Origin of the sequence: Microbacterium sp. CSI-V, from assembly GCF_001984105.1 — a bacterium.
Classification (GTDB): Bacteria; Actinomycetota; Actinomycetes; order Actinomycetales; family Microbacteriaceae; genus Microbacterium.
On record NZ_MTQM01000009.1, the window covers coordinates 1 to 55,636 of the forward strand.

At 70.1% G+C, this 55,636-nt stretch carries 54 protein-coding genes and 4 tRNA genes (1 of these 58 cut by a window edge); 20 read left to right on the forward strand and 38 right to left on the reverse strand.

Annotation, left to right across the window (positions count from 1 at the left end; genetic code table 11):
* Window positions 1-31 precede the first annotated feature (31 nt).
* The 4 genes from CSIV_RS10700 to CSIV_RS10715 form a co-directional block, all read right to left on the reverse strand.
* Window positions 32-352 (reverse strand): ATPase, encoded by a 321-nt coding sequence (locus tag CSIV_RS10700; RefSeq protein WP_202400759.1) that lies wholly within the window; start codon window positions 350-352, stop codon window positions 32-34.
* 131 nt (window positions 353-483) lie between these two features.
* Window positions 484-1,113 carry a 30S ribosomal protein S4 gene (rpsD, locus tag CSIV_RS10705; protein ID WP_076490487.1) on the reverse strand — a complete coding sequence of 210 codons (630 nt, stop codon included), beginning with the start codon at window positions 1,111-1,113 and terminating at the stop codon, window positions 484-486.
* Window positions 1,114-1,269: 156 nt separating this feature from the next.
* The gene (locus CSIV_RS10710; RefSeq protein WP_077051422.1) at window positions 1,270-2,004 is read right to left on the reverse strand and encodes a DUF1361 domain-containing protein; all 735 of its coding nucleotides are present in this window, start codon (window positions 2,002-2,004) and stop codon (window positions 1,270-1,272) included.
* A gap of 52 nt (window positions 2,005-2,056) precedes the next feature.
* Window positions 2,057-3,448: a replication-associated recombination protein A gene (locus CSIV_RS10715; RefSeq protein WP_083735115.1), complete on the reverse strand. Its 1,392-nt coding sequence runs from the start codon at window positions 3,446-3,448 to the stop codon at window positions 2,057-2,059.
* Between the two features lie 107 nt (window positions 3,449-3,555).
* Here CSIV_RS10715 and CSIV_RS10720 point away from each other — a divergent pair, with 107 nt between their 5' ends.
* The 3 genes from CSIV_RS10720 (at window position 3,556) to CSIV_RS10730 (ending at window position 6,142) form a co-directional block, all read left to right on the forward strand.
* Window positions 3,556-3,843: a dioxygenase gene (locus CSIV_RS10720; protein WP_077051423.1), complete on the forward strand. Its 288-nt coding sequence runs from the start codon at window positions 3,556-3,558 to the stop codon at window positions 3,841-3,843.
* A 513-nt stretch (window positions 3,844-4,356) separates the two neighbouring features.
* Window positions 4,357-5,538 carry a DUF349 domain-containing protein gene (locus CSIV_RS10725; protein ID WP_077052620.1) on the forward strand — a complete coding sequence of 394 codons (1,182 nt, stop codon included), beginning with the start codon at window positions 4,357-4,359 and terminating at the stop codon, window positions 5,536-5,538.
* Window positions 5,539-5,602: 64 nt separating this feature from the next.
* On the forward strand, window positions 5,603-6,142 hold the full coding sequence (locus CSIV_RS10730; RefSeq protein ID WP_077051424.1) for a hypothetical protein: 540 nt from the start codon (window positions 5,603-5,605) through the stop codon (window positions 6,140-6,142).
* 13 nt (window positions 6,143-6,155) lie between these two features.
* On the opposite strand, the gene CSIV_RS10735 is transcribed toward CSIV_RS10730, so the two are convergent.
* The 10 genes from CSIV_RS10735 to pdxS form a co-directional block, all read right to left on the reverse strand.
* Window positions 6,156-8,408: a RelA/SpoT family protein gene (locus CSIV_RS10735; protein WP_077051425.1), complete on the reverse strand. Its 2,253-nt coding sequence runs from the start codon at window positions 8,406-8,408 to the stop codon at window positions 6,156-6,158.
* 67 nt (window positions 8,409-8,475) lie between these two features.
* Window positions 8,476-9,462 (reverse strand): protein translocase subunit SecF, encoded by a 987-nt coding sequence (gene secF / locus CSIV_RS10740; protein WP_077051426.1) that lies wholly within the window; start codon window positions 9,460-9,462, stop codon window positions 8,476-8,478.
* Complete coding sequence (secD, locus tag CSIV_RS10745; RefSeq protein ID WP_077051427.1) at window positions 9,462-11,171, reverse strand: protein translocase subunit SecD; 1,710 nt, start codon at window positions 11,169-11,171, stop codon at window positions 9,462-9,464. The genes secF and secD overlap by 1 nt, the downstream gene beginning before the upstream one ends.
* Before the next feature lie 46 nt (window positions 11,172-11,217).
* The gene (locus CSIV_RS10750; protein WP_077051428.1) at window positions 11,218-11,667 is read right to left on the reverse strand and encodes a preprotein translocase subunit YajC; all 450 of its coding nucleotides are present in this window, start codon (window positions 11,665-11,667) and stop codon (window positions 11,218-11,220) included.
* 79 nt (window positions 11,668-11,746) lie between these two features.
* Window positions 11,747-12,796: a Holliday junction branch migration DNA helicase RuvB gene (gene ruvB / locus CSIV_RS10755; RefSeq protein WP_077051429.1), complete on the reverse strand. Its 1,050-nt coding sequence runs from the start codon at window positions 12,794-12,796 to the stop codon at window positions 11,747-11,749.
* On the reverse strand, window positions 12,789-13,409 hold the full coding sequence (ruvA, locus tag CSIV_RS10760) for a Holliday junction branch migration protein RuvA (protein WP_077051430.1): 621 nt from the start codon (window positions 13,407-13,409) through the stop codon (window positions 12,789-12,791). Before ruvA ends, ruvB begins: the two co-directional genes overlap by 8 nt.
* A 9-nt stretch (window positions 13,410-13,418) precedes the next feature.
* A complete protein-coding gene (ruvC, locus tag CSIV_RS10765) occupies window positions 13,419-14,024 on the reverse strand; it encodes a crossover junction endodeoxyribonuclease RuvC (protein ID WP_077052621.1) in 606 nt (201 codons plus the stop codon).
* Window positions 14,025-14,072: 48 nt separating this feature from the next.
* Window positions 14,073-14,831: a YebC/PmpR family DNA-binding transcriptional regulator gene (locus tag CSIV_RS10770; RefSeq protein WP_077051431.1), complete on the reverse strand. Its 759-nt coding sequence runs from the start codon at window positions 14,829-14,831 to the stop codon at window positions 14,073-14,075.
* A gap of 10 nt (window positions 14,832-14,841) precedes the next feature.
* On the reverse strand, window positions 14,842-15,462 hold the full coding sequence (pdxT, locus tag CSIV_RS10775; protein WP_077051432.1) for a pyridoxal 5'-phosphate synthase glutaminase subunit PdxT: 621 nt from the start codon (window positions 15,460-15,462) through the stop codon (window positions 14,842-14,844).
* A complete protein-coding gene (gene pdxS / locus CSIV_RS10780) occupies window positions 15,452-16,336 on the reverse strand; it encodes a pyridoxal 5'-phosphate synthase lyase subunit PdxS (RefSeq protein WP_077051433.1) in 885 nt (294 codons plus the stop codon). The genes pdxT and pdxS overlap by 11 nt, the downstream gene beginning before the upstream one ends.
* 99 nt (window positions 16,337-16,435) lie before the next feature.
* On the opposite strand from pdxS, the gene CSIV_RS10785 reads away from it, so the two are divergent.
* Together CSIV_RS10785 and pdxY are read left to right on the forward strand one after the other, a co-directional pair.
* A complete protein-coding gene (locus tag CSIV_RS10785) occupies window positions 16,436-17,776 on the forward strand; it encodes an aminotransferase class I/II-fold pyridoxal phosphate-dependent enzyme (protein WP_077051434.1) in 1,341 nt (446 codons plus the stop codon).
* Window positions 17,773-18,624, forward strand: a complete 852-nt coding sequence (pdxY, locus tag CSIV_RS10790) for a pyridoxal kinase PdxY (protein ID WP_077051435.1) — start codon at window positions 17,773-17,775, stop codon at window positions 18,622-18,624. Before CSIV_RS10785 ends, pdxY begins: the two co-directional genes overlap by 4 nt.
* Window positions 18,625-18,652: 28 nt before the next feature.
* Here pdxY and CSIV_RS10795 read toward each other — a convergent pair whose 3' ends face one another.
* From CSIV_RS10795 to thrS, 3 genes are read right to left on the reverse strand one after another with little or no spacing between them, the layout of a single operon-like run.
* Window positions 18,653-19,261: a hypothetical protein gene (locus tag CSIV_RS10795; protein ID WP_077051436.1), complete on the reverse strand. Its 609-nt coding sequence runs from the start codon at window positions 19,259-19,261 to the stop codon at window positions 18,653-18,655.
* A 47-nt stretch (window positions 19,262-19,308) separates the two neighbouring features.
* Window positions 19,309-19,875, reverse strand: coding sequence for an HIT family protein (locus tag CSIV_RS10800; RefSeq protein ID WP_077051437.1), 567 nt, complete (start codon window positions 19,873-19,875; stop codon window positions 19,309-19,311).
* Window positions 19,872-21,881 carry a threonine--tRNA ligase gene (gene thrS, locus CSIV_RS10805; protein ID WP_077051438.1) on the reverse strand — a complete coding sequence of 670 codons (2,010 nt, stop codon included), beginning with the start codon at window positions 21,879-21,881 and terminating at the stop codon, window positions 19,872-19,874. Before thrS ends, CSIV_RS10800 begins: the two co-directional genes overlap by 4 nt.
* Before the next feature lie 81 nt (window positions 21,882-21,962).
* Between thrS and CSIV_RS10810 the strand changes: the two genes are divergently transcribed.
* Window positions 21,963-23,111, forward strand: coding sequence for an SLC13 family permease (locus CSIV_RS10810; RefSeq protein ID WP_139340686.1), 1,149 nt, complete (start codon window positions 21,963-21,965; stop codon window positions 23,109-23,111).
* A 3-nt stretch (window positions 23,112-23,114) separates the two neighbouring features.
* Here CSIV_RS10810 and CSIV_RS10815 read toward each other — a convergent pair whose 3' ends face one another.
* From CSIV_RS10815 to CSIV_RS10825, 3 genes are all read right to left on the reverse strand, one after another.
* Window positions 23,115-23,507, reverse strand: a complete 393-nt coding sequence (locus CSIV_RS10815; RefSeq protein ID WP_077051439.1) for a TIGR03618 family F420-dependent PPOX class oxidoreductase — start codon at window positions 23,505-23,507, stop codon at window positions 23,115-23,117.
* Window positions 23,508-23,545: 38 nt separating this feature from the next.
* Window positions 23,546-23,929, reverse strand: coding sequence for a DUF7882 family protein (locus tag CSIV_RS10820; protein ID WP_077051440.1), 384 nt, complete (start codon window positions 23,927-23,929; stop codon window positions 23,546-23,548).
* Window positions 23,930-24,100: 171 nt separating this feature from the next.
* Window positions 24,101-24,514, reverse strand: a complete 414-nt coding sequence (locus tag CSIV_RS10825; protein ID WP_077051441.1) for a PPOX class F420-dependent oxidoreductase — start codon at window positions 24,512-24,514, stop codon at window positions 24,101-24,103.
* 163 nt (window positions 24,515-24,677) lie between these two features.
* Between CSIV_RS10825 and CSIV_RS10830 the strand changes: the two genes are divergently transcribed.
* Complete coding sequence (locus CSIV_RS10830) at window positions 24,678-25,037, forward strand: hypothetical protein (protein ID WP_077051442.1); 360 nt, start codon at window positions 24,678-24,680, stop codon at window positions 25,035-25,037.
* A gap of 115 nt (window positions 25,038-25,152) precedes the next feature.
* Here the strand turns inward: CSIV_RS10830 and CSIV_RS10835 are convergent.
* The 3 genes from CSIV_RS10835 to CSIV_RS10845 all read right to left on the reverse strand — a co-directional run bounded on the left by CSIV_RS10835 (window position 25,153) and on the right by CSIV_RS10845 (window position 25,461).
* Window positions 25,153-25,227 (reverse strand) — tRNA-Val (locus CSIV_RS10835).
* Window positions 25,228-25,253: 26 nt separating this feature from the next.
* A tRNA-Cys gene (locus CSIV_RS10840) sits at window positions 25,254-25,324 on the reverse strand.
* A 64-nt stretch (window positions 25,325-25,388) separates the two neighbouring features.
* Window positions 25,389-25,461: transfer RNA gene (locus tag CSIV_RS10845), tRNA-Gly, on the reverse strand.
* A gap of 152 nt (window positions 25,462-25,613) precedes the next feature.
* Here CSIV_RS10845 and CSIV_RS10850 point away from each other — a divergent pair.
* Both CSIV_RS10850 and CSIV_RS10855 read left to right on the forward strand, forming a co-directional pair.
* Window positions 25,614-25,686 (forward strand) — tRNA-Val (locus tag CSIV_RS10850).
* A gap of 84 nt (window positions 25,687-25,770) precedes the next feature.
* Complete coding sequence (locus CSIV_RS10855) at window positions 25,771-26,127, forward strand: hypothetical protein (RefSeq protein WP_077051443.1); 357 nt, start codon at window positions 25,771-25,773, stop codon at window positions 26,125-26,127.
* Between the two features lie 140 nt (window positions 26,128-26,267).
* Here the strand turns inward: CSIV_RS10855 and CSIV_RS10860 are convergent, their stop codons facing one another.
* The 3 genes from CSIV_RS10860 to zapE all read right to left on the reverse strand — a co-directional run bounded on the left by CSIV_RS10860 (window position 26,268) and on the right by zapE (window position 29,398).
* Window positions 26,268-26,825, reverse strand: coding sequence for a type II toxin-antitoxin system PemK/MazF family toxin (locus CSIV_RS10860; RefSeq protein WP_077051444.1), 558 nt, complete (start codon window positions 26,823-26,825; stop codon window positions 26,268-26,270).
* 95 nt (window positions 26,826-26,920) lie between these two features.
* Window positions 26,921-28,192 carry an ammonium transporter gene (locus tag CSIV_RS10865; protein WP_077051445.1) on the reverse strand — a complete coding sequence of 424 codons (1,272 nt, stop codon included), beginning with the start codon at window positions 28,190-28,192 and terminating at the stop codon, window positions 26,921-26,923.
* A gap of 168 nt (window positions 28,193-28,360) precedes the next feature.
* Window positions 28,361-29,398 carry a cell division protein ZapE gene (gene zapE, locus CSIV_RS10870; protein ID WP_077051446.1) on the reverse strand — a complete coding sequence of 346 codons (1,038 nt, stop codon included), beginning with the start codon at window positions 29,396-29,398 and terminating at the stop codon, window positions 28,361-28,363.
* Window positions 29,399-29,516: 118 nt separating this feature from the next.
* Here zapE and CSIV_RS10875 point away from each other — a divergent pair, with 118 nt between their 5' ends.
* Both CSIV_RS10875 and CSIV_RS10880 read left to right on the forward strand, forming a co-directional pair.
* Complete coding sequence (locus CSIV_RS10875; RefSeq protein ID WP_077051447.1) at window positions 29,517-30,419, forward strand: sulfurtransferase; 903 nt, start codon at window positions 29,517-29,519, stop codon at window positions 30,417-30,419.
* Between the two features lie 34 nt (window positions 30,420-30,453).
* Complete coding sequence (locus CSIV_RS10880; protein ID WP_077051448.1) at window positions 30,454-30,894, forward strand: SufE family protein; 441 nt, start codon at window positions 30,454-30,456, stop codon at window positions 30,892-30,894.
* A gap of 4 nt (window positions 30,895-30,898) precedes the next feature.
* Here CSIV_RS10880 and CSIV_RS10885 read toward each other — a convergent pair whose 3' ends face one another.
* A complete protein-coding gene (locus CSIV_RS10885) occupies window positions 30,899-32,107 on the reverse strand; it encodes an alpha/beta hydrolase family protein (protein ID WP_077051449.1) in 1,209 nt (402 codons plus the stop codon).
* Between the two features lie 25 nt (window positions 32,108-32,132).
* On the opposite strand from CSIV_RS10885, the gene CSIV_RS10890 reads away from it, so the two are divergent.
* The 4 genes from CSIV_RS10890 to CSIV_RS10905 all read left to right on the forward strand — a co-directional run bounded on the left by CSIV_RS10890 (window position 32,133) and on the right by CSIV_RS10905 (window position 37,327).
* Window positions 32,133-32,723 (forward strand): DUF3000 domain-containing protein, encoded by a 591-nt coding sequence (locus CSIV_RS10890; RefSeq protein WP_077052623.1) that lies wholly within the window; start codon window positions 32,133-32,135, stop codon window positions 32,721-32,723.
* Window positions 32,716-33,912 (forward strand): ribonuclease D, encoded by a 1,197-nt coding sequence (locus CSIV_RS10895; RefSeq protein WP_077051450.1) that lies wholly within the window; start codon window positions 32,716-32,718, stop codon window positions 33,910-33,912. The genes CSIV_RS10890 and CSIV_RS10895 overlap by 8 nt, the downstream gene beginning before the upstream one ends.
* Before the next feature lie 71 nt (window positions 33,913-33,983).
* A complete protein-coding gene (locus CSIV_RS10900; protein WP_077051451.1) occupies window positions 33,984-35,192 on the forward strand; it encodes a thiolase family protein in 1,209 nt (402 codons plus the stop codon).
* Window positions 35,189-37,327 carry a 3-hydroxyacyl-CoA dehydrogenase NAD-binding domain-containing protein gene (locus CSIV_RS10905; protein WP_077051452.1) on the forward strand — a complete coding sequence of 713 codons (2,139 nt, stop codon included), beginning with the start codon at window positions 35,189-35,191 and terminating at the stop codon, window positions 37,325-37,327. The genes CSIV_RS10900 and CSIV_RS10905 overlap by 4 nt, the downstream gene beginning before the upstream one ends.
* A gap of 62 nt (window positions 37,328-37,389) precedes the next feature.
* Here CSIV_RS10905 and dxs read toward each other — a convergent pair whose 3' ends face one another.
* The 5 genes from dxs to dut form a co-directional block, all read right to left on the reverse strand.
* Window positions 37,390-39,339 (reverse strand): 1-deoxy-D-xylulose-5-phosphate synthase, encoded by a 1,950-nt coding sequence (dxs, locus tag CSIV_RS10910; protein ID WP_077051453.1) that lies wholly within the window; start codon window positions 39,337-39,339, stop codon window positions 37,390-37,392.
* A gap of 229 nt (window positions 39,340-39,568) precedes the next feature.
* Window positions 39,569-42,403 (reverse strand): aconitate hydratase, encoded by a 2,835-nt coding sequence (locus CSIV_RS10915; protein WP_077051454.1) that lies wholly within the window; start codon window positions 42,401-42,403, stop codon window positions 39,569-39,571.
* Window positions 42,404-42,538: 135 nt separating this feature from the next.
* The gene (locus tag CSIV_RS10920; protein WP_077051455.1) at window positions 42,539-43,288 is read right to left on the reverse strand and encodes a DUF3159 domain-containing protein; all 750 of its coding nucleotides are present in this window, start codon (window positions 43,286-43,288) and stop codon (window positions 42,539-42,541) included.
* Window positions 43,285-43,893, reverse strand: a complete 609-nt coding sequence (locus CSIV_RS10925) for a DUF3710 domain-containing protein (protein ID WP_077051456.1) — start codon at window positions 43,891-43,893, stop codon at window positions 43,285-43,287. The genes CSIV_RS10920 and CSIV_RS10925 overlap by 4 nt, the downstream gene beginning before the upstream one ends.
* On the reverse strand, window positions 43,890-44,345 hold the full coding sequence (dut, locus tag CSIV_RS10930) for a dUTP diphosphatase (RefSeq protein ID WP_077051457.1): 456 nt from the start codon (window positions 44,343-44,345) through the stop codon (window positions 43,890-43,892). The genes CSIV_RS10925 and dut overlap by 4 nt, the downstream gene beginning before the upstream one ends.
* Window positions 44,346-44,357: 12 nt before the next feature.
* Here dut and CSIV_RS10935 point away from each other — a divergent pair, with 12 nt between their 5' ends.
* Window positions 44,358-44,849, forward strand: a complete 492-nt coding sequence (locus CSIV_RS10935) for a DUF3093 domain-containing protein (RefSeq protein WP_077051458.1) — start codon at window positions 44,358-44,360, stop codon at window positions 44,847-44,849.
* On the opposite strand, the gene CSIV_RS10940 is transcribed toward CSIV_RS10935, so the two are convergent.
* Entirely contained in the window at window positions 44,824-45,117 is a 294-nt protein-coding gene (locus CSIV_RS10940) for a DUF4193 domain-containing protein (RefSeq protein ID WP_077051459.1), read from the reverse strand. The genes CSIV_RS10935 and CSIV_RS10940 overlap by 26 nt on opposite strands.
* A 211-nt stretch (window positions 45,118-45,328) precedes the next feature.
* On the opposite strand from CSIV_RS10940, the gene sepH reads away from it, so the two are divergent.
* On the forward strand, window positions 45,329-46,372 hold the full coding sequence (gene sepH / locus CSIV_RS10945; RefSeq protein ID WP_077051460.1) for a septation protein SepH: 1,044 nt from the start codon (window positions 45,329-45,331) through the stop codon (window positions 46,370-46,372).
* A 10-nt stretch (window positions 46,373-46,382) separates the two neighbouring features.
* Here sepH and CSIV_RS10950 read toward each other — a convergent pair whose 3' ends face one another.
* Window positions 46,383-47,510 (reverse strand): alkaline phosphatase family protein, encoded by a 1,128-nt coding sequence (locus CSIV_RS10950; RefSeq protein ID WP_077051461.1) that lies wholly within the window; start codon window positions 47,508-47,510, stop codon window positions 46,383-46,385.
* Between the two features lie 70 nt (window positions 47,511-47,580).
* Between CSIV_RS10950 and CSIV_RS10955 the strand changes: the two genes are divergently transcribed.
* Window positions 47,581-50,040 carry a DNA gyrase/topoisomerase IV subunit A gene (locus CSIV_RS10955; RefSeq protein WP_077051462.1) on the forward strand — a complete coding sequence of 820 codons (2,460 nt, stop codon included), beginning with the start codon at window positions 47,581-47,583 and terminating at the stop codon, window positions 50,038-50,040.
* Between the two features lie 51 nt (window positions 50,041-50,091).
* Here CSIV_RS10955 and CSIV_RS10960 read toward each other — a convergent pair whose 3' ends face one another.
* Window positions 50,092-52,164 (reverse strand): DNA gyrase/topoisomerase IV subunit B, encoded by a 2,073-nt coding sequence (locus tag CSIV_RS10960; protein ID WP_139340688.1) that lies wholly within the window; start codon window positions 52,162-52,164, stop codon window positions 50,092-50,094.
* 162 nt (window positions 52,165-52,326) lie between these two features.
* Here CSIV_RS10960 and CSIV_RS10965 point away from each other — a divergent pair, with 162 nt between their 5' ends.
* Window positions 52,327-52,548: a DUF7455 domain-containing protein gene (locus tag CSIV_RS10965; RefSeq protein WP_077051464.1), complete on the forward strand. Its 222-nt coding sequence runs from the start codon at window positions 52,327-52,329 to the stop codon at window positions 52,546-52,548.
* 31 nt (window positions 52,549-52,579) lie between these two features.
* On the opposite strand, the gene CSIV_RS10970 is transcribed toward CSIV_RS10965, so the two are convergent.
* Genes CSIV_RS10970 through CSIV_RS10980 form a run of 3 tightly spaced genes read right to left on the reverse strand, consistent with a single transcriptional unit; the run spans window position 52,580 to window position 55,313 of the window.
* Entirely contained in the window at window positions 52,580-53,638 is a 1,059-nt protein-coding gene (locus CSIV_RS10970; RefSeq protein ID WP_077051465.1) for an alanine racemase, read from the reverse strand.
* Window positions 53,635-54,285 (reverse strand): alanine racemase, encoded by a 651-nt coding sequence (locus tag CSIV_RS10975; RefSeq protein ID WP_077051466.1) that lies wholly within the window; start codon window positions 54,283-54,285, stop codon window positions 53,635-53,637. The genes CSIV_RS10970 and CSIV_RS10975 overlap by 4 nt, the downstream gene beginning before the upstream one ends.
* Complete coding sequence (locus tag CSIV_RS10980) at window positions 54,285-55,313, reverse strand: sugar-transfer associated ATP-grasp domain-containing protein (RefSeq protein WP_077051467.1); 1,029 nt, start codon at window positions 55,311-55,313, stop codon at window positions 54,285-54,287. Before CSIV_RS10980 ends, CSIV_RS10975 begins: the two co-directional genes overlap by 1 nt.
* Before the next feature lie 146 nt (window positions 55,314-55,459).
* Between CSIV_RS10980 and CSIV_RS10985 the strand changes: the two genes are divergently transcribed.
* A protein-coding gene (locus CSIV_RS10985) for a sugar-transfer associated ATP-grasp domain-containing protein (protein ID WP_077051468.1) crosses the window boundary here: on the forward strand, window positions 55,460-55,636 show its 5' end (the start). 858 nt of this gene lie beyond the right edge of the window; only the first 177 of its 1,035 coding nucleotides appear in the window; it begins with the start codon at window positions 55,460-55,462; its stop codon lies off the right edge, out of view.

The following is a 55,636-nucleotide window of genomic DNA, read 5'->3' on the forward strand; positions in this document are numbered from 1 at the left end:
CGGGGGGGGGGCGGGGCGGGATGCCGGGAGGTCAGTCGGTGGGGGCGGCCTTCTTCGCCGCGTCGGCGACGGAATCGACGGCGTCGGCGGTCGCCTCGACGGCGGACGCCGCGACGCTCCTGGCATCGTCCAGGATGTCCGACAGGCGGGATTCCTGCTCGTGGTAGGCGTCGCTCAGGTGGTCGGCGAACTCGCCGATCCGGGCGTCGACCTGAGCGAGCAGTTCTTGACCGCGGGGGTCCTTGTTGACCAGGTGCGCGGCGACGAAGCCTCCGGCGATGCCCAATACGAACCAGACGAGGCTTCTCACGTTCACCACTTCTTCCTCGAGCGAGCGCCGCGGACGCGGCATCCCTTCATCGTAGGCGACAGGGTCGCGCGAGCGCGCGCCCGGAGGGATGGATGCCACGCCCCCGGCATCCGCCCGGGAACGACGAAGGGCGCCGGGAGAACCCGGCGCCCTTCGGCTCGTGAGTCGTGGACTCAGCGAGCGGCGTAGTACTCGACGACGAGCTGCACGTCACACGTGACGGGCACCTCGGCGCGCTTGGGGCGACGCACGAGCTTCGCCTGCAGCGTGGCCAGGTCGACCTCGAGGTAACCGGGAACGGGGGGCAGCACCTCGGCGTGCCCGCCGGCGGCGGCGACCTGGAAGGGCTCGAGACCCTCGCTCTTCGGCTTGACGTGGATCTGCTGACCCGGCTTCACGCGGAACGACGGGCGGTCCACGAGCTGGCCGTCGACCAGGATGTGGCGGTGCACGACGAGCTGGCGGGCCTGAGCGGTGGTGCGGGCGAAGCCGGCACGCACGACCAGGGCGTCCAGACGCATCTCGAGGAGCTCGACCAGGTTCTCACCGGTCAGGCCATCGGTGCGACGTGCCTCGTTGAACGCGATGCGCAGCTGCTTCTCGCGGATGCCGTACTGCTCGCGCAGACGCTGCTTCTCGCGCAGGCGGACGGCGTAGTCGCTGTCGGCCTTGCGCTTGGTGCGGCCGTGCTCGCCGGGAGCGTAGGGACGCTTCTCGAGGTAGCGGGCGGCCTTGGGGGTGAGCGCGACGCCGAGGGCGCGCGACAGACGGACCTTGCGGCGGTCCTGGGACTTCGTTGCCACGAAGTGCTCCTTCCGATGACGTGGCCGCGCGTTTCGCGGCTCACGGACGTATCACGCTCTCTTCGCCCTGTCCGGACTGCACGCCGGGGCATGCCGGAAGGTCGGTGAAGAAGAGAGGGGATGCCCGAAAACTCTGTTTCGAACCGATTAAGCCTATCAGACGGCCGTCGCGACGAACGAGGTCCAGGTCAGCGAGAACAGCGGCACGTAGAGCACGGCGACCAGGAGCGCGTGGGTGACGACGAAGGCGCTCGCCTCCAGCGCCTTGCCGGGCTGACGCAGATGGGCGACGAGCTTGCGGAGGAGGGACACGGGATGCCGCACATCCCAGCTGTTCACGCGCAGATAGCGGCCGAGATAGACCCCGACGGCGCCGAGCACGATGACCACCGCCGCCAGGACCCAGCTGGCCGTCGGCGGCACGGCGTCGTCGGGCTCCTCGTAGACGACGAAGAGCGCGTGCAGGATGCCGAGGCTCAGCACCGCGTTGCCGAGACCGGAGAGGGTCAGCACGAGCGTCTGGATGATGTCGTACCAAAGTGGAACCGGGGAGTCCGCCGTCCTATGGCTGAAGTTGAGCTCGGTGATGAGGTACACCGAGTTGGGGAAGAGCAGAAGCCACACGCCCGTCGCGAGGGCGAGGTAGATGGGCAGCACGACGACGCCCGCGTCGGGTGCGACATCGGCCAGACGCGTGAGCACCGGGGCGAGCACCGTGAGCCCGACGACGACACCGATCGCCGTCACGACCGGAAGCGTCGACAGCCCGATGTTCAGCAGCATCGGCCGGTACACAGCGACGCGGTAGATCTTCGCCCGCAGCACGACCAGCACGACCGCGTAGACGTCGAGGACGATCACGGCGGCGGCGGCGAGGAGAGCGGCGGTCACCGCGACAGCGTCGCACGGAACGCACGGGGCCCTCGTGCCGCGGCGTCGGATTTCACCCGCCGTCGAGGATGCGGCGGATCTTCTCGAGCCGGGCCGAGACCTCGCGTTCGGCGCCGTGCGTGGTCGGCTGGTAGTAGCGCTTCCCCCGCAGTTCGTCGGGGAGGTACTGCTGCGCGACGATGCCGATGTCACTGTCGTGCGCGTACTTGTAGCCCTTGCCGTGCCCGAGTCGCTTCGCGCCCGCGTAGTGGGCGTCGCGCAGATGGACGGGCACGCGACCGAACCCGCCGGCCCGCACGTCGGCGATCGCGGCGTTGATGGCGTTGTACGCCGCATTCGATTTCGCCGTGGTCGCGAGGTACACCGTCGCCTCGGCGAGTGGGATGCGTCCCTCCGGCATCCCGATGAAGGCGACCGCGTCCGCCGCGGCGACGGCGATCTGCAGGGCCTGCGGGTCGGCGAGACCGATGTCTTCCGCGGCGGAGATGACCAGTCGGCGGGCGATGAACCGCGGGTCCTCCCCGGCCTCGATCATGCGCGCGAGGTAGTGGATCGCCGCATCCGCGTCCGATCCGCGGATCGACTTGATGAACGCGCTGATGACGTCGTAGTGCTCGTCGCCCTGGCGGTCGTAGCGCAGCAGCGCGCGGTCGACGGCCTGGGAGATGTGGTCACCGGTGATGACGGGCCGCGGGTCGACATCCGCGTCTTCGTCGTCCTCGGCATCGACGTCGCGGTCCTCGGCATCGCCGTCGCGTGCCGCGTCGTCCGCGGCCACGGAGGCGGCGGCCTCGAGTGCGGTGAGCGCACGGCGCGCGTCGCCGGATGCCAGGCGCACGAGCGCCGAACGCGCCTCGTCGCTCAGGACCACACGGTCGTCGAGGCCGCGCGGGTCGGTCACGGCACGATCGACGAGGGCGCCCAGATCGTCGTCGCCGAGCGGGCGCAGGGTGAGCAGCAGCGACCGCGACAGCAGCGGCGAGATGACGGAGAACGAGGGGTTCTCGGTCGTGGCGGCGATCAACACCACCCACCCGTTCTCGACGCCCGGCAGCAGCGCGTCCTGCTGCGCCTTCGTGAAGCGGTGGATCTCGTCGAGGAAGAGGATCGTCGATTGTCCGTACAGGTCGCGCTGGGTGAGGGCCTCCTGCATGACCTCGCGGACGTCCTTCACCCCGGCGGTGATCGCCGAGAGCTCCACGAAACGACGACCGGACGACCGGGCGATCGCCTGCGCCAGAGTCGTCTTGCCCGTGCCCGGAGGCCCCCAGAGGATGACCGAGACGGCGGATCCGGATGCCGAGGAGTCGGTGCCCGCGAGCGTGACCAGGGGCGAGCCGGGGCGCAGCAGATGACCCTGGCCGGCGACCTCGTCGAGGCTCGTCGGGCGCATCCGCACCGCGAGCGGGGTCTGGCCCTGGAAGAGGGCGGAAGCACTGGTCACCGATCCAGGCTAATCGCGACCGCCGACAACGGATCGAGCGCCTTTGGGGGCTCATCGGCGGGGTGCGTAGGATCGGGGCGGTCCGCGAGCGGTGGAAAGAGGTCGATGTGGCGACGGGTGGCAAGGATCGACAGAGTCGTGCGCAGCGCGAGCGGTCGCGGGCGTATCAGGCCCGCCAAGAGCTCCACCGACGTCAGGGACGTCGGCGCACGCGCGACAACGTGCTCGCGCTCGTCGTCGGTCTCGTCGTGATCGGCGCGGCGGTCGGACTGCAGACCGTCTACTTCGTCGCCGGTCCCGGCGCTCCCGCGCCCCAGCCCACGGTCGTCGACACGCCGAGCCCGGCGTCCACCGGCCCGCTGCTGCCCGACCCCTCGGTCTCGCCCACCCCGTGAGCCTGTGACGACGGCATCCGTCGTACTAGGCTCGGAGGGTCCTTCTCCCCCAGGCGGCCCTGCCGCGATGAGGTGCTTTCCGTGACTTCCGTTCCTTCCTCCGACTCCCCCGACACCACCCCCGCCGTCGCCGACGACGACACGGCTGTCGACGAGACCCCCCAGACCGCCGTGGATGAGACCGCGGCCGAGGCCGCTCCGGCCGCCGCCGAAGACGGCGAGGCCGACCAGGATCCCGCCGAGGAGACTCCTGTCGAGGAGACTCCCGCCGAGGAGGCTCCTGTCGAGGAGGCTCCGGACGAGGAAGCGCCCGCCGAGGTGTCTGCTGAGGGGACTCCGGACGAGGAAGCGTCCACCGCCCCCGTCGAAGACGCGGACGCGCCCGTCGAGAGCGCGCCTGCCGCTCCCAAGGCCGCCCCCGCACCCGGTCCGCGGCCCGGACCGCGCCCCGGTGCGCGCGTCGCGGCTCCGGTCGAGCCGTGGGGTCGAGTCGACGAGGACGGCACCGTTTCGGTGCGCGAGGGCGGCGAATGGCGGGTCGTCGGGCAGTACCCCGACGGCACGCCCGACGAGGCCCTGGCCTACTACACGCGCAAGTTCGCCGACCTCGCCGGCGAGGTGACCCTCCTCGAGGTGCGTCACCGTCGCGGCGGTGCATCCGCCTCCGACCTGCGCTCGACCGCGGCCACGGTGCGGGCCAAGGTCGACGGTGCCGCAGCCGTCGGCGACCTCGCCGCACTGCTCGAGCGACTGGACGCCCTGACGGCCGAGCTGGCCGAGGCCACCGAGACCGAAGCGGCAGCGGCCAAGGAAGCCGTCGACGACGCCGTGCGCGAGCGCACCGAGATCGTCGAGCAGGCCGAAGCCCTCGCCGCCCGCGACCCGCAGTCGGTGCAGTGGAAGCAGATGACCGCCGACATGTCGGATCTGTTCGACCGGTGGCAGGCTCACCAGCAGAACGGCCCGCGCCTGCCGAAGTCGACCGCTCAGCAGCTGTGGCGCCGTTTCCGCGACGCGCGAGCGACGGTCGACCGCCACCGCCGCGAATTCTTCTCCGCGCTCGACGAGACGCACAAGTCCGCGCGCGACGCCAAGACGCGCCTGGTCGAGCGGGCCGAGGCGCTCGCGCCCCGCGGCGAGGACGGCATCCCCGCCTACCGCGACCTCCTCGACGAGTGGAAGGCCTCCGGCCGCGCCGGCCGCAAGGTCGACGATGCCTTGTGGGCCCGGTTCAAGGCGGCGGGCGACGCGCTCTACGGCGCCCGCATCGAACGCGAGACCGCCGATGCCGAGGCATCCAAGGAGAAGATCGAGCAGAAGCGCGCCCTGCTGGAGGAGGCCGCGCCGATCGTCGACGAGAAGAACCTCGCGACGGCTCGACAGAAGCTGACCGCGATCCAGCGGCAGTGGGATGAGATCGGCCGCATCTTCCCCCGCGACAAGGAGCGCGTCCTCGACGACGAGCTCCGCAAGATCGAGCAGAGCGTCCGCACCCGCGAGGACGCGGAGTGGAAGCGCAACGATCCGGAGCAGAAGGCGCGTGCCAACGACATGACGCGTCAGCTGACAGACGCGATCGAGAAGCTCGAGGCCGAACTCGCCGCTGCCCAGGCCAAGGACGACAAGCGCGCCGCGGCCCAGGCGTCCGAGGCCCTCGAGGCGCGTCGCACGTGGCTGCGCGCGCTCGGCGGCTGAGCGTTCTCCACAGCTCGGCGTCCCCGGGACGCCGCGGCAGAGACCATCCCGGCACACTGACGGGATGGTCTCTCCTTTTCTGTACTTCCCCGGCGAACGGCTGTCACTGGCGGAGCTGACCGCGGCCTGCCTGGACGGTCTGCTCACGCCCATCGGTGAGGGGTTCATGCCCGCCGACGCCGTCGAGACCTCCTGGATGCGGGCGCGGAGTCTGGCACCCCTGGTCGGCGCGAAGTGGGCGGCGGTTCGATCCAGCGCCGCGTGGATCCACGGCGGCGCCGGCCTCGAACCGGCACGGCATCACCTCCAGCGCGCCTCCGCCGAGCGGGCACGGCCGCCGCGCACGACGGGGGTCGCCACCCACGACGTCCGGATCGCGTCCGCCGACGTCGTGACGATCGCCGGTGTCCTGGTGGCGAGCCCGGAGCGCACGCTGGTGGATCTCGCCCGCTCCGGGAACGACGCCGACGTCGCTGTCGCGCGCGCGTGGGCTCTGGCTGAGCCGCGCCTCGTCGGGGAGGCGCAGCGGTGGCTCGGCCGGCATCCGCGGTTCCCCTTCGGACGTCGGGCCGACGAGCTGCTGAGGACTCTCGGAGTCGAGTGATCCGCGCGGAAGGTCAGGACGAGGTGACGCGATAGACGTCGTAGACCGCGTCGATGCGTCGCACGGCGTTCAGCACGCGGTCCAGATGCACGGTGTCGCCCATCTCGAACACGAACTTGCTGAGAGCGAGCCGGTCGTTCGTCGTCGAGACGGTCGCGGACAGGATGTTGACGTGGTGCTCGCTCAGCACCCGGGTGACGTCGCTCAGCAGACCCGAACGGTCGAGCGCCTCGACCTGGATCTGCACGAGGAACACGCTCTTGGTGGTCGGAGCCCACTCGACGTCGATGAGCCTCTCGGGGTCTTCCCGGAGCGACTTCACGTTCGTGCAGTCGGAGCGGTGCACGGAGACGCCGCTCCCCCGCGTGACGAAGCCGACGATCTCGTCGCCCGGTACCGGGGTGCAGCACTTCGCGAGCTTCACCAGGATGTCGGGGGCGCCGCGCACCAGCACGCCCGAGTCGCCGCCGCGCGGGGCGCGGCTGCGGCCGAACTGCGGCAGATCGATCGGCCCGGTGGAGGTGTCGTCGGCGCTGACGAGCGCCGTGACCTTCTCGATGACCGACTGCGTCGAGACGTGTCCCTCGCCAACCGCCGCGTACAGCGCGGAGACGTCCTCGTAGTGGAACCCGCGCGCGACCTCGGTGAACGAGTCCTGGTTCATCAGGCGCTGCAACGGAAGGTTCTGCCGGCGCATCGCCCGTGCGATGGAGTCCTTGCCCTGCTCGATCGCCTCTTCGCGGCGTTCCTTCGTGAACCAGCCGCGGATCTTGTTGCGCGCACGGGTGCTCTTGACGAAACCGAGCCAGTCCTGGCTGGGGCCCGCGTCCGGGTTCTTCGACGTGAAGACCTCGACGACGTCGCCCGACTGCAGCTCGGTCTCCAGGGGGACGAGTCGCCCGTTGACCTTGGCGCCCATCGTGCGGTGGCCGATCTCGGTGTGCACGGCGTACGCGAAGTCGACGGGTGTCGCGCCCTTCGGCAGACCGATGACGCGGCCCTTCGGCGTGAAGACGTAGACCTCTTTCGCGCCGATCTCGAAGCGCAGCGAGTCCAGGAACTCGCCCGGGTCGGCCGTTTCCGCCTGCCAGTCGGAGATGCGGGCGATCCAGGCCATGTCGGTGTCGGAGGCCTTGGCATCCGTCTTCCCGCCGGCCATCCGCTCTTTGTACTTCCAGTGCGCGGCGACGCCGAACTCCGCCTGCTGGTGCATCTCGTGCGTGCGGATCTGGATCTCGACCGTTCGGCCGCTGGGGCCGATCACCGTCGTGTGCAGCGACTGGTAGAGGTTGAACTTCGGGGTGGCGATGTAGTCCTTGAAGCGGCCCGGCAGCGGTGTCCAGCGCGCGTGGATGGCACCCAGCACCGCGTAACAGTCGCGCACGGTGCCGACGAGGATCCGGATGCCGATCAGGTCGTAGATGTCGTCGAACTCACGCCCCCGCACGACCATCTTCTGGTACACGGAGTACAGCTGCTTGGGGCGCCCCATGACGCGGCCGCGGACGCGGAGCTCGCGAAGGTCGGAGTCGATGTCCTCGATCACGGTCTGCACGTACTGCTCGCGCTGGGGCGTGCGCTGACGCACCAGGCTCTCGATCTCGGCGTAGAGCTTGGGGTGCAGGACGGCGAACGAGAGGTCTTCGAGTTCGCTCTTGATGGCCTGGATGCCGAGGCGGTGGGCGAGCGGCGCGTAGATCTCGAGTGTCTCGGTGGCCTTCTTCGCGGCCTTGTGGGGCGGGACGAAACCCCACGTGCGCGCGTTGTGCAGACGGTCGGCGAGCTTGATCAGCAGGACGCGGATGTCGCGCGACATCGCGACGATCATCTTGCGGACGGTCTCGGCCTGCGCGCTCTCGCCGTACTTGACCTTGTCGAGCTTGGTGACGCCGTCGACCAGCATCGCGACCTCGTCGCCGAAGTCGGCGGCCAGTTCGTCGAGCGGGTACCCGGTGTCTTCCACCGTGTCGTGCAGCAGCGCCGCGGCGATCGCCTTGGGGCCGAGGCCCAGCTCGGCGAGGATCTGCGCGACGGCGAGCGGGTGGGTGATGTACGGCTCGCCGCTCTGACGCTTCTGCCCCTCGTGGGCCTTGTCGGCGACGGCGTAGGCGCGCTCGATGATGCCGAGATCGCCCTTGGGGTGGTGCGTGCGGACGGTGCGCAAGAGCTTGTCGACGTCGTCGCGGCGGGCGGCGCGCGAGAAGATGCGCGGGACCAATCGCCGGAGCGATGACGGCGGCGGCGCGGGGGACGTGGTCTCGGTCATCGATCCCCTCCCCCGGGTGCTGCGATCAGTCTTCCCATCCTACGCCGCGCGGGGCCGGTGCCCGCCGTCAGGCGGGGACACCGGCCTTCGCGCGCGCGGCCACGACGCGGGCGTCGCGCTGCTGGATCGGCTTCTCGCCCTGGCGCAGGAGCGCGTAGAGCGGGACCGCGACGAACAGCGTCGAGTACGCGGCGACGATCGTGCCGACGAAGATCGACAGCGAGATGTCGCTCAGCGTGCGGGCGCCGAGCGGCACACCGATGAAGAGGATCGCACCGACGGGCAGGATCGCCACGACCGTGGTGTTGATCGAGCGGATCAGCGTCTGGTTCGCCGCGAGGTTGACCGACTCCGCGTAGGTGCGTCCCGAGATCTCCCCGTCCTGCCGGGTGTTCTCCCGCACCTTGTCGAAGACGACCGTCGTGTCGTACAGCGAATACGAGAGGATCGTCAGGAATCCGATCACGGCGGCCGGTGAGATCTCGAAGCCGAACACGGCGTAGACGCCGATCGTGATCACGAGCACGTCGACCAGACCGATGATCGCGGCCACCGACATCTTCCAGGTGCGGAAGTACAGGGCGAGGATCACGAACGTCAGCGCGAGGAAGATCGCCAGACCCCACAGCGACTGGCGGGTGACGTCCGCGCCCCAGGTCGGGCCGATGAACGAGTTCGTGACCTCGCTCGTCGGGACCCCGTACCCTTCGGCGAGGGCCGAGGAGACGGCCTGCGTCTGAGCGTCGTCGAGCTGATCCGTCTGGACGCGGACCGCCTGGCCGCTGATCGTGGTCACGCGGGTCGCGGTGCCGGGCACCACGGAGGTCACGGCCTCGGTCGCGATCGCCTGATCGAAGGATGCCGGGTTGGAGACGGTGAACTGCGATCCGCCGGTGAACTCGATCGAGAACTGCACCGGGCGGAACAGCGGGACCAGGGCCGCGCCGATCACGAGCACCGCGGCGATGATGAACCACAGGCGGCGGCGCTGGACGAACGGGAAGGACGTCTTGCCCGAGTAGAGGTCGTTTCCGAGCTGCGTCATGGAGCGCATCAGTCGTCTCCCTCCTTCGTGGGGCGGGTACTGCCCTGGGCTGCGGCGAGCTCCGCGCGCTTGCGCTCCGCGATCGTCTGCCGGCGCTGGGCTTCGCCGCGTGAGCGGTTGGCGCGGCCGGAGACGGCAGCGGCGGGGGCGCGGAACTGCGCGCGACCGCGGTAGACGGCGCCGAGCGCCTCGGGGTCCATTCCCGACAGGGGGTGGCCCGAGCCGAAGAAGCGCGTCCGCGCCAGCAGCTGCATCACCGGGTGCGTGAAGAGGATGAAGATGAGGATGTCGATCGCGGTCGTGAGCCCGAGCGTGAACGCGAAGCCCTTCACGGTGGCATCCGCGAGGATGTAGAGCACGACGGCCGCGAGGATGTTGATCGACTTCGAGATGTAGATCGTGCGCTTCGCGCGCGCCCAGCCGTCCTCGACGGCGGCGGTGATGGACTTGCCGTCGCGGAGTTCGTCGCGGATGCGTTCGAAGTAGACGATGAACGAGTCGGCGGTGAAGCCGATCGTGACGATCAGACCCGCGACGCCCGCCAACGACAGGCGGAAGCCCATCCGCCAGGCCAGGATGCAGAGCAGGACGTAGGTCAGGACCGCCATGACGCCGAGGGACGCGATGATCACCGTTCCGAGCGCGCGGTAGACGATCAGCGAGTAGACGGCGACCAGCCCGAGTCCGATAAGGCCCGCGATGAGGCCGACCTGCAGCTGCTGAGAGCCGAGGGTGGCCGAGACGGTGTCCGAGCTGACGACGGTGAAGCTCAGCGGCAGCGCGCCGTACTTCAGCTGGTCGGCGAGGGCCTTGGACGACTCCTGCGTGAAGCTGCCCGTGATGCTCGGGCGGCCGTCCACGATGATCCCGTTCATCGACGGCGCGGAGAGGACCGTGCCGTCGAGCACGAAGGCGAACTGGTTCAGAGGGGCCTGGGCGCCGTAGAGGCGCTGGCTGATCTTGCCGAAGGTCTCGGTGCCCTGGTCGTTGAAGACGAGGTTCACGGCCCACTGCCCGGTGTTCTGCTCCTGGCCGTTCGTCGCGTTGCTGATGTCGGTGCCATCGAGCTCGACCGGTCCGAGGATGTACTTGATCGACCCGTCTTCGCTGCACGTGATGAGCGGCTGGTCGACGGGAGCCTGGGCCGGGTTGTTCGTCGGGTTGGCGCAGTCGTACGCGAGGAACTGGGCCTGCAGGGCCGGGGTGATCCACGACGTGTCGCTGCCGCTGGTCGGCGACGCGGTGGGTGTGGCCTGCAGCGACGGGTCGGGGGTCGGGTACGGCGTGTTCTGGCCGTCCTCGCCGACGAACGACGTCGCGGGCGAACCGGTGAACAGCACCGCGCGCAGCTGCAGCTGCGCGGAGCTCTGGATCCGCTGGCGCGTGGCTTCGTCGGCCTCGCCGGGGATCTGCACGACGATGTTCTTCCCGCCCTCGGTCGCCACATCCGCCTCACCGACACCGGAGGCGTCGACGCGCTGACGGATGATCGACACCGCCTGGTCGAGCTGGTCCTTGTTGGGGTCGGCGCCGTCGGTGGTCTGAGCTTGCAGGATGATCTGGGTGCCGCCCTGCAGATCGAGAGCGAGGGACGGGGCCCAGGAGCTGGCCTGGAAGACGTACACACCGAGCGAGTTGATGCCGAACAGCACGCCCGTGATGGCGAGCAGTCCGAGCAGTACGCGCCAGGCGTGACGGACGGGAGTTGAGGGCGCCACGGAGTCGGCTTTCTGTGCGGCGGTGAACGGGAAGGGCGGAGGGACGTCAGGCCTGCGGGCGGTCCTTGTCGTCGCGCTCGGCCTCAGCCTGTCGGGCACGGTGGTCGTCGCTGATCGAGGTGATGTCGCCGTCGGCGACGCCGGCGACGTACTCGGCCTCGGACTCCTCGGCCGCGATGAACTCGTCCTCGGTCACGAAGCCCTCGGCGGGGCTCACGATGCGGAGAACGGCCTGGCTGTGCACCTTGATGACCACGCCGGGAGCGATCTCGACCTGGGCGGGCTTGTCGAGGTCTTCACCGTCGTACTCGACGATCGTGCCGTACAGGCCACCCTGCAGCAGCACCTCGGAGCCGGGAACGGTCTGGCGCGCCTTCTCCTCCTGCTCGAGCTTCTGCTTCTGCATGCGACGACGCGAGCTGTAGAACATGAAGACCAGCAGGCCGATCAGCAGAATGATCAGGCCGTAGTTGGCGAAGAAGCTCGCGAAATCCATGGAGGCGGTGCACCTTTCGATTCAGGCGCACCGTGCGGCACTGCCTGTGGGGGTCGGGGAATCCCCCGCCGAGTATAGGTCATCCCCCTTGACTGAATCGGAGCAGTCCGTCGGGGTGGGGAGCGCCGAGGTGGTCGTACGCTTCGGGCGTCGCGACCCGGCCGCGCGGGGTGCGCCCCATGAAGCCGATCCGCACGAGATACGGCTCGACGACCGACTCGATGGTCTCCGGCTCCTCGCCGACGGCGACCGCCAGGGTGCTGAGGCCGACCGGCCCCCCGCGGAACCGTCGTACGAGGGCGTCGAGCACCGCCCGGTCGAGGCGGTCCAAGCCGATGGCATCCACGTCGTAGAGGTCGAGCGCGGCGTCGACCGTGCGGACGTCGGCGTCGCCGGCATCCGTCCCGGTCGAGGGCCCGTGCACGACGAGGTAGTCGCGCACGCGCCGCAGCAGACGGTTGGCGATGCGGGGCGTGCCGCGCGAGCGGCGGGCGATCTCGGTGCGTGCGGTGCCGGGAAGACCGACGTCGAGCATGGATGCCGACCGCGAGACGACCCGCTCGAGCTCTTCCGGCTCGTAGTACTCGAGGTGGGCGGTGAAGCCGAACCGGTCGCGCAGCGGGTTGGGGAGGAGTCCCGCGCGCGTCGTCGCCCCCACCAGCGTGAAGGGAGCGAGGTCGAGGGGGATGCTCGTCGCCCCGGCCCCCTTGCCGACCATGATGTCGATGCGGAAGTCCTCCATCGCGAGGTACAGCATCTCTTCGGCGGAGCGCGCCATGCGATGGATCTCGTCGATGAAGAGCACCTCGCCCGGTGTCAGCGACGACAGCAGCGCGGCGAGGTCGCCCGCGTGCTGGATGGCCGGTCCGCTGGACAGGCGCAGCGGGCGGCCGCTCTCGTGCGCCACGATCATCGCGAGCGTGGTCTTGCCGAGGCCGGGAGGGCCCGAGAGCAGGATGTGGTCGGGCGAGCGCTGCTGGATGCGAGCCGCGTCGAGGAGGAGTTGCAGTTGACCGCGCACCTTCTGCTGTCCGACGAACTCGCTGAGCGAGGTGGGACGCAGGGCGCCCTCGATCGCCAGCTCGGTCTCGTCGTCGGGGGAGCCGGCGTCGCGCACGACGTCAGCCACCGACGGGCTCCTTGCGCGCGGGGCCCAGCAGCGCGAGCGTGAGCCGGAGCAGTGCCTGGACCGAGGCCCGGTCGGCGTCGGCGGCGTTCTCGGCGACGGATGCCACGGCCTCGGCCGCGACGCGTTCGCTCCACCCGAGTCCGATGAGGGCCTGGGTGACCTGCAGGGGTACCTGACCGTGCGGGGCGACCGCGGCCGGGGCTTGCGTCGCGGGGACGGCGAGCTTCCCGGCGAGCTGCACCACGATGAGCTTCGCGGTCTTCGGGCCGATTCCCGATACGCGCTTGAAGGGCGCATCGTCGTCATCGGTGACCGCCTGTGCGATCTGCGGCACCGTCAGCGACGAGAGCACCCCCATCGCGGACTTCGGCCCGACGCCGGTGACGCCGATGAGCTGCGTGAAGACCGTCAGCTCTTCGCGCGTCTCGAAACCGAAGAGCGACAGGGCGTCTTCGCGGACCACGAGGTGCGTGTGCAGGTGGACCTGCGCACCGACGTGGGTGGTCCGCGCGACCTGGGGAGTCACCGCCACCGAGAGCCCCACTCCCCCGACGACCACGACGAGTGCGTCGTCGCCGACGTGCGCGGCGACACCCTGCAGCGAAGAGATCATGGGTCGAGCCTACGCGCCGGTTCGGACCTTTGTTCGAGCGACACGCGTCGCCGGGGCGCTCTGTCGCTTCTCGGCATCGCGCCACGCCCTCTGGGCGGGGGTCAGGGCACCGCCGGTCGCGGGCGCAGCCGCTCCCCCGCGCCAGCCGTGACACAGGGCGATGGCGAGGGCGTCGGCCGCGTCGGCGGGCTGGGGAAGGGCATCCAGGCGGAGTACCCGCGCCACCATCGTCTGCACCTGCAGCTTGTCGGCCGAGCCGTAGCCGGTCACGGCGGCCTTGACCTCGCTCGGCGTGTGGGTGGCCGCGGGGATTCCGTGTTCGGCGGCGAGCAGGAGGGCGATGCCGCTGGCCTGCGCGGTACCCATCACCGAGTGGCGGTTGTTCTGGGCGAACACGCGCTCGACGGCGACGACGTGGGGATCGTGGGCGTTCAGCACCGCGCGGATCCCCGCGGCGATCGCGGCGAGGCGCTTCTCGATGGGATCGGCGACGGCGGAGCGGACCACCCCGACATGCACGAGGGATGCCGTGCGGTCGGGCGAGACGTCGACCACGCCGATGCCGCAGCGCGTCAGGCCCGGGTCGATGCCGAGGACGCGCAGAGAACGAGACACGACCCCCACGCTAGGCGCAGGGGTCGTGGAGAAGGGCAGGGCGCGCCCTTACTCGTCGTTCTCGAGCTCGGCCTGCACCTCGGGGGTCATGTCGAAGTTCGTGTAGACGTTCTGCACGTCGTCGCTGTCTTCGAGGGCGTCGATCAAACGGAAGACCTTGCGGGCGGTGTCGGCGTCGACCTCGACCTTGAGGGAGGGGACGAACTCGACGTCGGCGGAGTCGTACTCGATGCCGGCCTCCTGCAGCGCGGAGCGCACCGACACGAGGTCGCTCGCCTCGGTGATGACGCCGAAGCCCTCGCCGTGCGGCTCGACCTCTTCGGCGCCGGCCTCGAGCACGGCGAGCATGACGTCGTCCTCGGTGGTGCCCTCGGACGGGACCACGATGACGCCCTTCCGGCTGAAGTTGTAGGCGACGCTGCCCGGGTCGGCGAGGGTGCCGCCGTTACGACTGAGGGCGGTACGCACCTCGGCCGCGGCGCGGTTCTTGTTGTCGGTCAGACACTCGATGAGGAAGGCGACGCCGTTGGGGCCGTAGCCCTCGTACATGATCGAGGCGTACTCGACGGCCTCGCCGCCGATACCGGCCCCGCGCTTGATCGCACGGTCGATGTTGTCTTTGGGGACCGAGGTCTTCTTGGCCTTGAGCACCGCGTCGAAGAGCGTCGGGTTGCCCTGGAGGTCCGCCCCACCGAGCTTGGCGGCGACCTCGATGTTCTTGATCAGCTTGGCCCACGACTTGGCGCGGCGGGAGTCGATGACCGCCTTCTTGTGCTTGGTCGTGGCCCATTTGGAGTGTCCGGACATGGGTTCCAGTCTAGAGCGCGGGCGCCGACACCCCGGCGCGGTTGCGGACACGGTCGAGGAAGCGTGCGTGGAAGCGCGTCTCGCCGGTGGATTCGGGGTGAAACGCGAGCCCCAGGAGGTTGTCCTGCTCCACGGCGACGACGCGACCGTCGGGCAGGGTCGCCAGGGGGGTGGCATCCGGGCCCGTCTCGGTCACCACGGGCGCGCGGATGAACACGGCGTGCACCGGCGGCTCGCCCAGGACGGGGACGGCCAGGTCGGTCTCGAACGACTGCGTCTGCGAGCCGAACGCGTTGCGCTGCACCCGGACGTCGAGCCCGCCGAACGTGCGCTGGCCCTCGATCGCGCCGTCGATGTGGTCGGCGAGGAGGATCAGCCCCGCGCACGTGCCGAGCACCGGGAGGCCGTCGGCGATCGCGGCGCGGATCGGATCGAACAGGTCGAACGCCCGCGCGAGCTTGTCGATGACGCTCGACTCCCCGCCCGGGAGCACGAGCCCCTCCACCTCGACCAGCTCCGACGTCCGCCGGACGGGCCGGGCGTCGGCGCCCAGGTCCGCGAGCACGCGCAGGTGCTCGCGGACATCGCCCTGGAGGGCGAGGACGCCGACGCGGGGGCTGTTACCAGCCACGCTCGGCCAGGCGGTGCGGCGCGGGGAGGTCGGCGACGTTGATGCCCACCATCGCCTCGCCGAGACCGCGCGAAGCCTCGGCCACGACCTTCGGGTCGTCGTGGAAGGTGGTGGCCTTCACGATCGCGGCGGCACGCTGCGCGGGGTTCCCGGACTTGAAGATGCCCGACCCGACGAACACGCCGTCGGCGCCGAGTTGCATCATCATCGCGGCGTCGGCCGGGGTGGCCACGCCGCCGGCGGTGAAGAGGACCACCGGGAGCTTCCCGGTCTCGGCGATCTCGGCGACGAGTTCGTACGGGGCCTGCAGCTCCTTGGCCGCGACGTACAGCTCGTCCTTGGTCTTCGCGCGCAGCGCGTTGATCTCGCCCGTGATGGTCCGGATGTGCTTGGTCGCCTCGGAGACGTCGCCGGTCCCGGCCTCGCCCTTCGAGCGGATCATCGCCGCGCCCTCGGTGATGCGGCGGAGAGCCTCGCCCAGGTTGGTCGCGCCGCACACGAACGGAACGGTGAAGTTCCACTTGTCGATGTGGTTGACGTAGTCGGCGGGCGAGAGCACCTCGGACTCGTCGATGTAGTCGACACCGAGCTCCTGCAGGATCTGCGCCTCGACGAAGTGCCCGATGCGCGCCTTGGCCATCACGGGGATCGAGACCGTCGCGATGATGTCGTCGATGAGGTCGGGGTCGCTCATGCGGGCCACGCCGCCCTGCGCGCGGATGTCCGCGGGAACGCGCTCGAGGGCCATGACGGCGACGGCGCCGGCATCCTCGGCGATGCGGGCCTGCTCCGCGGTGACGACGTCCATGATGACGCCGCCCTTGAGCATCTCGGCGAGTCCGCGCTTGACGCGGGAGGTTCCGGTGTCGGTCATTGTCGATTCCCTTCGCGCTTCGGGGCGCTTTTTTGGCTTAGGCCAAACCGTAGCATGACGCAGGACGTAGGCTGGAGGGAGCGAGAGGGGAGGGGGCGCATGACCGTCGACATCACCGGGCGCTCGGCATCCGAGATCGCCGCGGACCTGCGGGAGCGCATCGAGCGCGGACAGCTGCAGCCGGGCGATGCACTCGCCCCCGTGCGCGCCCTCGCCGCCGAGCTCGGCGTGAACCGCAACACCGTCGTCGCCGCCTACCGCCTGCTCGCCCAGGCCGGACTCGTCGTCGCGCGCGGGCGGGGCGGCACGCGGGTCGCCGGCCTCGCTCCCGTGGCGCAGGAGGGGTATGCGGCCGGGACCGTGCTGCGCGACGTCGGCACGGGCAACCCCGACCCGTCGCTCATCCCCGACCCCGCCGCCGCCCTCGCGCGGTCGGGTCGTCCCGTGCTGTACGGCGAGCCGGTCGTCGACCCGGGGCTGGAGGCGTGGGCACGCGAATGGATGGCCGAGGGACTGCCCGACGGTGCTCCCCGCATCACCGTGACCAGCGGCGCGAGCGACGCGATCGAGCGACTGCTGGCCCAGGCACTGCAGCGCGACGACGCCGTCGCCCTCGAAGACCCCTGCTTCCTCTCGGCGCTGCACACGGTCCGTCAGGGCGGCTATCGCGCGGTGCCGGTGGCGGTGGATGCCGAGGGCATGACCGTCGAGGGGTTGCGGGCCGCGCTGGCCGACGGCGTCCGGGCGGTGATCTGCACGCCGCGCGCGCACAACCCCACCGGCGCGAGCCTCACCGAAGAACGCGCGGCGCAGCTTCGGGCGGTGCTCGCGGACCACCCCTACGTGCTGGTCATCGAGGACGACCACTTCTCGCTGCTCTCGCGCGCTCCCCTCCGCTCGGTCATCGGGGACGCCCAGCAGCGGTGGGCCCGCATCCGCTCGGTGTCGAAGTTCCTCGGACCGGACATGTGCCTCGCGGTCGTGGCATCCGACGACGAGACCGCCGACCGACTCGCGCTGCGTCTCACCCCGGGCACGACCTGGGTGAGCCACATCCTCCAGCGGCTCACGCTCGCCCTCGTCACCGACCCCGAGGTGCGCCAGGGGATCGACCGGGCCGCGGCGCACTACGCCGCCCGCAACGACGCGTTCGCGGCAGCCCTCGAGACCCGCGGACTGCCCGTCTCCGTCGGCGACGGCCTCAACCTGTGGATGCCGCTCCCGGTCCCCGCCGCCCGTGTTCGCGAAGACCTCATGCGCCGCGGCTGGCTGGTCCGCGACGGCGACCACTTCTTCCTCTCCCCCGACACCGCCGGCGACTACCTCCGCCTCACCGTCCACCAGCTCGACGACCAGGAGGCGACGGCCCTCGCCGACGACCTCGCCACGGCCGTCGCCGCGCTCCGGCCGACGCCGCGAGGTGGGAGGATCGAAGGATGAAGGTCCTCTCGATCCAGTCGGCCGTCGCGTACGGCCACGTCGGAAACTCGGCCGCCGTCTTCCCGCTCCAGCGCATCGGCGTGGAGGTGCTGCCCGTCTACACGGTCACCTTTTCCAACCACACCGGCTACGGCGCGTGGCGAGGGCCCCTGATCTCCCCCTCCGACGTCGCGGACGTCATCACCGGGATCGAGGAGCGCGGGGTCCTCGGCGAGATCGACGTGGTCCTGTCGGGCTACCAGGGCGGCGAGGGCATCGCCGACGTCATCATCGACGCCGTCGCGCGGGTGAAGAAGGCGAATCCGGACGCCGTCTACGCGTGCGACCCGGTCATGGGCAACGCCAAATCGGGCTGCTTCGTCGCACCGGCCATCCCCGAGCTCCTGCGCGAGCGGGTGATCCCGGTGGCGGACATCATCACGCCCAACCAGTTCGAACTCGGCTTCCTCACCGGCACCGAGCCCGGGAGCATCGAGTCGACGCTCGACTCCGCCGACCTCGCGCGCGCCCGCGGACCCCGCACGGTCCTCGTCACGAGCGTCGAGCGACCCGACCGCGAGCCCGACACGATCGAGATGATGGTCGTCGACGACGGCGGTGCCTGGATCGTGCAGACGCCGCTCATCCCGATGAAGGCCAACGGCTCGGGCGACGTCACGGCAGCGCTCTTCACGTCCCACTACCGCCGGAGCGGCGACGCCGCCGACGCGCTCGCGCGCACGGCATCCAGCGTGTTCGATCTGCTCTCGAACACGTACGAGGCCGGCTCGCGCGAGCTGCTGCTCGTCGAGTCGCAGGAGGCGTACGCGCACCCGCGCCTGCAGTTCCCCGTGCGGCGGGTGCGCTGAGGCATCCCCCGCCCGCCGGGTCCCGGCGTCAGCCGCCGTAGACCTCGGTGTACGCGTCGAGCCAGCCGGCGGTGTCGCGCGGGCACATGTACGTCGTGCCGTAGACCATGAGGTTGGCGATGGGCGCCTCCGCCGCCGTGCGCTCGTCCCCCTCGAGGCTCTGGTCGACGAGCTGGGCGAAGAGCGGCGACGTCGCCACGTGCGTGCGGAGCGTATCCGCATTCACGACGTGCGAGTTCAGGATCGCGGTCTCGCACGCGTCGGAGACGAGGGCGAGCGAGAGGCTCTCGTCATCGGCGGTCCACTCGAACCCCTGCTCCTCGACGTAGGACTTCTGGTCTTCGATGAACTGCTTCTGCGCCGGGGTGACCGCCAGCGGCGTGCCGTCGAGGGGCAGCTGCTGCTCCTGAAGGAAGCGATCGCGCTCGGCGATCGGATCCTCCGCCGCCGCGCCCGCGTCGGGGCTGGAGTCGTCCGTCGGGGAAGGAGTCGCGAGGAAGGGATCTTCGGGCGCGGTCACGGGCGCCTGCATCCCGTCCGGCCCGAGGGGACTCGGAAGCCGGAAGCATCCCGTCGTCGTCCCGAGCGCCGCAGCGACGATGAGGGTCAGGACGAGGGGACGCAGGGGAGCCTTCATTCCCCTACCGTAGCGGCCGGGCGCGCACTCCCCCGTCGATCGGTGGGTCAGGCGTTCCACGCGTCGGCGACGGTGCGGCGCACGTCGCCGAGCAACTGGGGCAGGGCTTTGGTCTTGGCGATGATCGGGAAGAAGTTGGCATCCGATGCCCACCGGGGAACGATGTGCTGGTGCAGGTGCGCGTCGACGCCGGCGCCGGCGATCGCCCCCTGGTTCATGCCGAGGTTGAATCCGTCGCAGCGCGACACGGCGCGGAGCACGCGCATGCCGCGCTGCGTCAGCGCGCCGATCTCGGCGACCTCTTCGTCGGTCGCCTGGTCGTAGGTGGCGATGTGGCGGTACGGGCACACGAGCAGGTGTCCGGAGTTGTACGGGAAGAGGTTGAGCAGCACGTACGCGCTTTTTCCCCGGGCGACGATCAGGCCGTCCTCGTCCGACTTCCCCGGAGCCGCGCAGAACGGGCAGTTCTGCTCCATCGGCTCACGACCGGCCTGGATGTAGGCCATGCGGTGCGGTGTCCACAGACGCTGGAACTCGTCGGGCACCCCCGGGAGCTCCGCGGCGGCGATGATCTGCGCATCGCCGCCGTCGGAGGCATCCGGTTCGTTCGTCACGCCAGCTCCTCGGCGGTGTCGACGAGTGCGCGGGTCGCGATCGCGCCGGTGATGCGCGCGATGGCCTCGTCGACCGGGATGCCGTTGAGCTGCGTGCCGTCGCGGAAGCGGAACGACACGGTGCCACCGGCGCGGTCGGCCTCGCCGGCGATGAGCTGGAGCGGCACCTTCTGCGTGGTGTGCGTGCGGATCTTCTTCTGCATGCGGTCGTCGCTGTGGTCGACCTCGGCGCGCACGCCCTTCGTGCGGAGCTCGGCGACGATGCCGTCGAGGTACTCGCCGTACTCCGCGGCCACCGGCACCGCCACGACCTGCACGGGCGAGAGCCACACCGGGAACGCGCCGGCGTAGTGCTCGAGCAGGATGGCGAAGAAGCGCTCCACCGAGCCGAAGAGCGCACGGTGGATCATCACGGGACGGTGCTTCTCGCCGTCGGGCCCGGTGTACTCCAACTCGAAGCGCTCGGGCTGGTTGAAATCGAGCTGGATCGTCGACATCTGCCAGGTGCGGCCGATCGCGTCGCGGGCCTGCACCGAGATCTTCGGGCCGTAGAACGCGGCTCCGCCCGGGTCGGGGACGAGCTCGAGGCCGGAGGCCTCGGCGACCTCTCGGAGGGTCTCGGTCGCCTCGGTCCACAGCGTGTCGTCGCCGATGAACTTGGGGTTGCCCTCCTCCTTCGTCGACAGCTCGAGGTAGAAGTCGTGCAGGCCGTAGTCGCGCAGCGTCTGCAGCACGAAGTCGAGGCTGTGGGTCAGCTCGCCCTTCACCTGGTCGGCGGTGACGTAGATGTGCGTGTCGTCCTGGGTCATGCCGCGCACGCGGGTCAGGCCCGCGAGCGTGCCGCTCTTCTCGTAGCGGTAGACCGACCCGAACTCGCTCAGCCGCAGGGGCAGCTCGCGGTAACTGCGACCGCGCGAGCGGAAGATCAGGTTGTGGAACGGGCAGTTCATGGGCTTCAGGTAGTACTCCTGGCCCTCGCGCGACACGTGCCCGTCGGCATCCACGACCTCGTCGAGCGTCATCGGGGGGTACATGCCGTCGGCGTACCACTGCAGGTGACCGCTGGTGATGAACAGGTCGCCCTTGGTGATGTGGGGCGTGTTCACCACCTGGTAGCCGCTGGCGAGCAGACGCTCGCGCATGTAGCGCTCGATCTCGTACCGGATGATTCCGCCCTTGGGGTGGAACACGCTCAGGCCCGGGCCGATCTCGTCGGGGAACGAGAAGAGGTCGAGCTCCTTGCCGAGCTTGCGGTGGTCGCGCTTGGCGGCCTCTTCCAGACGGTGCTGGTAGGCGCGCAGGTCGTCCTTGGTCGCCCAGGCGGTGCCGTAGATGCGCTGCAGCTGCGGGTTCTTCTCGCTGCCGCGCCAGTAGGCGCCGGCGATGCGGGTGAGGTCCCAGCCGTTGCCGATCAGGCGCGTGCCCGGGACGTGCGGTCCGCGGCACAGGTCTTTCCAGACGGTCTCGCCGTCGCGGTTGACGTTGTCGTAGATCGTCAGCTCGCCGGCGCCGACCTCGACGTTCGCGCCCTCGGCGGCCTCGGCGGATCCGCCCTTGAGGCCGATCAGCTCGAGCTTGAACGGCTCGTCGGTGAGTTCTGCCCGGGCCTCGTCGTCGGTGACGACGCGGCGCACGAAACGCTGGTTCTCGCGGACGATCCGCTCCATCTCCTTCTTGATGACCTTGAGGTCTTCCGGAGTGAAGGGCTCGTCGACCTGGAAGTCGTAGTAGAAGCCGTCGGTGACGGGCGGTCCGATGCCGAGGTTCGCCTGGGGCTTCACGCGCTGCACGGCCTGGGCGAGCACGTGCGCCGTCGAGTGCCGCAGGATCGACAGCCCCTCGGGGCTGTCGATCGTCACCGGCTCGATCCGGTCGTGCGCGTGGACGGTCGTCGCGAGGTCTTTCAGCTCACCGTTCACGCGCAGGGCGACGACCGAACGGTCGGGGAAGAGGGCGAAGCCGTCGGCGGGATAGGTCTGCTCCGACGGCAGGGCGGCATCAGTCAAGGCGGTCTCCTGGATGGGTCGATTCCAGGCTACCCGCCGGGCGTGGCCTCGACGGCACGCGGAGTGCCGCATAGTGGAGCGGTGACTCTGGCCATCATCGGCGGCGTGCTGTGGATCCTCGGCATCATCGCGCTCCTCGTCGGCATCTTCCCCGCCGACCAGGCCCTCGCCGTCGCCGACCGCGTCTGGCCCATCCTGCTGTTCGTGGTCGCTGTCACGGTGGTGGCGGAGCTGGCATCCAAGGCGGGGTTGTTCGACGTCGTCGCCGCCCGCCTCGCGCGGATCGCGCGCGGGCGCACGGCGTGGTTGTGGGTGCTCGTCGTCGCACTGGCCACCGTCGCGACGGCCTTCCTCTCTCTGGACACGACCGCGGTGCTGCTCACCCCGGTCGTGGTGGCCATGGCGGTGGCCCGGAAGCTCGACCCGCTGCCTTTCGCGTTCGTCACGGTGGTGCTCGCGAACACCGCGTCCCTCTTCCTGCCCGTGTCCAATCTCACGAACCTGCTGGCATCCGACGCGCTGGGCGGCCACGACCCCGTGGCCTTCCTCGCTCTGCTCGGCCCGTCCGCGCTCATCGCCGTCGCGGTGTCGGTGGTGGTCCTGACGGTGGTGTTCCTGCGAAAGCTGCCGAAGACGTACCCGGATGCCGCCTCCCCCGCCGTCGCGGACCCCGTCCTGCTGCGCGTGTCCGCCGTCGTCACCGTGGCCCTGCTGCCCCTGCTCGTGATCGGGCTGGACCCGTGGATGCCGGCCCTCGCGGCCGCGGTCGTGCTCATCGTGACCTTCGCCCTGCGCGCGCCCCGGGCTCTCGGCATCCGGCTCGTACCCTGGTCGCTGCTCGTGTTCGCGGGCGGGCTGTTCCTCGCCGTCGGCGCGCTCGAAGCCGTGGGCATCGGTCGCGTCACGTCGGTGCTCGCCGGCTCGGGCGACGACCTCGTGTCGCTGTGGCAGTTGGCGGGTGTCGGAGCGCTCGCGGCGAACGGGATCAACAACCTCCCGGCCTACCTCGCGATGGAGTCGGTCGCCGGCTCCCCCGTGCGTCTGGCGGCACTCCTCATCGGGGTGAATGCGGGACCGATCGTCACGCCGTGGGCCTCGCTCGCGACGCTGCTGTGGCACGACCGGTTGGTGGCGGCGGGAGTCGAGGTCCGATGGAGCCGGTTCATCCTCCTCGGTGCCGTCATCGCGCCGCTGATCCTCGTGCTCGCCGTCCTGCCTCTGGCGCTGTGAGCGTCAGCCCTCGTGGGCGCGGCTCCAGGCCTTCTGAGGTTCGATGAGCCAGACCGCGAACCCCTCCCGGAGCTCGTACGGCCGGCCCGTGTAGAGGGTGGCGATGCGATCGATGTACGGCAGGGCTTCGGCGCCCGCGATGCGCGCGACGGCCTCGCCACGGACGAACGCCATCGCGTAGGGATCGTCGACGGCGGTGACCGAGACCGCGACCCGCGGATCGCGGGAGAGATTGCGATCCTTGAGCCCGCCGGATTCAGTGAAGATCGCGAGGCGGTCGCCCTCCGCGCCCACCCACACGGGCACCGTGTGCGGGGAGCCGTCGCGCATCAACGTGGCGAGGTGCGCGACGGCGCGGGTCTCGAAGTACGGCTTCGCGGTCGTCCAGTCGCTCATGTCGGCGATAACCCCCCGATCGTCGGGCGCATTCCGGGTCAGGAGCGCGAGGCCATCGGAGCCTGGTCGTTGGGGACCTCGCGGAAGACCATCTCCTCGCGATGCGGCTGCTCGCGGACGGCGACATCGTCGGGCTCGGGGATGACGTACAGGCCGCGTCCCGAGTTGGCGTTGTACGTCAGGGCGTGGAGCCACGTGCTGCTCAGCTGCGGGTTCCGACTGCCGTGGTACTTGAACACCATCGACACGTTGGGGTGGATGTACACGGTGGTCCGGCCGCCGCCGATGCTGATGTCGTCCTTCCAGGTGAAGGGGAAGCTCTCGCCGCGCCGCACCTTCGCCATGATCACCGCCTGCAGATGGGCGAGGAGACGATCCTCGAAATCGACTTTGATGTTGCCGTCGTAGATGAATTTGCCCATGGCAGCCCTCCGGGGAGGCATCCCGCGGACCGCGCATTCCTGGCGAGAAATGACGAACGCGGATGAAAGGGGATGCCAACGCTCTCGGGGGCAACATCTCGCGAATCCCCCCGAAACGCAAACCCGGTTGCGGCCGAGCGGGTTTGGAGCTATGTCCGTTTCGCGCAGGAATCACTCTCCCCGCGAGATGCGGAGGATGACGCGGTCGCCGGGGCGGCGCTGCAGTCGGCGCACGAACGCTTCCAAGCCGATGATGGCGCGGAACTGCCACCCATACTTGCGTCGCAGCGCCGCGTCGGCGCGGCGCTCGTCGACGCTCGGACCGGCGATGCGTCCGCGGGCCTCGACGACGACGGCATCCGGTTCCACGGCTCCCATGCGGGAACAGGGACGCAGCGTGACGCGGTCGTCGTTGCGAAGGCGCTTGACCTTCCCGGTCTTGCGTTCGGTCGTGACGACCAGCTCGTCGCCGTCCCGCGCGATCCACACGGGCGTCGCAACTGCGGTGCCGTCGCGCTTGAAAGTCGCGAGGGAGACGAACGGCGACGACGCGATCTCACGCCAGAGGGTGTCGGGGACGGTCATGCGTTTCACGCTAGTGCGAGCGAATTGCTCGGCCCCCGGGCTTGCGCATCGTGAATCACCACTGCGCTCATATGAAACGTTGAGCATTGTTCACACGAATGGAACACATCGTGCATGAGCCCTCTTCGCCGGGCGTGGGATTCTTCGAGGTAAGGAGGTCCGCATGTCTCGCCACCACATCGCGACCCACGCCTACGATTTCCGCCGAGGTTGGGTGCGCATCCCCCCGACCTCGCTGACCGCGGAGCACGCGGTGTCGTTGCGGGATCAGGGGTTCACCATCGTCCGCTCGCGTCGCGGCTGGTTCAGCTCGCGCGAGCTTCCCCTCAGCTGGTACCTGCGGCGCGTGGACGGCGGTGTGTCCGACCTGACCCGCATCCCCGTGTCGCCCGCGGAGCAGGCGGCCGCGCTGCGCGAACGGCTCGACGACACCCCGGATGCCGAACCGGCAGCCGACGAGGCCGATCCGGTGCGCCCGTCGACACGCCGCGTGCGGCAGCGCGCGGGCGACGAGGAGCAGTAGCGGGGCGTCCGGGTCGCCGGCGGGTGGCAGGCGCTCCTCTGCTCATCGACGGCGCTTCGACCCGCCGGTGCGCGGGCGGAAAAGCGAAAACCCCCGGCAAGCCGGGGGTTTCAGGTGGTGCGCGATACTGGGATCGAACCAGTGACCTCTTCCGTGTCAGGGAAGCGCGCTACCGCTGCGCCAATCGCGCCTATGAAGGCTGTTCAGTTGTAGGCGAGGTGGCGACGGGATTCGAACCCGTGTAAACGGCTTTGCAGGCCGGTGCCTAGCCGCTCGGCCACGCCACCGTGTGTGGTTCGACCCACGTGTCGTGATCTCCCGTCGGAAACCTGACGGCGATCTTCACACTCGAGCGGATGACGAGACTCGAACTCGCGACCCCAACCTTGGCAAGGTTGTGCGCTACCAACTGCGCTACATCCGCATTTCGTTCCCGGGGCTTGCCCCGAGCACTCGTAAGACATTACCCGATTGCGAGGCGTGCGCAAAACCGGACGCGGCCCGCGCGTGTCCGCCGCCACGGTCGGGAGAGGCTCCCCGAATCGGGTAAGGTAGTCGAGTCCCGTTCGGGACATTGGGCGATTGGCGCAGTTGGTAGCGCGCTTCCTTCACACGGAAGAGGTCGTCGGTTCGAGTCCGGCATCGCCCACCGCACAGCCCCCGGTTCGCCGGGGGCTTCGTCGTCTCCCGGCGGCGCCTGGGCTGACGGCATCCCTTCCCCTAGGCTCTGCCCATGGAGCAGACCGCCACCCGTCCCCCGCCCGGCACTCGACTGCGCGGGTACTCCTCGGCGGTCGTCCTCGTCGTCGGCGTCCTCCTCGTGCCGATGGTGATCACCGTCGCCTCCAACAGCTGGACCCCGCCGGACGCACACGATTACGTGCGCATGGCGTTCGCGCAGGTGGCGGGAGCAGTGGTCGCCATGACGGCCGCGGTGGGTCTCGTCATCCACCGGATCGCCCGTCGCAGTCCGCTCCGTGACACCGTCTGGTTCGGTCTGATCGCGGCGGCGATCGTCGCATGGCAGGTCTCGAACCTCTCCTTCGCGGCGGACATGCTGCTCCAGCGACTGCTTCCCGCAGGCGTCTGACACCGCGACGGATCGTCGAGACTGCATCTCGCTGACAACTCCGCTGCAGCGTGCAGTGGAGATGTCAGGCGGATGCAGTCTCGCGGAATGCGACCCGCACCACGCCGTGCGCGCCCGGCACCACGCCGTGCGCGCCCGGCTCAGCCCAGGCGCCACCCGTAGCGGGCCTGGAGAGCGGATGCCACGGCCTCGAAGCGGCGTCGGTCCAGGGCTGCGGCCTCCCGGCGCATGCCGGCGTCGTGCACGAGGTAGAGCTGCTCGATGTCGACCCACGACGGGCGGCGCTGCGGGTCCCACTCCCCAGTGCCGAGCGCCAGATAATCGGTGTCGCCCGCGTGCGGCTTGCTGGTGAGGCGCACGGCGTAGGAGCGGGTGGCATCCGCTCGCCCGATGACGAGCACTGGCCGGTCCTTGCCGCGTCCGTCGCGTTCTTCGTACGGCACCCAGGTCCACACGATCTCGCCGCCGTCGGGCGCGCCGTCGCGTTGCGGGGCGTAGGAGAGCGTCATTCGTCGCGGAGGGGCGACCTCCACCGTCGCGGTCTCACCGGAGCCCTGGCCGGGCCGTGGGGGCGCGGACGGGCTCGTTGCGGCAGCGCCGGACCCCTGGCCGGGCCGTAGCGGCGCGGAGGGCTGCGGCGACGTGGACGGCCGGAAGGCCCGCAGGAAGGCGGAGACGAGGCGTGCGGCGGTTCCCATATCCACACCCTAGACAGTGCTCCGCCGACTCCCCGACGCACGAAGAACGGGGCGCCACGGACGGATCCGTGACGCCCCGTTCCGGGGAGTGCGTATCAGCGGGCGTCGGTGAGGACGTAGCCCTCTTCGCCGTGCACGATGGTGTCGATGCCGGCGATCTCGTCCTCGTTCTTCACGCGGAAGCCGATCGTCTTCTCGATCGCGAAGCCGATGATGTAGGCGAGCACGAACGAGTAGATCAGGACCGCGAAGGCCGCGATGGCCTGCACGAGCAGCTGGTTGAAGGAGCCGCTCTCGACGAGGCCCGTGCCCCGGGCGAAGATGCCCAGGTAGAGGGTTCCGAGCAGACCACCGACCAGGTGCACGCCGACCACATCGAGCGAGTCGTCGAAGCCGAGTTTGAACTTCAGCTCGATCGCCAGGGCGCAGATCGCACCGGCGAGGAGGCCGAGCAGGATCGCCCAGATCGGGTCGAGAGAGGCGCACGCGGGGGTGATGGCGACCAGACCCGCGACGGCGCCGGAGGCGGCACCGACGGAGGTGGGCTTGCCGTCCTTGATCTTCTCGACGAGCAGCCAGCTGAGCAGGGCCGCCGCCGGGGCGATGATCGTGTTGACGAAGGCGAGGGCGGCGGTGCCGTCCGCGGCGAGCTCCGAACCGGCGTTGAAGCCGAACCAGCCGAACCACAGCAGGCCGGCGCCGAGGAGCACGAAGGGCGGGTTGTGCGGGGCGTGAGCGCCCTTCTGGAAGCCGACGCGCTTGCCGAGGACGAGCGCGAGGGCGAGGGCCGCGGCACCGGCGTTGATGTGGACCGCGGTACCACCGGCGAAGTCGATCGCGCCGACACCGAAGACGTCCTGCATGCCCTTGGTGATCCAGCCGCCGTAGGAGAACGAGCCGTCGTCGGCGAGGCCGAAGTTGAAGACCCAGCTGGCGACGGGGAAGTAGACGATGGTCGACCACAGGAATGCGAAGACCATCCACGAGCCGAACTTGGCGCGGTCGGCGATGGCGCCCGAGACGAGCGCGACGGTGATGATGGCGAACGTGGCCTGGAAGGCGACGAAGGCCAGGGGCGGGTAGGCCGCACCCTCGGGCGTCTCGAGGACACCGGTCAGGCCGAGCTCGTTGAAGTCGATCGCCCACGGGGCCTGCGTGACGCCCGCGTCAGTGGCGGGGAATGCGATCGCGTAGCCGTACAGCGCCCACAGGACTCCGATGAGTCCCATCGCGCCGAAGCTCATCATCATCATGCTGATGACGCTCTTGGCCTTCACGAGGCCGCCGTAGAAGAACGCCAGGCCGGGCGTCATGAGCAGCACGAGTGCCGCTGCTAGCAGGATGAATGCGGTGTTGCCTTGATCCATCTCGGAGGGAACCTCTCTGCAGGGACGCAGGTGTAGCGTCGGGTCCCCTCAGTGTTCACAGCCCCGGTTTCCATCGGCGTGGGAATCGTGTTTCGAACGCGTTACAGCCGCGGCGGTCGTGTAAACATCACGTTTCGCGGTGCCGCGAAGCGGCGATGAAACGGCCCGTCAGGAATGCGTCAGGGCCACGAGACGTGACACGGCACGCAGGTACTTCTTGCGGTAGCCGCCCGCGAGCATCTCGTCGGCGAACACGGTGTTCAGCGGAACCCCGGTGGCGCGGATCGGGATCTGCGCGTCGTAGGCCCGGTCGACGAACGCGACCAGTCGCAGCGCCGCGGACTGGTCGTGCAGCACCTTGACGTCGCGCAGCCCGATCGCGTCGACGCCGTCGATCAGGCGGATGAAGCGCGACGGGTGCACGCGGGCGAGGTGCGCGACGACCGCCGTGAAGTCGTCGTCGGTCGCGACGCCGCGGGAGGCGGCATCCTGGATCGCGTCAGCGTAGTCGACGTCCGTCAGCACGCGGGCCTCGCCGTCGATGGCGCGCTGACGGAAGTCGGTGCCGTCGATGCGGATCGTGCGGAAGCTGTCGGACATGGACTGGATCTCGCGCAGGAAGTCCTGCGCGGCGAAACGTCCTTCGCCGAGTGCGTTGGGGGGTGTGTTCGACGTGGCGGCGAGACGGGTCCCGGATGCCACGAGCTCGCCGAGCAGCCGGGTCATCACCATCGTGTCGCCCGGGTCGTCGAGTTCAAACTCGTCGATGCAGAGCAAATCGGAGCCGCGGAAGAGCTCGACCGCCTTGGCGTAACCGAGGACGCCGACCAGCGCGGTGTACTCGATGAACGAGCCGAAGTACTTCCGACGGGCGGGCATCGCGTGGTAGATCGACGCGAGCAGGTGGGTCTTGCCGACACCGAATCCGCCGTCCAGGTACACGCCGGGCTTCACCGGCGGGGTCTTCTCGGCGCGGCGGAAGAAGCCGGACTTCTTCGCCGGCGCACCCTGGCCGGTCGCGAAGGTCTGCAGCAGCTCCTTCGCATCCTGCTGCGAGGGGTAGGCGGCATCCGCCCGATAGGACTCGAAGGTCGCGCCGTCGAACTGCGGCGGCGGCACGAGCGCGCTCACCATCTCGGCGCCCGAGATGGCCGGCTCGCGATCGATGAGGTGCACGACACCGGTCGTCGCGGGCGTTGAGGTCATGGCCGTCCTGTGTCGCAGTCTTACGGGAGGGTGCCTGCTTCGACACGGCGGTCCTAGGGTCGAAGGTGCGGAGTCCACCCTACGCCGCCCGCTCCCCCACCCCGACAGAGGAGACATCGTGACCGTCGAGTTCGACACCACCTCCCCGAAGTTCGCCGCGTACGCCGAGCCCGGCCGTCTCGTGACCGGCGACTGGCTGCAGGAACGCCTGGGCCAGCCGGGCCTCGTCGTCGTCGAATCCGACGAGGACGTCCTGCTCTACGAGACGGGTCACATCCCCGGCGCGGTGAAGGTCGACTGGCACACCGAACTCAACGACCCCGTGGTCCGCGACTACGTCGATGGCGAGGGGTTCGCCGAACTCCTGAGCCGCAAGGGCATCGCCCGCGACGACACGGTCGTCATCTACGGCGACAAGAACAACTGGTGGGCCGCCTACGCCCTGTGGGTGTTCTCGCTGTTCGGACACGCGGACGTGCGCCTCCTCGACGGCGGCCGCGACAAGTGGATCGCCGAGGGGCGCCCGATCACCACCGAGCCGACCACCCGCGAACCGGTCGAGTACCCGATCGTCGAGCGCGACGACACGCTGATCCGCGCCTACAAGGACGACGTGCTCGCCCACCTCGGCAACCCCCTCATCGACGTCCGCTCCCCCGAGGAGTACTCCGGTGAGCGCACCTCGGCCCCTGCCTACCCCGAAGAGGGCGCGCTCCGCGCCGGCCACATCCCCAGCGCGCAGAGCGTTCCGTGGGCCAAGGCCGTCGCCGAGGACGGCGGTTTCAAGTCGCGCGAAGAACTGGATGCCATCTACCGCGATGGCGCGGGCCTCGCGGACGGCGACAAGATCGTGGCGTACTGCCGCATCGGCGAGCGTTCCAGCCACACGTGGTTCGTGCTGAAGCACCTGCTCGGCTTCGAGGACGTGCGCAACTACGACGGCTCGTGGACCGAGTGGGGCAGCGCGGTGCGCGTGCCCATCGTCTCGGGCGCCGAGCCGGGCGAGGTCCCCGCGCGCTGAGCCCGGGCGCGGCGGGCGTGGGAGACTGGCGGTGATGTCCGAGAACACGCTCCCCGCCCGCCTCGCCGAGATCCGCGACGAGTTCCTCGAGCTCGACGAGCCCGACCGACTGCAGCTCCTGTTGGAGTTCTCGCACGAGCTGCCCGACGTCCCGGCCGAGTACGCGGATCACCCCGAGATGTGCGAGCGGGTCGCCGAGTGCCAGTCGCCGGTGTACATCGTGGTCGACGTCGACGACGCCGGCCACGTGGCGATGCACGCGACCGCACCGGCCGAGGCGCCCACGACCCGCGGCTTCGCGAGCATCCTGGCGCAGGGACTCACCGGCCTGTCGGCCGAGGAGGTCCTCGCGGTCCCCGACGACTTCCCGCAGAGCATCGGCCTCACGCGGGCGGTGAGTCCGCTCCGCATCGCCGGTATGACCGGAATGCTCATGCGCGCGAAGCGTCAGGTACGGGCCAAGAGCGGTCTCTGACCACTCACTCCCCGGCGGCGAGCCCCTGCGCGCGCACCCAGTCCTGGATGGCCCGGGTCCACCGCGCCTCGTCGTAGTTCCAGAGCTTCGTGTGGCGCGCGACGGTGAACGTCTCCATCGTCACGAGATCGGGCCGCGCCTCGGCGAGGGCGTGCGACGCGTCGCTGGGGACGAATCCGTCATCGTCGCTGTGGAGGAGGAGCACGGGATGCCGAAGCTCCCCCGCGCGGGCGACGGCGTCGAGGCTGTCGAGCGGGATGGCGGACCCGCTGCCGGTGAGGACGGCGCCCCACTCGGAGTCGAGGATGCGCTGCGCGAACGCCAGCACGACGCCGGGGAGGCGCAGCAGGCGGCTGTGGTATCGCAGCACCGTGCGCCAGTCGGCGACGGGCGACTCGAGGATGAGGCCCTCGATCACGTCGCGGTGCGGAGACGCGAACTCGGTCTGAAGCGCGATCGCGCCACCCATCGACCAGCCCATCAGCAGGATGCGGCGGGCGCCCTGACGGCGGGCGTATCCGATCGCGGCGTCGACGTCGCGCCACTCGGTCGCCCCGAGGGCGTAGGTGCCGGTGCGGCTGCGGGGTGCTTCTCCGTCGTTGCGGTACGAAACGAGGAGGCTCGTGATGCCGAGGTCGTGGAAGACGGGGACGGCGCGCAGTGCTTCGGATCGGGTCGTCCCGCGCCCGTGCACCTGGATCACCCACACGTCGGTGTCGACGGCGGCGGGGAACTCCCACGCCGCGCACGGGCCGACCGGCGTGCCGATGAGCGCGTTGCGGTACGGGATCTGCAGGTCGTCGGGCTTGTCGTAGTACCAACCGCTGAACGCGGCCGCCGGAGCGAGATGGGCATCGACCGGCACGTGGGTCAGGAGCTTGCGGGTGACGCTCGCGTGGTCGGCCCTGACGACCGAGCCCAGCCGCAGATAGTCGAGCGACCCCGTCGTGAAGAGGCCGTAGCGCCCCGGGAGGGCGGTGTCGTCCGTGCGCTGGAGGGTGATGGTCTGCGCCGCCGGATCGAGCGCGAGGAGCTGGACGTCGGGGACGCGGCCCGCGGGGGTGACCACGGTGCGAGCCATCCGCAGCGATAAGGCGCCGAGGGCGGCGGCGCTGAGCCCGAGCGCGGTCGTGAGAGCGGCGATGGCGACCCGCAACGGTGCGGCCGCGGGGTGCGGGGCACGGCGCCTCGCGGCGCGCCTGGGAGCGTTCATCGAGGCCTCACTCTAGTCTGTGGCCGTGACTGACCCCCGCTCACCCGAGGCGGCGACCCCCTTCGCCCGGGCGGCCGACGAGTTGCGCGAGACCGCGTTCCGCGACGATTTCGTCGTGCGCGAGATCCCGTCCCCGTCGGGCCTCGCGCCGCAGTCGCTGGCACTGGCCGGCGACGTGCGGCCCGACGCGCACACGACGGATTCGCCGTTCGGTACGGGGCGCTTCATCCTGCTGCACGACCCGGAGGAACCCGAGGCGTGGGGCGGTGCGTGGCGCGTGGTGTGCTTCGCCCAGGCCCCGCTCGAGCCGGAGATCGGGATCGATCCCCTCCTGGCGGACGTCGCCTGGTCGTGGCTGATCGACGCGCTCGATTCGCGCGGTGCCGAACGCCACTCGGAGTCGGGGACGGCGACCAAGACGCTGTCCACCGGTTTCGGGGCTCTCGCGGCGCAGGGCGAGGGGTCACAGATCGAACTCCGCGCGTCGTGGTCGCCGCGCGGTCCGTTTCGCCCGCACCTGGAGGCGTGGGCCGAATTGGTCTGCATGCTCGCCGGACTCCCCCCGGGGTCCGAGGGCGTTGCGGTCCTCGGAGCCCGGAGGCCCCCGCGTGGTTGAGTACACCGTCATCGAGGATGCCCCGGGTCTGTCCGCGGCGTCGCAGTCGCTGGCATCCGGAGTCGGCCCCGTGGCCGTCGACGTCGAGCGCGCGTCGGGGTTCCGGTACTCCCAGCGGGCGTACCTCATCCAGGTCTTCCGTCGCGAGGCGGGGGTATTCCTGTTCGATCCGTCCACGATCGAGGACTTCGCGCCGCTCCAGGACGCCATCGGCGACGTCGAGTGGGTCTTCCACGCCGCGAGCCAGGATCTGCCGTCGCTGCGCGAGCGAGGTCTCGAACCCCCGGTGATCTTCGACACCGAGCTCGGTGCTCGTCTGCTCGGTCACGAGCGCGTCGGCCTCGGCGCCGTCGTCGAGGAGACTCTGGGCATCACACTCGCGAAGGCGCACTCCGCGGCCGACTGGTCGACCCGGCCGCTCCCGGCCTCCTGGCTCGAATACGCCGCGCTCGACGTCGAGCACCTCGTCGACGTGCGCGACAAGCTCGCCGCCGAGCTCGACGAGCAGGAGAAGACGGAGTTCGCGCGGCAGGAGTTCCAGGCGGTGCTCGAGCGGCTGCCGAAGCCGCCGCGCGACGACCCGTGGCGCCGCCTCAGCGGTCTGCACACCGTGCGTGGCCGCCGCTCCCTCGCCGTGGCCCGTTCGCTGTGGCAGGCGCGTGAGGACTATGCCCGCGAGCAGGACGTCGCCCCCGGTCGTCTCGTGCCCGACCGCGCGCTCGTCGCCGCCGTCCTCGCCGACCCGCAGACCAAGCAGGCGCTCGCGGGCGTCAAAGAGTTCAACGGCCGCGCGAGCCGGACCCAGCTCGACCGCTGGTGGAACGCGATCGTGGCCGGGCGCGAGGCCACCGACCTGCCGCCGGACCGCGTGCCCAGCGACACCCTCCCCCCGCCGCGCGCCTGGGTCGACCGCAACCCCGAGGCGGACCGTCGCCTCAAGGCGGCCCGGCCCGCCGTCGAGGCGCGCGCGGAGGAACTCCGGATGCCGACCGAGAACCTCCTCACCCCCGAGACGCTGCGCCGCGTAGCGTGGACTCCCCCGGCCGAGGTGACCATCGAGTCCGTCTCGGCCTCACTCGCCGAGCTCGGCGCCCGCCCGTGGCAGATTGAGCAGACTGCACAGGTGATCGCGGATAGCTTTGTAGCTTCCCTCAACGCCGATCCGGACGTCTCGGAACCGACTTCGTAGGTTCGGACAACCGATTCTTCGCGTCGCGACGCGTTTCCTAGGCTGGCTGCATCCCAAACAATGGAGGCAGAGTGGCCGAGATGTCGGACGTCTTCTTCGTCGACGGTATGCGTACCCCCTTCGGGCGCGCCGGCGAGAAGGGCATGTACTGGAACACCCGCGCGGACGACCTCGTCGTCAAGGCGATCATCGGGTTGATGGAACGCAACGGCGACGTGCCGAAGGACCGGATCGACGACGTGGCGATCGCCGCGACGTCGCAGACCGGTGACCAGGGCCTCACGCTCGGGCGGACGGCGGCGATCCTCGCGGGTCTGCCGATGACCGTGCCGGGTCTGGCGATCGAGCGCATGTGCGCCGGCGCCATGACGAGCGTCACCACGATGGGCGCGTCGATCGGTGTCGGCATGTACGACCTCGCCCTCGCGGGCGGCGTCGAGCACATGGGCCGGCACCCCATCGGCGCCAACGCCGACCCCAACCCGCGCTTCGTCGCCGAGAAGCTCGTCGACCCGGGCGCCCTCAACATGGGCGTCACGGCCGAGCGCATCCACGACCGGTTCCCGCACCTGACGAAGGAGCGCGCGGACCGGTTCGGCATGGCCAGCCAGCACAAGGCGCAGGCCGCGTACGAGGCCGGGAAGTTCCAGCCCGACCTCGTCTCGGTCGCGGTGAAGGACGCCGACGGCGCGTGGGGCCTCGCCACGGAGGACGAGGGGCGTCGCCCCGAGACCACCCTCGAGGGTCTGGCATCCCTCAAGACGCCGTTCCGCCCGCACGGTCGCGTGACCGCCGGGACCTCGTCGCCCCTCACCGACGGTGCGACGATCAGCCTGCTCGCGGGCTCGGACGCCGTGAAGGAGCTCGGTCTCACGCCGAAGATGCGGATGGTCTCGTTCGCGTTCGCCGGTGTGCAGCCCGAGATCATGGGCATCGGTCCGATCCCCTCGACCGAGAAGGCGCTGAAGAAGGCCGGACTCACGATCGACGACATCGGCCTGTTCGAGCTCAACGAGGCGTTCGCGATCCAGGTCATCTCGCTCCTCGACCACTTCGGCATCGCCGACGACGACCCCCGGGTGAACCCGTGGGGCGGCGCGATCGCGCTCGGCCACCCGCTCGCGGCATCCGGAGTGCGTCTCATGATCCAGCTCGCCGCGCACTTCGCCGAGCGCCCCGACGTGCGGTACGGCCTCACGGCCATGTGCGTCGGCCTCGGCCAGGGCGGCTCGGTGATCTGGGAGAACCCGTTCTTCGACGGAAAGAAGAAGCGCAAGTGACCGACTACGACTCGATCGACTTCTCGCCCCTCGACGCCCTCACGGGCGACGAGGTCGTGACCCACTCCCCCGTCCGCGACGTGCGCCTGCCCTCGGGCAACGTCGTCGCGCTCGTGACGCTCGACAACGGACGCGACCACACCCGGCCCAACACGCTGGGTCCGGCGACGCTGGCGGAACTCGGGCGCACGCTGGAGACGCTGAAGGAGCGCGCCGCGGCCGGCGAGATCCACGCGGTCGCGATCACCGGGAAGCAGTACATCCTCGCCGCCGGTGCCGACCTCTCCGACGTGGCCAAGCTGCCGTCGAAGGACGTCGCGCGGCTCATCGCCCAGCGGGGGCACCAGGTGCTCGGATCGCTGTCCGAGCTCGGCGTGCCGTCGTTCGCGTTCGTGAACGGCCTCGCCCTCGGTGGCGGCCTCGAGATCGCGCTGAACTCCACGTACCGCACGGTCGACGCGTCGGCTGCGGCGATCGCCCTGCCCGAGGTGTTCCTCGGCATCATCCCCGGCTGGGGTGGCGCCTACCTGCTGCCGAACCTCATCGGCATCGAGAACGCGCTCGAGGTCGTGGTGTCCAACCCGCTCAAGCAGAACCGGGTGCTCAAGCCCCAGCAGGCGTTCGACCTCGGGATCATGGATGCCATCTTCCCGGCGGCCTCCTACCTCGAGGACTCGCTGCGCTGGGCCGACGGCGTCCTCACCGGTCGCATCAGGGTCGAGCGCAAGAACGAGCCCGGCAAGATCGAGCGCCTGACCAAGTGGCCGATCGCGATCAAGGTCGCCCGCGGCATGCTCGAGTCCAAGATCGGGACGGTTCCGCGCTCCCCCTACGTCGCTCTCGACCTGCTCGACAAGGCCCGGAGCGGCACGAAGGCCGAGGGCTTCGCGCGCGAGGACGAGGCTCTCGCCGACCTCATCACGGGCGACCAGTTCGCGGCATCCATGTACGCCTTCGACCTCGTGCAGAAGCGCGCGAAGCGGCCGGTCGGGGCTCCCGACAAGGCGCTCGCGAAGAAGGTGACGAAGGTCGGCGTGATCGGTGCGGGCCTCATGGCGTCGCAGTTCGCCCTCCTGTTCGTGCGGAAGCTGCGGGTGCCCGTCGTCATCACCGACCTCGATCAGGGACGCGTCGACAAGGGCGTGGCATCCATCCGGGAGGAGATCGGCAAGCTCGAGGCGAAGGGCCGGCTCGACGCCGACACCGCCAATCAGCTGCGCGCGCTCGTGCACGGCACGACCGACCGCTCGGAGTTCGCCGACTGCGACTTCGTCATCGAGGCGGTGTTCGAAGAGGTCGGGGTCAAGCAGGAGGTGTTCTCCGCGATCGAGAAGATCGTCGCGGACGACACGATCCTCGCCACCAACACCTCGTCGCTGTCGGTCGCCGAGATCGGTTCGGCGCTGGAGCACCCCGAGCGGCTCGTCGGCTTCCACTTCTTCAACCCGGTCGCGGTCATGCCGCTCATCGAGGTCGTGAAGACGGATGCCACCTCCGACGCCGCGCTGTCGACGGCGTTCGTCGTGGCCAAGGGGCTCGGCAAGAACGCCGTCCTGACCGCCGACGCGCCCGGGTTCGTCGTGAACCGTCTGCTGGCCAAGGTCATGGGCGAGGCCGCGCGTGCCGTGTACGAGGGCACGCCGATCACGGTCGTCGAGAAGGCGTTCGCGCCCCTCGGGCTGCCGATGGGTCCGTTCCAGCTCATCGACCTCGTCGGTTGGAAGGTCGCCGCGCACGTGCAGGACACGATGGCGCACGCGTTCCCCGAGCGCTTCTTCGCCTCCGAGAACTTCCACGAACTCGCGGCTCTCCCCGAGGTCGTCGAGAAGGACAAGGGCGGACGCGTGACCGGCTGGACGAAGGCGGCGCAGAAGGTGCTCGTCACCGGAAAGACCCCGGTGGCGCCCGAGACCATCCTCGCCCGGGTTCAGGACGGCCTCGCGCAGGAGATCAAGATCATGCTCGACGAGGGTGTGGTCCCCGAGGTGCAGGACATCGACCTGTGCCTCATCCTCGGCGCGGGCTGGCCGTTCATCGACGGCGGAGCCTCGCCCTACCTCGACCGCGAGGGGGCGTCGGAGCGCGCGTTCGGCGACACGTTCCACCACCCGCCGATCCGCGGTATCGGCGGCTGAAAGCCCGAACACGACAGCGGCGCCGCCCCCGAGGGGCGGCGCCGCCGTCGTTCGTGCGGGACCTACGGGCGGGACTTCTCCCACTCCTCCAGCGTCGGGATCGCGCCGGTGGGCGTCTGCCGCGCCATGGGGATCCGCGTGCCGAGCACCTGGGCGACCACGTCGTGGGCGATCTTGGATGCGGTGAGCCCGGCATCCTCGAGGATCTGCTCGCGCGTGGCGTGGTCGATGAATTCGTCCGGGATGCCGAGCTCGTCGACCGCCGTGTCGACACCGGCCTCGCGCAGCACCTGGCGCACGCGGGTTCCGACGCCGCCGACCCGGATGCCGTCCTCGATCGTGATCACGAGCCGGTGCTCGCGCGCCAGGTCGACGATCGAGGGCTGCACGGGGATCGCCCAGCGCGGGTCGACGACGGTGGCGCCGATGCCCTGCGCCCGCAGCCGCTCGGCGACCTCCATCGCGAGGTGGACCATCGGGCCGATGCCGACGAGCAGCACGTCGTCGGACGTGCCTCGCGCGAGGACGTCGACGCCGTCGGGCAGGCGCTCGATCGCGTCGAGGTCGGCGGGCACACCACCCTTCGGGTAGCGCACGACGGTCGGCGCATCGCCGACGGCGACCGCCTCGCGGAACTCCTCGCGCAGGCGGGTCGCGTCGCGCGGAGCGGCGATCCGGATGCCGGGGACGAGCTGCAGCATGGCGAGGTCCCAGATGCCGTGGTGGCTCGGGCCGTCGGGGCCGGTGACGCCGGCACGGTCGAGGACGAAGGTGACGCCGGCCTTGTGCAGGGCGACATCCATCATCACCTGGTCGAACGCACGGTTCATGAAGGTCGCGTAGATCGCCACGACGGGGTGGAGGCCCCCGAAGGCGAGGCCGGCGGCGGAGGCGACGGCGTGCTGCTCGGCGATGCCGACGTCGTACACGCGCTCGGGGAAGCGCTGCGCGAAGGACTGCAGACCCGTGGGGCGCAGCATCGCCGCCGTCATCGCGATCACGTCGTCGCGCTCGGTGCCGACGGCGGTGAGCTCCTCGGCGAACACGTCGGTCCACTGCGGGCCCCCGCCCGAGCCGAGGGCCTCGCCGGTGATCGGGTCGATCTTGCCGACCGCGTGGAACTGATCCGCCTCGTCACTGAGCGCGGGCGCGTAGCCGCTGCCCTTGTCGGTGATCGCGTGCACGATGACCGGGGCGCCGTACGACTTCGCCAGCTCGAGCGTCTCGATGAGCGACTCGAAGTCGTGCCCGTCGATGGGGCCGAGGTACTTGATGTCGAGGTTGCTGTACAGCGCCTCGTTGTTCGTGAAGCGCGAGAGGAAGCCGTGCGTGCCGCCGCGCACGCCGCGGTAGACCGCGCGCGCCGCGGGTCCGAGACGGCGGAACAGCGTGTCGGACCCGCGGTGCAGCGTGCGGTACGCCTCGTTCGTGCGCACCCGGTTGAGGTAGCGGGCCATGCCGCCGATCGTCGGCGCGTACGAGCGGCCGTTGTCGTTGACGACGATGACGAGGTTGCGGTCGTTGTCGTCGCTGATGTTGTTCAGCGCCTCCCACGTCATGCCGCCCGTGAGCGCGCCGTCGCCCACGACGGCGATGACGTGGCGGTCCTTGCGCCCCGTGCGGGAGAACGCGCGCGACACGCCGTCCGCCCAGCTCAGCGAGCTCGACGCGTGCGAGGACTCGACGATGTCGTGCTCGCTCTCGGAACGCTGCGGGTAGCCGGCCAGGCCGCCGCGCGAACGCAGCTGGGCGAAGTCCTGGCGGCCGGTGAGGATCTTGTGCACGTACGACTGGTGCCCGGTGTCGAAGATGATCGGGTCGGCCGGGGAGTCGAAGACGCGGTGGAGGGCGATCGTCAGCTCGACGACACCCAGATTGGGGCCGAGGTGACCGCCGGTGCGGGCGACGTTCTCGACGAGGAACGAGCGGATCTCGGCGGCGAGCTGCCGCAGCTGATCGGGGGTCAGACCGTCGAGGTCGCGGGGACCGTGGATGCCGGGTAGGAGAGCCATGTGACTCCTCTCGTGCGGTGCGCACAGGAACCTGCGCGTCTGTCGATTCTATTCTCGGGGGGTGCGAGAGGCTCGGCAACGGCTTGCGCGGGCCGCCCCGACCTGAGCGTGAGTCGCCAGGATCTGTCGCCTTGCCGACGGCGGTGGCGACACATCGTGGCGACTCACGCGGCGGGAACACGACAGCGCCCCGGGGGCAGGAGCTCCCGGGGCGCTGTCGAGGCGGGGATCAGACCAGCGAACGCAGCACGTACTGGAGGATGCCGCCGTTGCGGTAGTAGTCGGCCTCACCGGGGGTGTCGATGCGGACCACGGCGTCGAACGTCACGGTCTGCTTGCCCTCGGGCGAGAACTCGCTCGGCTCGGCGGTGACCTTGACGGTCTTGGGCGTGACGCCCTCGTTGAGCTGCTCGAGGCCCTCGATCGAGACGATCTCGGTGCCGTCGAGGCCCAGCGACTTCCAGCTCTCGCCCGCGGGGAACTGCAGCGGGACGACGCCCATGCCGATGAGGTTCGAGCGGTGGATGCGCTCGAAGCTCTCGGTGATGACGGCCTTCACACCGAGCAGGTTCGTACCCTTGGCCGCCCAGTCGCGCGACGAACCGGAGCCATACTCCTTGCCGCCGAAGATCACCAGCGGGGTGCCCTGCGCCTGGTAGTTCTGGCTCGCGTCGAAGATGAACGACTGCGGACCACCGGGCTGCGTGAAGTCACGGGTGTATCCGCCCTCGACGACCTTGCCGTCGTTGACGGCCGCGGTGAGCTCGTTCTTCAGGCGGATGTTCGCGAACGTGCCGCGGATCATGACCTCGTGGTTGCCGCGGCGCGAGCCGTAGGAGTTGAAGTCCTTCTGCGCGACGCCGTGCTCGGTCAGGTACTGCGCGGCGGGCGTGCCCGCCTTGATGTTGCCGGCCGGGCTGATGTGGTCGGTCGTGACCGAGTCGCCGAGGGCCGCCATGACGCGCGCGCCGCTGATGTCGGTGACCGGCGACGGCTCCATCGACATGCCGTCGAAGTAGGGCGCCTTCCGGACGTAGGTCGAGTCGGCATCCCATTCGAAGATCGGACCGGTCGGGGTGGGCAGGTTCTTCCAGCGCTCGTCGCCCTCGAAGACGGTGGCGTACTGCTGGATGAACTGCTCGCGCGAGATCGACGCGTCGATGATCGTCTGCACCTGGTCGGGCGCCGGCCAGATGTCCTTGAGGAAGACGTCCTCGCCGTTCTGGTCCTTGCCGAGGGGGTCGGTCTCGAAGTCGAAGTTCATCGAGCCGGCCAGGGCGTAGGCGACCACCAGCGGCGGGGATGCCAGGTAGTTCATCTTCACGTCGGGGCTGATGCGACCCTCGAAGTTGCGGTTGCCGGAGAGGACGGCCGTGACGGCGAGGTCGTTCTCGTTGATCGCCTCGGAGACCTCCTCGATGAGGGGGCCGGAGTTCCCGATGCAGATCGTGCAGCCGTAGCCGACGGTGTAGAAGTCCAGGCCCTCGAGCGCCTTGTCGAGACCCGACTTCTCGTAGTAGTCGGTGACGACCTTCGAGCCGGGGCCGAGCGTCGTCTTGACCCACGGCTTGCGCTTCAGACCCTTGTCGACGGCGTTCTTGGCGAGCAGACCCGCCGCGATCATGACCGAGGGGTTCGAGGTGTTCGTGCAGGACGTGATGGCGGCGAGCGTGACCGCGCCGTTGTCGAGCAGGTAGGACTGCCCCTCGGGCGTGGTGACCTTCACGGGCTTCGACGCGTTGGCGGGGTGCCCGGAGGAGATGAGCACTTCACCGGTGTGGGTGTGCTCGTCGCCCGGCACGGGGCCCGGGTCGGAGGCCGGGAACGACTGGTCGCTCTCGAGGTCGACGATCGAGTCCGAGGTGGACGCGGCGGCGTAGTTGAGGATGTCCTTCTCGAACTGCGACTTCGCCTCGGACAGCAGGATGCGGTCCTGGGGACGCTTCGGGCCGGCGATCGAGGGGACGACGGTCGAGAGGTCGAGCTCCATGTACTCGCTGAAGACGAGCTCGCGCGCCGGGTCGTGCCAGAGCTTCTGCTCCTTGGCGTAGGACTCGACGAGCGCGACGGTCTGCTCGTCGCGACCGGTGAGGCGCAGGTAGTCGAGCGTGACGTCGTCGATGGGGAACATCGCCGCGGTCGAGCCGAACTCGGGGCTCATGTTGCCGATGGTGGCGCGGTTGGCGAGCGGCACGGATGCCACGCCCTCGCCGTAGAACTCGACGAACTTGCCCACGACGCCGTGCTTGCGCAGCATGTCGGTGATCGTCAGGACGACGTCGGTCGCGGTGACGCCGGCGGGGATCTCGCCGCTGAGCTTGAAGCCCACCACGCGCGGGATGAGCATCGACACGGGCTGACCGAGCATCGCGGCCTCGGCCTCGATGCCGCCGACGCCCCAACCGAGGACGCCCAGGCCGTTGACCATCGTGGTGTGCGAGTCGGTGCCGACGCAGGTGTCGGGGTAGGCGCGGAGGACGCCGTCGACGGAGCGGTCGTAGACGACCTTGGCCAGGTGCTCGATGTTCACCTGGTGGACGATGCCGGTGCCCGGGGGGACGACCTTGAAGTCGTCGAAGGCGGTCTGGCCCCAGCGGAGGAACTGGTAGCGCTCACCGTTGCGCTCGTACTCGATCTCGACGTTGCGCTCGAGGGCGTTCTCGCTGCCGAAGAGGTCGGCGATGACCGAGTGGTCGATGACCATCTCGGCCGGCGAGAGGGGGTTGATGCGGTTGGGGTCGCCGCCGAGGGCCGTGACGGCCTCGCGCATCGTCGCGAGGTCGACGATGCAGGGGACGCCGGTGAAGTCCTGCATCACGACGCGCGCGGGCGTGAACTGGATCTCGGTGTCGGGCTCGGCATCCGGGTTCCAGGAGCCGAGGGCGCGGATCTGCTCGGCGGTGACGTTCGCCCCGTCCTCGGTGCGGAGCAGGTTCTCCAGCAGCACCTTCAGGCTGAACGGGAGCTTCTCGAACCCGGCGACGGTGTCGATGCGGAAGATCTCGTAGTCGGTGCTGCCGACCGTCAGGGTGCTCTTGGCACCGAAGCTGTCAACCGTGGACACGATCGTCTCCTTCGTCGGCGTATGCGCAGGCGTCGGCCCGCCCTCTCCCATCTTCCCTGCGCGGTGCAGAGGATGCCAGGAAGGCCGACCTAACCGCGCGGGAGGGAGATTTATCTTGATATCAAGATAAATGTATCAGGACTCGCGCCGGGGGGAGAGAGCGCGCACGGCGAGCCACGTCACGGCCACCATCGGAGCGAACAGCGGCAGACCCATGATGATCTTCAGCGTCCCGAGAGCGGTGACGTCGCCCGCGAAGTACAGCGGGAGCTGCACCGCCAGGCGAGCGAAGAACAGCGCCGCCCACCCGAGGGACAGCCAGGTGAACACGCGGCGGCGACGCTTGTCGGCGCGCCACGACGTGCCCTCGCCCAGCAGGTACCCGGCGATGAGACCGATCAACGGCCAGCCCACGAGCACCGAGACGAGGAACGCGGCGCCGTACGCGCCGTTGGTGAAGAAGCCGAAGACGAAGTTGTCCTGCCCGCGGCCGGTGAACAGCGTCAGCAGCGCCGCGGCGGCCGTCGCGACCAATCCCCCGATCGCCGCGCTCGGAGGCGACTTGGCCAGCAGGCGGGCGATGGTGAAGACCAGTGCCAGCCCCACGGAGACCCCGAGGCTCAGGGGGAGGTTCCCCTGGCGCGTCTCGGGATCGATCGTGACGGTGAACAGCACCACGAACGCCAGCGACGGCAGGACGGACTCCAGGATGCCGCGCCACCCGCCCATGGCCGCCCAGACGGCCGCGCCGGTCGAGGAATGCTTCGACGGATCGAGCCCCGCGCGTCGCGCCGCGCTGCCGAGCGCCGCGGAGACGCTGTCGGCCGCCGAGGGCGGTTCGAGAGGGACGCGGTCGCCGTCGTCGGGGCGCGCGGACTCGGTCATGCCGTGCCGGGGGTGGTCGGCATCCGGAGCGGGATCAGATCGCGCGGGGGCATGGGCGAGCTCCCGCGCACGACGACGATGGACCGGAACAGGTCTTCGACGGCGCCGGCCGCCTCGACGTCCGACGTCGCCGCTCCGCCGATGACACCGCGCAGGAACCAGCGCGGTCCGTCGACGCCGACGAAGCGCGCCAGACGCTTCGTGGAACCGTCGGGTCCGGCCACGACGGGAACCTCGGCGAGCAGCTCGGGGCCGAGGGGGCCCTCGCGCTCCTCGACGCGGCCGCCCTGCTGCTTGACCTGCTGGCGGATCTGCTCGCGCGTCTCCTCCCACAGGCCGCTCGAACGAGGCGCCGCGAACGGCTGCACCTGCAGCGTCGACTCGGCGTAGTCGAGCCCGACGGCGACGATGCGCTTGGTCTGCTCCTCGACCTCGAGTCGGAGGTTCAGGCCCTCCCGCGGCAGGATCTTGATGCCCCCGAGATCGATGTACGGGCGCACCGCATTGGCCTCGGACTCGTCGAAGGGACCGACGGTCTCGCGGTCCACCGGTCCGCTCTTGGCGGGCGGTGCGGCTTCGATCTGCTGGTCGGAGTCGTCGGTCATCGGGTGCTCCCTGAAGGGGTCTGGTAGCCGCTGGATCCGAAGCCGCCTTCTCCGCGCACGCTGGCGGGGAGGTCGTCGACGGGGATGAAGCGCACGGGTGGGACGGGCATGACGATGAGCTGTGCGATGCGGTCTCCGACCGCGATCTCGTAGGCCTCGTCGAGGTCGGTGTTGAGCAGCGCCACCTTGATCTCGCCGCGGTAGCCCGCGTCGACGGTGCCCGGGGAGTTCAAGATCGTGATGCCGTGCTTGGCAGCGAGGCCGCTGCGGGGAACGACGAAGGCGGCGTATCCGTCCGGCAGGGCGATGCGTACGCCGGTGGAGACGAGCGCACGACGACCGGGCTCGAGCCGGACAGCTTCGGCGGCGACGAGGTCGGCTCCGGCGTCGCCGGGGTGGGCGAAGACCGGAGGCTCGGATGCGACAATGAGGACGTCCACCGTTTCGGTCACCCCACGAGGGTAATGCAGAAGAGGGGGTGCGGCATCCGCACCGGAATCGAGTACCGCGAACGCCTGAGTCCGTCCCTCTGGGCGCTCGTCGCCGCGGCGGTCTGCGGCCCCATGGCGGCCCTGGTCTTCTCCCCCATCGACACCACGGTCGCCCTCGTCGTGGGCCTGCTTGTGTCGGTCGGGATCGTGTCCGCGCTCGTCGGGCTCTCCCCCGTGGTCGAGGTGCGGGACGGCGAACTGCGGGCCGGCCGCGCGCACATCCCGGTGGAGTACCTGGGGGTACCGGCCGGTGTCGTGGCGGACGAGGCTCGAACGGCCCGCGGGAGTGGTCTCGACCGGCGGGCCTGGCATCTCATCCGGGGAGGGATCGACGGGATCGTCACGGTACCCGTGACCGATCCCGATGATCCGACTCCCCTGTGGGTGGTGTCGACCCGGACGCCGGACCGCCTCGTGGCGGCGATCCAGCGCGCTCAGGTCAGGCTGCGCACTCCAGGCAGATGAAGCCGGAGCCGCTCTCCTCGGCGATCTGGGAACGGTGCTTCACCAGGAAGCAGTTCATACACGTGAACTCGTCGTCCTGAGGGGGAAGCACGACGACATCGAGGTCGATGTCCGACAGGTCGGCCCCGGGCAGCTCGAAGCCCGAGGGGTTGTCGGCATCCTCGTTGTCGATCGACCCCGACGTCTTGTCGGGCACGCGCTCCTTGAGGGCCTCGATCGACTCGCTGTCGTCCTCGGTCTTGCGCGGTGCGTCGTAATCGGTGGCCATGCGTGAAGGTCTCTACTTCCGGTTTTTCGTGGTGCATCGCCCGAACGGGCGGCCATAGTTTGCATGACCCGAACACGATTAGCAAATGCGGTTCTCGGGACATGCGGGCCCTGCGACGCGTCAAACTCGCGGCGCGCCCGCGTTATTCCCGGCTCCGGCCCCGGGGGCGTGTCAGCATGGGGCTCGACCGCAGATCGGAGGGGTGTTTCGCATGGAACAGCTCAAAGTCATCGGAACCGAGGATGACGTCCTCGTCGTCGCGACCGAAGCGGGCGAACGTTTCGCCCTGCCGCTCGACGAGGTGCTGCGCGCAGAAGCGCGCCGCGCGCGCCGTGGGCGCGAGCACGACGACGAGCGCGCGCCCCGCCCGAGCCCGCGCGACATCCAGGCCCATATCCGAGCCGGGCTCTCGGCGCGAGAGGTCGCCACGCTCCTGGGCGCCCGCGTCGAGGACGTGGAGCGCTTCGAAGGTCCCGTCCTCGCCGAGCGCGAGCACGTGGTCGCGCAGGCCCTCGCCGTCCCCGTCCTCCTCGGCGGCGCGCTGGAACACGACGGTCCGGTCACCTTCGGGACGGCCGTCCGCGCGAAGCTCGCCGAAGCGGGAGCGTCGGCGGAGCGCTGGACGAGCTGGAAGGACTCCTCGGGCTGGATGGTGAAGCTCGAGTTCACCGCGAACGGGATCGATCACGACGCCCGCTGGGGCTTCGACCCGCGGCGCAGCACCCTCTCCCCTCAGAACTCGGATGCCATCCAGCTCTCGCGCCAGGGATCGCTGCCCGAGGGACTCATCCCGCGGCTGCGTGCCCTGGACACCCCGCTCCCCAAGGACGACACGCGCTTCGACAGCGGCGCCTTCGGTCCGCGACGTCTCGACATCGAGGACGAACCGGGCATCGAAGCCACCGGTCCCGTCGCGGCCGCAGTGCAGGCGGCGGCGATCAAGCGGGCACCTGACGCTCCGGTCACGTCCTCCGAGACCGCCGATCTGCTCGAGGCCCTCCGCCGCCGTCGCGGTCAGCGCGAGCCGCTCCCCGGCGTCGTCGAGGCACGCGAGCCCGAGCAGCGCGCGCCCAGTGCGCCGGTCGCCCTCTTCGACGCCCTCGAGCCGGAGTACCGCGCCGAGGAGCCCGAGGCCGAACCCGAGCGCACCGCCGCTCCCCCGGCATCCACCGACTCCGGACGACGCGCGAAGGGCCGACCGTCGATGCCGTCGTGGGACGAGATCGTGTTCGGAGCCCGCACGGACGAGAGCTGACGCCCGTTCGTCAGGCGAATGCGCCGAGCCGCAGGAGCGGCACGGTGCGCTCCTCGTCGGTCAGCGAACCGTGTTGGCCGACCATGCGCTGAGGGCGCTTGTCGCTCTCTCGATCGTCGTAGTACGCGAATCGCCCGCGGGCGGCGACGAGCACGTCCCCGATGCGCTCGTGCACCTCCGGAGCCACCGGACCGAACAGTCCGGCGGCGATCGCCTCGTCCCGCGTCATCACCCAGGCCCGCGCCTGTTCGCGTTCGCGCCATCGCCCGGCCACGGCATCCTGTTCGCCCGGCGCGGTGTACAGGTGCAGCATGCGGGGCTCGCCGCCGACGATCTCGACGCCGTCGACGAGCGCGTCGCCGTGGCCGAGCAGCACGTGCTTGCGGGCGGGGACGTCGACCATCCCGTGATCCGCGGTGACCAGCACGCCGGTCGCGGGGTCGATCGCGCCGGCGAGGTCGCGCGCAGCGGCGTCGACGCGTTCGAGGGCGTCGATCCAGCGATCGGACTCCCAGCCGTCGCGATGTCCGGCGCTGTCGAGGTCGGGCGTGTAGAGGTAGACGAGGGCTCCCGGATGCCGCGAAGCGAGGTCGGCGGCGATGGCGGCGCGCTCGCGCACGTCGGCGGCCGAGACGAACTCGGCGCCCCGGAGCGTCGCCGCCGTGAACCCCGTGCCGGTGTAGTCGGGACGCGAGACGACGAACACGGGGCGACCGCGTTCGGCCTCGCTCTCGAACAGCGGTCGGCTGCGCTGCCACGTGCGCGGGTCGAGACCGTCGGTCTCCCAGCCGTGCAGCTGATTGGCGGCCACGGCGGTACCGGGGATCCGCGTGCGGTAGCCGACGATCCCGTGCGCGCCGGGCTCGGACCCCGTCAACAGGCTCGTCAGCGCCGCTGCGGTCGTGGAGGGGAACACCGTGCGGGCGATGTCGCGTCGCGAACCGGCGGAGCCGAGGAACCGCGCGTGACCGCGACGCTCGGCGAGATTGTGCGAGCCGAGCCCGTCGACGACGAACACCACGGCGCTCCGGGCCGGAGCGAACCATTCCGATCGCCCGTCGAGGGCGGCGATCGCCTCGCTCACCACTCCGGTGAGGCTCCGGGCACGCGGCGGGGCCGCCGGTAGGCTGAGGGACATCGGGGCCAGTCTTCCACACGACTTTCCGCCCCCGTCGCGATCGACGCCCGCCCGACCCGAGGCCGCACCTATGCCCGATTCCCGTTCCACTGCCGCTTCCCCCGCCCCCGAGCGCATCGAAGACGTCGATGTCTCGGTCGAGATGCAGGGGTCGTTCCTCGAGTACGCCTACTCGGTCATCTACTCGCGCGCGCTGCCCGACGCCCGCGACGGCCTCAAGCCCGTCCAGCGGCGCATCCTCTACCAGATGGCCGAGATGGGCCTCCGGCCCGACCGTGGGCACGTCAAGAGCGCGCGCGTCGTCGGCGAGGTGATGGGAAAGCTCCACCCGCACGGCGACACGGCGATCTACGACGCGCTCGTGCGTCTCGCGCAGCATTTCTCGCTGCGGGTGCCCCTCGTCGACGGCCACGGGAACTTCGGCTCGCTCGACGACGGCCCCGCCGCGTCGCGCTACACCGAGGCGCGTCTCGCCCCGCCCGCGCTCGCGCTCACCGAGCACCTCGACGAGGACGTCGTCGACTTCGTCCCCAACTACGACGGCCAGTTCCAGCAGCCCGACGTGCTGCCCGCGGCGTTCCCGAACCTGCTGGTCAACGGTGCGACCGGCATCGCGGTCGGCATGGCGACGAACATGGCGCCCCACAACCTCATCGAGGTCGTGGCAGCCGCCGTCCACCTCCTCCAGAACCCGGATGCCACGGTCGAGGAGCTCATGGAGTTCGTCCCGGGTCCCGACCTCCCCTCGGGCGGCATCATCGTGGGACTGGACGGCATCAAGGACGCGTACACCCAGGGCCGCGGGCTCTTCCGCACCCGGGCGAAGGCGTCTATCGAGTCGCTCGGCCCCCGCCGCACCGGCATCGTGATCACCGAGCTTCCGTATCTCGTCGGCCCCGAGAGGGTGATCGAGAAGATCAAGGATGCCGTTCAGGCGAAGAAGCTCGCGGGCATCGCCGACGTCACCGACCTCAGCGACCGCCAGAACGGCCTGCGGCTCGTCATCGGCATCAAGACCGGCTTCGACCCGCAGGCGGTGCTGGAGCACCTCTACCGGCTGACTCCGCTCGAGGACTCGTTCGGCATCAACAACGTCGCGCTCGTCGACGGCCAGCCTCAGACGCTGGGGCTGCGCGACATGCTGCGGGTGTACCTCGACCACCGCATCCGCGTCGTCACGCGTCGCAGCGAGTACCGTCTGGCGCGCAAGCGCGAGCGCCTCCACCTGGTCGAGGGCCTGCTCATCGCGATCCTCGACATCGACGAGGTCATCCAGGTCATCCGCTCCTCAGACGACGGCGAGCAGGCCCGCACACGCCTGCAGGAGGTCTTCGACCTGTCGCACCCGCAGGCCGAGTACATCCTCGAGCTGCGCCTGCGGCGCCTCACGAGGTTCTCGCGCATCGAGCTCGAGGCCGAGCGCGACCAGTTGCAGGCCGAGATCGACCAGCTCGTCGAGCTCCTCGCCAGTGATGTCCTGCTCCGCGGCCAGGTGGCCGCCGAACTCGAGGCCGCCGCCGAGGCCTACGGCACCCCGCGCCGCACGATGCTGCTCAACGGTGGTCCGGTGCAGCCCCGGTCCGCGAAGGCCGCCGCGGCCGCCGACCTGCAGATCGCCGACTCCCCGTGCCGGGTGTTCCTCTCCGCCACGGGCCGGATGGTGCGTGCCGAGCTCACGGCCGACGCTCCCGGCGGCGGTGTCGTGCCGCCCACGCGGCGCGCGAAGCACGACGCGATCCGTTCCTCGGTCGACACCACGACCCGAGGCGACATCGGCGCCGTCACTTCGGCCGGCCGACTCGTCCGCTTCTCCCCCGTCGACCTGCCGTCGGTGCCAGGCAACGCCGTGCAGATGGCCGCCGGAACGCGCGTCGAGCAGTACCTCGCCCTGGCCAAGGGCGAACAGGTCGTCGCCCTGGTCCCGTTGACCGATGGTCCGCCCATCGCTCTCGGCACGGCCCAGGGCATCGTGAAGCGCGTGGCGGCGAGCGAGCTCGGCACGAAGCCCGAGATCGAGATCATCGTCCTCCGCGACGGCGATCGGGTCGTCGGAGCAGCACCGGCCTCGGATGCCGCCGAGCTGGTGTTCATCGCCGACGACGCGCAACTGCTGCGATTCGACGCCTCGTCCGTGCGACCGCAGGGACGCTCGGCCGGCGGCATGGCCGGCATCCGGTTGTCCGACGGTGCCCGGGTGATCGCGTTCGCCGTCGTGGGCGGATCGTCGTTCGATGCCGTCGTCGTCACGGTCGCCGGATCCTCCGCCGCGCTGGCGGGCACGGACGCCGGCAGCGCCAAGGTCTCGGCCTTCACTGAGTTCCCGGCGAAGGGCCGCGCGACGGGTGGTGTGCGCGCGCAGCGCCTGCTCCGCGGCGAGGACGCCCTGACGCTGGCGTGGGTCGGGTCCGACCCACGCGCCGTCGGCACCGACGGTTCCGTGCGGACGCTGCCCGAGCCCGGCGCGAAGCGCGACGCCTCGGGTCAGCCGCTCGACGCGGTCGTCGGCGCGATCGGCACCACGATCCGCTGAGACGGGCCTCGCGGCGGGTCGGCGCCGCGCGGAGCGGGGGTGCGCGGCGTCTCAGACGTCGATGCGCTCGCGCGCCAGCCGATCGCTGGAATCGACGATGAACTCCCGGCGAGGGGCGACGTCGCTGCCCATGAGGAGATCGAACACCTGGGCCGCCTCTTCGATGTCGCGCACCTGCACCCGCCGCAGGGTGCGGCCGGCGCGGTCCATCGTGGTGGTCGCGAGCTGATCGGCATCCATCTCGCCCAGGCCCTTGTACCGCTGGATCGGTTCCTGCCAGCGCTTGTTCGACTTCTTGAGCTTCGCGAGCAGGCCGTGCAGCTCCTGCTCGCTGTAGGTGTAGATCGTCTCGTTGGGCTTGGACCCGGGATTCATCACGATGACCCGGTGCAGCGGCGGGACGGCGGCGAAGACGCGCCCCGCTTCGACGAGCGGGCGCATGTAGCGGAAGAACAGGGTCAACAGCAGAGTGCGGATGTGGGCGCCGTCGACGTCGGCGTCGCTCATCAGGATGATCTTCCCGTAGCGTGCGGCGTCGAGGTCGAACGAGCGGCCGGAGCCCGCGCCGATGACCTGGATGATCGAGGCGCACTCGGCGTTGGACAGCATGTCGCTGATCGACGCCTTCTGCGTGTTCAAGATCTTGCCGCGGATCGGGAGCAGGGCCTGGTACGCGCTGTTGCGGGCATCGCGCGCGGTGCCGAGCGCCGAGTTCCCCTCGACGATGAACAGCTCGGAGTCGGCCACGTCGTTCGAGCGGCAGTCGACGAGCTTCGACGGCAGCGAGGACGACTCGAGCGCGTTCTTGCGGCGCTGCGTCTCTTTGTGGGTGCGCGCGGAGATGCGCGCCTTCATCTCGGAGACGACCTTCTCGAGCAGCAGCGCCGTCTGCGCCTTGTCGTCGCGCTTGGTCGACGCGAAGCGCTCGGTCAGCTCCTTCGAGACGACCTGCGTCACGATCTGCCGCACGGCCGGGGTTCCGAGGACCTCTTTCGTCTGGCCCTCGAACTGCGGCTCGGGAAGACGGACCGTGAGGACGGCGGTGAGACCCGCGAGGATGTCGTCCTTCTCGATCTTGTCGTTGCCGACCTTGAGCTTGCGCGCGTTCTGCTCGACCTGGGTACGCAGGATCTTCATGAGGCCCTGCTCGAAGCCCTGCTGGTGCGTGCCGCCCTTGGGCGTGGCGATGATGTTCACGAACGACCGCGTGGTCGTGTCGTAGCCGGTGCCCCAGCGCACGGCGATGTCGACCTCGCACTCGCGCTGCACCTCGGTCGGCACCATCGAGCCGCCGGGCTGGAGGACGGGCACGGTCTCGGTGAACGTGCCCGTACCGGTCAGCCGCCAGGTGTCGGTGATCGCGGAGTCGGGGGCGAGGAAGTCGGCGAACTCCGAGATGCCCCCGTCGAAGCGGTAGCTCGTCTCGACCGGCTCGTCGCCCCGCTCGTCGGAGATGACGATCTCGAGACCTGGGACGAGGAACGCCGTCTGCCGGGCGCGCTGCACGAGCTCGTCGAAGCCGAACGCGGCATCCTTCGTGAAGATCTGCCGGTCGGCCCAGTACCGGATGCGGGTACCGGTCGCGCCGCGCGGGGCCTTGCCGACGACCCGCAGCTCGCTGCTCGAGTCGTACGGCGTGAAGGCCGAGTCGGGACCGTCGCCCGCGAACACCCCGGGCTCGCCGCGGTGGAACGACATCGCGTACGTCTTGCCGCCGCGGTCGACCTCGACGTCGAGGCGCTCGGACAGCGCGTTGACCACCGAGGCGCCGACGCCGTGCAGACCGCCGGAGGCCGCGTACGACCCGCCGCCGAACTTGCCGCCGGCGTGCAGCTTCGTGAAGACGACCTCGACGCCCGTGAGTCCGGTGCGGGGTTCGACGTCGACCGGGATGCCACGGGCCCGGTCGCGGACCTCGACGCTGCCGTCGGGATGCAGCAGGACGTCGATCCGAGTGCCGAATCCGCCGAGGGCCTCGTCGACGGAGTTGTCGATGATCTCCCACAGGCAGTGCATGAGACCGCGGGAGTCGGTGGACCCGATGTACATGCCCGGGCGCTTGCGCACCGCTTCGAGTCCTTCGAGGACCTGGAGATGATGGGCGGAATACTCGGACGTCACGATCTCTCAGCGTAATCGGCGGCTCCGACATCGGCTTGCAGACACACAGCGAGGTCGGGTCACCGTACGCGCACAGCGAAATGTGATCAAGCCGCGGCATAGGCGAAACATCCGCGTGGTTGTATATGGAGACTCGCCCACGATCACCCGAGGAGGGCACCCGACATGACCACCACGACTGCACCCGACGCGTCCGCCGTCCTCGATCACCGCCTCACGGCAGCCGATCGCTGCGACTCCTGCGGAGCGCAGGCCTACATCGCCGCCGAAGTCAACGGCAGTGAGCTCCTCTTCTGCGCCCACCACGGGCGCAAGTACGAAGAGAAGCTCCGCAGCATCGCCACCTCGTGGCACGACGAGACCGCTCGTCTGCACGCCGCCGACTGACCCTTCACGTCCGAACGGGCTCCGACTGCGCTCACCGAGCGCGACGGGGCCCGTTCGTCGTATCCCGCCGGGGGACGAGCGGTGACACCCGGAGCGCGATCTCCTCGCCGATCGTGTCGATGAGTTCGGCGAGGTCGGTGGCCGACGCCACTCCCCCGCGCCCCCACACCGTCACGATGTCACCGGGCGCGGCCTCCGACCATGTCTCGACGAGCGTGGAGCCCGGCTCGATGGTGAGGACGCGCCGGGGTCCCGCCGGGGTCGCCACCGAGAAGCGACCCTCCAGGACCGAGGGGAGCCCGTGCAGGCTGCCGAGGTCGAGGCGTACCGCGTCGCCCTCCACCGCCGTGACCGTCGCGACGAGCGTCGAGATCGGCTCGATCCCGAGCTCCCCTTCGCCCGGGCCGCCGGCGGGGCGGATGCCGTAGGAGAATGCCCCGACTCTGACGATGTCCTCGCGGAACGGCGCTCGCGCGAACCCCGCCGCACTGGCGGCCAGGTGCGAGAACCGCGGCGCCAGGCCCGCGTCGACGGCCGCAGCCCGTGCGGCGAGGAAGATCTCGCGGGCGTCGTCGTCGTCGGCATCCGAGGCCTCCGCGATGTGCGACCACAGCCCCTCGAACGAGGCCTTCCCCTCGCCGACGAGGGTCGACAGGGTCTCGAGCGCTCGACTCCAGTCCTCGGGACGGATGCCGTTGCGGTGCAGGCCCGTATCGATCTTGAGGTGCACCCGGGCCGGTGACGGCAGCGTGTTCTGCGCCGCGAGGTCGGCGAGGAGCGCTTCGTCGCCGATGCCCAGGTCGAGGTCTGCGGCGATGCCGCCCGCGAGGTCGTCGGCTCCCCCGAGAAGCCAGACGAAGATGCGCACGTCCGGGCCCGCGACGGCGCGCACCGCGCGCCCGGTCTCGACGTCGAACGCGCCGATCCAGCTCACACCCTCGGCCACCGCTCGCCGGACGATCCGCTCGAGTCCGTGGGAGTAGGCGTCGTCCTTGACGACGAGCATGTGCCGTGCGGGCGCGACGGCCTCCCGGACACGGGCGAGGTTTCGGGCGAAGGCGTCGAGGTCGACCCGATATTCGGCGCTCACGCGATCACCGCCCGCACGGCGCGGGCACCGACGGCGGCGACGATCTCGCCGGCGGTCCAGCCGGTGGCATCCGTCCACTCCCGGAGCGAGGGGGCACCGGCCTCGGGATCCCCGAAGAAGACCACTTCGCCGCCGCGCGGGGGACGCGCGGCGTCGACGTCGACGACGCAGACGTCCATGGCCACTCGCCCGACGATGCGATGGCGACGACCGTCGATGACGACGTCGGCGACGTTCCCGAGCGAGCGCACCACGCCCTGCGCGTACCCGCCGGTCACCAGCGCCACGGTCGTGTCGCGCGGCGCACGGTGGGTATATCCGTACGAGACGCCCTCACCGGTGAGCAGCGCCTTCGTCCCGAGGACACGCCCGTGCAGCGACAGCACCGGCCGCGCGCGAATGTCTCCGCCCGGAAGACCGAAGAGGGTGGCGGCCTCGAGCTCGTCGGGGTCGACCCCGACGGATGCCAGGACGGATGCCACCCACTTGGCGCCGTGTCCCCACGCATCGGCGGCGAGCACGTCGTCGGCGGCGCCGACCGGCGCGAGCCGGGCGTTCGCGCGCAGGTTCCGCTCCGACACACGAGCGACGGGAGAGACTCCCCCGGCGGTGTCGGATGCGGCGGGCACCACGGCGTCGGGAGTCATCAGCGGCGGAGGGCGTCGCCCATCAGCCGCTCGTGGCGCGGTCGCGAGCCCTCGCGGATACCGGTCGTGCTCACGCGCGTCTCGTAGAGCCCGGGGATCCAGTTGCCCTCGATGAGGACCGGCCCCTCGGGTCCGACCGCGACGTCCCAACCGACGTACGGAACCTCGGGGATGCGCCGGGCGGCCTTGTCGACGAGCGCGAGGGCCTGATCCCAGAGCGGAACCTGGAAGTCCACGATGGACTGCTGCGACTCGGGGTGGACGTCGTAACGGCTCTTGTGCTTGCCCGTGTGGCCGGGGCCGACGGAGTGCCCGTCGTCGTCGAGCATCGTGAAGAAGCCGCCCCAGGTGAACTGGTCGCTCACCGCTCCGCGCCCGAACTTCTGGACCATCACCATGGGGTGGACGGTCTCGCCGTCGAAATACGTGGTGATGCGGGTCGTGTTCACCGTCCCCGCGCAGTACGACGCGAGGTAGGGGTGCTGCACGATCGGCTGCTCGATGAGGATCTGGCCTTTTTCGACGAGCTCGGCGCGGAAGGCGTCCCAGTCCGTCACCTCGGCGGTGTCGTAGCGGAAGACGCCCTTCCCTTCGCGGCTCACCGGCACCTTCGCGATGATCACGGGGTGGCGCTCGGCGAAGTCCTTGAGCGCGGCGGTGTCCGTGGTGTCCAGCTGCATCCACTCGCGCCCCAGGAACTCCTCGAACGCGCGGTTGAAGTTGAGCTTGTTCTCCAGCGTCTTGGCGACCTCGCGGTCGTTCACCGCGGTGGCGAGGTGGTGCTGGATGAGGGAGGTCATGAACGTCTTGCGCTCGCGACGGTTCAGCAGCGCGAAGTCCGCCTCGTAGTAGTCGATGTAGGCGGTGTCGTGGAACGCCGCCCACCAGAGCATGTCGACGAGCACGAACGGGGCGAACTTGCCCTGCTCCTGCCCGATCTGACGCGCGAACGTCCAGACGCGGGAAGGGCGGAATGCGGCGACGCGCTTGAGGAAGTAGGCGGCGCGCGCCTTCGGGGAGATGTCCATCGGCAGGCTGATCGCTTTCTCGTCCGGAGGTCAGTCGCCGCTCAGATGAACGTCCGTCGCAGCGCTTCCGAAGTACCCATCATACGAGGCCGACCTCCGGGAGCCGGCGCCCCGGCGGCTCGGTGGCGCTGTGTTAGCGTGTCGAGGTGTCACAGAGGTCTCTGCGCGTCCGGTACCTGTTGCAGCGAGCTCGACGCCTGAGCCTGGGCAACGTCACCGAGTTCGCCGGTCAGGTGAAGAAGGTCTCCCGCGCGCCACTCCCCGTCATCATCGCCGACATGCTCTGGTCGTCGGTGCGCTACGAGATGGGCTTCCGCGACTAC

What these genes read in the sequence shown, in the direction of transcription:
- CSIV_RS10955 (WP_077051462.1), top strand. Translation starts at nt 47,581, where the DNA reads ATGCCCGATTCCCGTTCCACTGCCGCTTCCCCCGCCCCCGAGCGCATC.
- CSIV_RS10925 (WP_077051456.1), bottom strand. Translation starts at nt 43,893, where the DNA reads ATGACCGACGACTCCGACCAGCAGATCGAAGCCGCACCGCCCGCCAAG.
- CSIV_RS10730 (WP_077051424.1), top strand. Translation starts at nt 5,603, where the DNA reads ATGGTCTCTCCTTTTCTGTACTTCCCCGGCGAACGGCTGTCACTGGCG.
- CSIV_RS10950 (WP_077051461.1), bottom strand. Translation starts at nt 47,510, where the DNA reads ATGTCCCTCAGCCTACCGGCGGCCCCGCCGCGTGCCCGGAGCCTCACC.
- CSIV_RS10750 (WP_077051428.1), bottom strand. Translation starts at nt 11,667, where the DNA reads ATGGATTTCGCGAGCTTCTTCGCCAACTACGGCCTGATCATTCTGCTG.
- CSIV_RS10920 (WP_077051455.1), bottom strand. Translation starts at nt 43,288, where the DNA reads ATGACCGAGTCCGCGCGCCCCGACGACGGCGACCGCGTCCCTCTCGAA.
- CSIV_RS10860 (WP_077051444.1), bottom strand. Translation starts at nt 26,825, where the DNA reads ATGGGAACCGCCGCACGCCTCGTCTCCGCCTTCCTGCGGGCCTTCCGG.
- CSIV_RS10825 (WP_077051441.1), bottom strand. Translation starts at nt 24,514, where the DNA reads ATGACCGTCCCCGACACCCTCTGGCGTGAGATCGCGTCGTCGCCGTTC.
- CSIV_RS10880 (WP_077051448.1), top strand. Translation starts at nt 30,454, where the DNA reads ATGTCCGAGAACACGCTCCCCGCCCGCCTCGCCGAGATCCGCGACGAG.
- dxs (WP_077051453.1), bottom strand. Translation starts at nt 39,339, where the DNA reads ATGGCTCTCCTACCCGGCATCCACGGTCCCCGCGACCTCGACGGTCTG.
- pdxS (WP_077051433.1), bottom strand. Translation starts at nt 16,336, where the DNA reads ATGACCGACACCGGAACCTCCCGCGTCAAGCGCGGACTCGCCGAGATG.
- CSIV_RS10795 (WP_077051436.1), bottom strand. Translation starts at nt 19,261, where the DNA reads ATGAAGGCTCCCCTGCGTCCCCTCGTCCTGACCCTCATCGTCGCTGCG.
- CSIV_RS10735 (WP_077051425.1), bottom strand. Translation starts at nt 8,408, where the DNA reads ATGACCGAGACCACGTCCCCCGCGCCGCCGCCGTCATCGCTCCGGCGA.
- CSIV_RS10855 (WP_077051443.1), top strand. Translation starts at nt 25,771, where the DNA reads ATGGAGCAGACCGCCACCCGTCCCCCGCCCGGCACTCGACTGCGCGGG.
- CSIV_RS10975 (WP_077051466.1), bottom strand. Translation starts at nt 54,285, where the DNA reads ATGACTCCCGACGCCGTGGTGCCCGCCGCATCCGACACCGCCGGGGGA.
- CSIV_RS10865 (WP_077051445.1), bottom strand. Translation starts at nt 28,192, where the DNA reads ATGGATCAAGGCAACACCGCATTCATCCTGCTAGCAGCGGCACTCGTG.
- zapE (WP_077051446.1), bottom strand. Translation starts at nt 29,398, where the DNA reads ATGACCTCAACGCCCGCGACGACCGGTGTCGTGCACCTCATCGATCGC.
- sepH (WP_077051460.1), top strand. Translation starts at nt 45,329, where the DNA reads ATGGAACAGCTCAAAGTCATCGGAACCGAGGATGACGTCCTCGTCGTC.
- CSIV_RS10830 (WP_077051442.1), top strand. Translation starts at nt 24,678, where the DNA reads ATGTCTCGCCACCACATCGCGACCCACGCCTACGATTTCCGCCGAGGT.
- CSIV_RS10820 (WP_077051440.1), bottom strand. Translation starts at nt 23,929, where the DNA reads ATGGGCAAATTCATCTACGACGGCAACATCAAAGTCGATTTCGAGGAT.
- CSIV_RS10785 (WP_077051434.1), top strand. Translation starts at nt 16,436, where the DNA reads ATGACCGTCGACATCACCGGGCGCTCGGCATCCGAGATCGCCGCGGAC.
- secF (WP_077051426.1), bottom strand. Translation starts at nt 9,462, where the DNA reads ATGCGCTCCATGACGCAGCTCGGAAACGACCTCTACTCGGGCAAGACG.
- CSIV_RS10980 (WP_077051467.1), bottom strand. Translation starts at nt 55,313, where the DNA reads ATGGACATCTCCCCGAAGGCGCGCGCCGCCTACTTCCTCAAGCGCGTC.
- pdxY (WP_077051435.1), top strand. Translation starts at nt 17,773, where the DNA reads ATGAAGGTCCTCTCGATCCAGTCGGCCGTCGCGTACGGCCACGTCGGA.
- CSIV_RS10700 (WP_202400759.1), bottom strand. Translation starts at nt 352, where the DNA reads ATGCCGCGTCCGCGGCGCTCGCTCGAGGAAGAAGTGGTGAACGTGAGA.
- CSIV_RS10770 (WP_077051431.1), bottom strand. Translation starts at nt 14,831, where the DNA reads ATGTCCGGACACTCCAAATGGGCCACGACCAAGCACAAGAAGGCGGTC.
- CSIV_RS10885 (WP_077051449.1), bottom strand. Translation starts at nt 32,107, where the DNA reads ATGAACGCTCCCAGGCGCGCCGCGAGGCGCCGTGCCCCGCACCCCGCG.
- CSIV_RS10940 (WP_077051459.1), bottom strand. Translation starts at nt 45,117, where the DNA reads ATGGCCACCGATTACGACGCACCGCGCAAGACCGAGGACGACAGCGAG.
- CSIV_RS10815 (WP_077051439.1), bottom strand. Translation starts at nt 23,507, where the DNA reads ATGAGCGACTGGACGACCGCGAAGCCGTACTTCGAGACCCGCGCCGTC.
- CSIV_RS10965 (WP_077051464.1), top strand. Translation starts at nt 52,327, where the DNA reads ATGACCACCACGACTGCACCCGACGCGTCCGCCGTCCTCGATCACCGC.
- CSIV_RS10935 (WP_077051458.1), top strand. Translation starts at nt 44,358, where the DNA reads ATGCAGAAGAGGGGGTGCGGCATCCGCACCGGAATCGAGTACCGCGAA.
- ruvA (WP_077051430.1), bottom strand. Translation starts at nt 13,409, where the DNA reads ATGATCTCTTCGCTGCAGGGTGTCGCCGCGCACGTCGGCGACGACGCA.